This window comes from Limnothrix sp. CMB-01, assembly GCF_055193175.1.
Genome location: NZ_CM143720.1, coordinates 3691102 through 3748772, shown reverse-complemented (window position 1 = coordinate 3748772; position 57671 = coordinate 3691102). Strand labels below are relative to the sequence as shown.

At 54.5% G+C, this 57671-nt stretch carries 44 protein-coding genes (2 of these 44 only partly in view); 18 read left to right on the top strand and 26 right to left on the bottom strand.

Annotated features, from left to right (window positions below; all coding sequences use genetic code 11):
* Nucleotides 1-210, bottom strand: the 5' portion of a protein-coding gene (locus ACZA91_RS15390) for a DUF4330 domain-containing protein (protein WP_099532700.1). The gene continues 321 nt to the left of window position 1, outside the view; only the first 210 of its 531 coding nucleotides appear in the window; its start codon is at nt 208-210; the stop codon falls past the left edge of the window.
* 274 nt (nt 211-484) lie between these two features.
* Here ACZA91_RS15390 and ACZA91_RS15385 point away from each other — a divergent pair, with 274 nt between their 5' ends.
* Both ACZA91_RS15385 and menD read left to right on the top strand, forming a co-directional pair.
* The gene (locus tag ACZA91_RS15385) at nt 485-1675 is read left to right on the top strand and encodes an RNA-guided endonuclease InsQ/TnpB family protein (RefSeq protein ID WP_463183221.1); all 1191 of its coding nucleotides are present in this window, start codon (nt 485-487) and stop codon (nt 1673-1675) included.
* Between the two features lie 81 nt (nt 1676-1756).
* Entirely contained in the window at nt 1757-3493 is a 1737-nt protein-coding gene (menD, locus tag ACZA91_RS15380) for a 2-succinyl-5-enolpyruvyl-6-hydroxy-3-cyclohexene-1-carboxylic-acid synthase (protein WP_463183219.1), read from the top strand.
* A 176-nt stretch (nt 3494-3669) separates the two neighbouring features.
* Here menD and ndhM read toward each other — a convergent pair whose 3' ends face one another.
* Nucleotides 3670-4002: an NAD(P)H-quinone oxidoreductase subunit M gene (gene ndhM / locus ACZA91_RS15375; RefSeq protein WP_190356055.1), complete on the bottom strand. Its 333-nt coding sequence runs from the start codon at nt 4000-4002 to the stop codon at nt 3670-3672.
* A 152-nt stretch (nt 4003-4154) separates the two neighbouring features.
* On the opposite strand from ndhM, the gene ACZA91_RS15370 reads away from it, so the two are divergent.
* Together ACZA91_RS15370 and remA are read left to right on the top strand one after the other, a co-directional pair.
* Nucleotides 4155-4892 carry a histidine phosphatase family protein gene (locus ACZA91_RS15370; protein ID WP_463183216.1) on the top strand — a complete coding sequence of 246 codons (738 nt, stop codon included), beginning with the start codon at nt 4155-4157 and terminating at the stop codon, nt 4890-4892.
* Nucleotides 4893-5371: 479 nt separating this feature from the next.
* Nucleotides 5372-5632: an extracellular matrix/biofilm regulator RemA gene (gene remA, locus ACZA91_RS15365; protein WP_099532739.1), complete on the top strand. Its 261-nt coding sequence runs from the start codon at nt 5372-5374 to the stop codon at nt 5630-5632.
* A gap of 519 nt (nt 5633-6151) precedes the next feature.
* On the opposite strand, the gene ACZA91_RS15360 is transcribed toward remA, so the two are convergent.
* The 5 genes from ACZA91_RS15360 to ACZA91_RS15340 all read right to left on the bottom strand — a co-directional run bounded on the left by ACZA91_RS15360 (nt 6152) and on the right by ACZA91_RS15340 (nt 16117).
* Nucleotides 6152-8698: a hybrid sensor histidine kinase/response regulator gene (locus ACZA91_RS15360; RefSeq protein WP_463183214.1), complete on the bottom strand. Its 2547-nt coding sequence runs from the start codon at nt 8696-8698 to the stop codon at nt 6152-6154.
* A gap of 21 nt (nt 8699-8719) precedes the next feature.
* Complete coding sequence (locus tag ACZA91_RS15355; protein WP_463183212.1) at nt 8720-10186, bottom strand: HAMP domain-containing methyl-accepting chemotaxis protein; 1467 nt, start codon at nt 10184-10186, stop codon at nt 8720-8722.
* Between the two features lie 124 nt (nt 10187-10310).
* The gene (locus ACZA91_RS15350) at nt 10311-11405 is read right to left on the bottom strand and encodes a chemotaxis protein CheW (protein WP_463183210.1); all 1095 of its coding nucleotides are present in this window, start codon (nt 11403-11405) and stop codon (nt 10311-10313) included.
* A gap of 708 nt (nt 11406-12113) precedes the next feature.
* Nucleotides 12114-13802 carry a CheR family methyltransferase gene (locus ACZA91_RS15345; protein WP_463183208.1) on the bottom strand — a complete coding sequence of 563 codons (1689 nt, stop codon included), beginning with the start codon at nt 13800-13802 and terminating at the stop codon, nt 12114-12116.
* A 71-nt stretch (nt 13803-13873) separates the two neighbouring features.
* On the bottom strand, nt 13874-16117 hold the full coding sequence (locus ACZA91_RS15340; protein ID WP_463183206.1) for a GAF domain-containing sensor histidine kinase: 2244 nt from the start codon (nt 16115-16117) through the stop codon (nt 13874-13876).
* A gap of 969 nt (nt 16118-17086) precedes the next feature.
* Here ACZA91_RS15340 and ACZA91_RS15335 point away from each other — a divergent pair.
* Nucleotides 17087-17332: a hypothetical protein gene (locus ACZA91_RS15335; protein WP_463183204.1), complete on the top strand. Its 246-nt coding sequence runs from the start codon at nt 17087-17089 to the stop codon at nt 17330-17332.
* A gap of 302 nt (nt 17333-17634) precedes the next feature.
* Nucleotides 17635-18051, top strand: a complete 417-nt coding sequence (locus tag ACZA91_RS15330) for a response regulator (protein ID WP_463183201.1) — start codon at nt 17635-17637, stop codon at nt 18049-18051.
* Nucleotides 18052-18087: 36 nt separating this feature from the next.
* On the opposite strand, the gene ACZA91_RS15325 is transcribed toward ACZA91_RS15330, so the two are convergent.
* Nucleotides 18088-19284, bottom strand: coding sequence for a homocysteine biosynthesis protein (locus ACZA91_RS15325; RefSeq protein WP_099532690.1), 1197 nt, complete (start codon nt 19282-19284; stop codon nt 18088-18090).
* Between the two features lie 241 nt (nt 19285-19525).
* Here ACZA91_RS15325 and ACZA91_RS15320 point away from each other — a divergent pair, with 241 nt between their 5' ends.
* The 6 genes from ACZA91_RS15320 (at nt 19526) to ACZA91_RS15295 (ending at nt 30054) form a co-directional block, all read left to right on the top strand.
* Nucleotides 19526-20131 (top strand): gamma-glutamylcyclotransferase, encoded by a 606-nt coding sequence (locus tag ACZA91_RS15320; protein WP_190356049.1) that lies wholly within the window; start codon nt 19526-19528, stop codon nt 20129-20131.
* Nucleotides 20132-20428: 297 nt separating this feature from the next.
* Nucleotides 20429-22213 carry an NAD+ synthase gene (locus ACZA91_RS15315; RefSeq protein ID WP_190529866.1) on the top strand — a complete coding sequence of 595 codons (1785 nt, stop codon included), beginning with the start codon at nt 20429-20431 and terminating at the stop codon, nt 22211-22213.
* Between the two features lie 545 nt (nt 22214-22758).
* Nucleotides 22759-22926 carry a metallothionein gene (locus ACZA91_RS15310; RefSeq protein ID WP_099532687.1) on the top strand — a complete coding sequence of 56 codons (168 nt, stop codon included), beginning with the start codon at nt 22759-22761 and terminating at the stop codon, nt 22924-22926.
* A 730-nt stretch (nt 22927-23656) separates the two neighbouring features.
* Complete coding sequence (locus tag ACZA91_RS15305) at nt 23657-28438, top strand: PAS domain-containing protein (RefSeq protein WP_463183198.1); 4782 nt, start codon at nt 23657-23659, stop codon at nt 28436-28438.
* Nucleotides 28439-28572: 134 nt separating this feature from the next.
* Nucleotides 28573-29328 carry a Uma2 family endonuclease gene (locus tag ACZA91_RS15300; RefSeq protein ID WP_463183196.1) on the top strand — a complete coding sequence of 252 codons (756 nt, stop codon included), beginning with the start codon at nt 28573-28575 and terminating at the stop codon, nt 29326-29328.
* A 276-nt stretch (nt 29329-29604) separates the two neighbouring features.
* The gene (locus ACZA91_RS15295) at nt 29605-30054 is read left to right on the top strand and encodes a cupin domain-containing protein (RefSeq protein WP_463183194.1); all 450 of its coding nucleotides are present in this window, start codon (nt 29605-29607) and stop codon (nt 30052-30054) included.
* Between the two features lie 126 nt (nt 30055-30180).
* On the opposite strand, the gene gcvP is transcribed toward ACZA91_RS15295, so the two are convergent.
* Nucleotides 30181-33081 (bottom strand): aminomethyl-transferring glycine dehydrogenase, encoded by a 2901-nt coding sequence (gene gcvP / locus ACZA91_RS15290; RefSeq protein ID WP_463186454.1) that lies wholly within the window; start codon nt 33079-33081, stop codon nt 30181-30183.
* Nucleotides 33082-33604: 523 nt separating this feature from the next.
* On the opposite strand from gcvP, the gene ACZA91_RS15285 reads away from it, so the two are divergent.
* Nucleotides 33605-35890, top strand: a complete 2286-nt coding sequence (locus ACZA91_RS15285) for an ATP-binding protein (protein ID WP_463183192.1) — start codon at nt 33605-33607, stop codon at nt 35888-35890.
* 107 nt (nt 35891-35997) lie between these two features.
* Here ACZA91_RS15285 and ACZA91_RS15280 read toward each other — a convergent pair whose 3' ends face one another.
* The 8 genes from ACZA91_RS15280 to rsmD form a co-directional block, all read right to left on the bottom strand.
* Nucleotides 35998-37527: a bifunctional pantoate--beta-alanine ligase/(d)CMP kinase gene (locus ACZA91_RS15280; protein WP_463183190.1), complete on the bottom strand. Its 1530-nt coding sequence runs from the start codon at nt 37525-37527 to the stop codon at nt 35998-36000.
* A 154-nt stretch (nt 37528-37681) separates the two neighbouring features.
* Entirely contained in the window at nt 37682-39214 is a 1533-nt protein-coding gene (locus ACZA91_RS15275; protein ID WP_463183187.1) for a hypothetical protein, read from the bottom strand.
* A 119-nt stretch (nt 39215-39333) separates the two neighbouring features.
* Nucleotides 39334-39534 (bottom strand): hypothetical protein, encoded by a 201-nt coding sequence (locus ACZA91_RS15270; RefSeq protein ID WP_190531030.1) that lies wholly within the window; start codon nt 39532-39534, stop codon nt 39334-39336.
* A 55-nt stretch (nt 39535-39589) separates the two neighbouring features.
* Nucleotides 39590-40489 carry an alpha/beta fold hydrolase gene (locus ACZA91_RS15265; protein ID WP_099531556.1) on the bottom strand — a complete coding sequence of 300 codons (900 nt, stop codon included), beginning with the start codon at nt 40487-40489 and terminating at the stop codon, nt 39590-39592.
* 288 nt (nt 40490-40777) lie between these two features.
* Nucleotides 40778-41419: a class I SAM-dependent methyltransferase gene (locus tag ACZA91_RS15260; RefSeq protein ID WP_463183183.1), complete on the bottom strand. Its 642-nt coding sequence runs from the start codon at nt 41417-41419 to the stop codon at nt 40778-40780.
* Nucleotides 41420-41527: 108 nt separating this feature from the next.
* Nucleotides 41528-43303 (bottom strand): sensor histidine kinase, encoded by a 1776-nt coding sequence (locus tag ACZA91_RS15255; RefSeq protein ID WP_463183181.1) that lies wholly within the window; start codon nt 43301-43303, stop codon nt 41528-41530.
* Between the two features lie 372 nt (nt 43304-43675).
* Nucleotides 43676-45550 carry a potassium channel family protein gene (locus ACZA91_RS15250; protein ID WP_463183178.1) on the bottom strand — a complete coding sequence of 625 codons (1875 nt, stop codon included), beginning with the start codon at nt 45548-45550 and terminating at the stop codon, nt 43676-43678.
* 350 nt (nt 45551-45900) lie between these two features.
* On the bottom strand, nt 45901-46482 hold the full coding sequence (rsmD, locus tag ACZA91_RS15245) for a 16S rRNA (guanine(966)-N(2))-methyltransferase RsmD (protein WP_463183176.1): 582 nt from the start codon (nt 46480-46482) through the stop codon (nt 45901-45903).
* A gap of 260 nt (nt 46483-46742) precedes the next feature.
* Between rsmD and ACZA91_RS15240 the strand changes: the two genes are divergently transcribed.
* Together ACZA91_RS15240 and chlP are read left to right on the top strand one after the other, a co-directional pair.
* Nucleotides 46743-46892, top strand: coding sequence for an isochorismate synthase (locus ACZA91_RS15240; RefSeq protein WP_099531561.1), 150 nt, complete (start codon nt 46743-46745; stop codon nt 46890-46892).
* Nucleotides 46893-47831: 939 nt separating this feature from the next.
* The gene (chlP, locus tag ACZA91_RS15235) at nt 47832-49052 is read left to right on the top strand and encodes a geranylgeranyl reductase (protein WP_099531562.1); all 1221 of its coding nucleotides are present in this window, start codon (nt 47832-47834) and stop codon (nt 49050-49052) included.
* Between the two features lie 402 nt (nt 49053-49454).
* Here chlP and petG read toward each other — a convergent pair whose 3' ends face one another.
* Nucleotides 49455-49568 carry a cytochrome b6-f complex subunit V gene (gene petG / locus ACZA91_RS15230; protein WP_099531563.1) on the bottom strand — a complete coding sequence of 38 codons (114 nt, stop codon included), beginning with the start codon at nt 49566-49568 and terminating at the stop codon, nt 49455-49457.
* A gap of 357 nt (nt 49569-49925) precedes the next feature.
* Between petG and ACZA91_RS15225 the strand changes: the two genes are divergently transcribed.
* Both ACZA91_RS15225 and isiD read left to right on the top strand, forming a co-directional pair.
* Complete coding sequence (locus tag ACZA91_RS15225; protein WP_463183174.1) at nt 49926-50219, top strand: c-type cytochrome; 294 nt, start codon at nt 49926-49928, stop codon at nt 50217-50219.
* Between the two features lie 188 nt (nt 50220-50407).
* The gene (isiD, locus tag ACZA91_RS15220) at nt 50408-50620 is read left to right on the top strand and encodes a protein IsiD (RefSeq protein ID WP_304441447.1); all 213 of its coding nucleotides are present in this window, start codon (nt 50408-50410) and stop codon (nt 50618-50620) included.
* An 89-nt stretch (nt 50621-50709) separates the two neighbouring features.
* On the opposite strand, the gene ACZA91_RS15215 is transcribed toward isiD, so the two are convergent.
* The 5 genes from ACZA91_RS15215 to ACZA91_RS15195 form a co-directional block, all read right to left on the bottom strand.
* On the bottom strand, nt 50710-51807 hold the full coding sequence (locus ACZA91_RS15215; protein WP_463186453.1) for an RNA-guided endonuclease InsQ/TnpB family protein: 1098 nt from the start codon (nt 51805-51807) through the stop codon (nt 50710-50712).
* A complete protein-coding gene (locus ACZA91_RS15210; protein WP_463183172.1) occupies nt 51791-52366 on the bottom strand; it encodes an IS607 family transposase in 576 nt (191 codons plus the stop codon). Before ACZA91_RS15210 ends, ACZA91_RS15215 begins: the two co-directional genes overlap by 17 nt.
* Nucleotides 52367-52483: 117 nt before the next feature.
* A complete protein-coding gene (locus ACZA91_RS15205; RefSeq protein ID WP_463183169.1) occupies nt 52484-52801 on the bottom strand; it encodes a hypothetical protein in 318 nt (105 codons plus the stop codon).
* A 105-nt stretch (nt 52802-52906) separates the two neighbouring features.
* Nucleotides 52907-53377 carry a bis(5'-nucleosyl)-tetraphosphatase gene (locus ACZA91_RS15200; RefSeq protein WP_463183166.1) on the bottom strand — a complete coding sequence of 157 codons (471 nt, stop codon included), beginning with the start codon at nt 53375-53377 and terminating at the stop codon, nt 52907-52909.
* Between the two features lie 328 nt (nt 53378-53705).
* On the bottom strand, nt 53706-54602 hold the full coding sequence (locus tag ACZA91_RS15195) for an alpha/beta fold hydrolase (RefSeq protein WP_190529893.1): 897 nt from the start codon (nt 54600-54602) through the stop codon (nt 53706-53708).
* A 1381-nt stretch (nt 54603-55983) separates the two neighbouring features.
* Between ACZA91_RS15195 and ACZA91_RS15190 the strand changes: the two genes are divergently transcribed.
* Nucleotides 55984-56562, top strand: a complete 579-nt coding sequence (locus ACZA91_RS15190) for a M23 family metallopeptidase (RefSeq protein ID WP_370567064.1) — start codon at nt 55984-55986, stop codon at nt 56560-56562.
* A gap of 302 nt (nt 56563-56864) precedes the next feature.
* On the opposite strand, the gene ACZA91_RS15185 is transcribed toward ACZA91_RS15190, so the two are convergent.
* The 3 genes from ACZA91_RS15185 to ACZA91_RS15175 all read right to left on the bottom strand — a co-directional run.
* Nucleotides 56865-56999 carry a hypothetical protein gene (locus ACZA91_RS15185; RefSeq protein ID WP_255407478.1) on the bottom strand — a complete coding sequence of 45 codons (135 nt, stop codon included), beginning with the start codon at nt 56997-56999 and terminating at the stop codon, nt 56865-56867.
* 174 nt (nt 57000-57173) lie between these two features.
* Nucleotides 57174-57263, bottom strand: coding sequence for a cytochrome b6-f complex subunit PetN (gene petN, locus ACZA91_RS15180; RefSeq protein WP_099531567.1), 90 nt, complete (start codon nt 57261-57263; stop codon nt 57174-57176).
* Between the two features lie 25 nt (nt 57264-57288).
* On the bottom strand, nt 57289-57671 hold the end of the coding sequence (locus ACZA91_RS15175; RefSeq protein WP_463183164.1) for a pentapeptide repeat-containing protein. It continues 445 nt past the right edge of the window; 383 of the gene's 828 nt are visible here — the last part of the coding sequence; its start codon lies beyond the right edge, outside the window — the gene reads right to left on this strand; the stop codon is at nt 57289-57291.

Sequence of the window (57671 nt, the reverse complement as noted above, 5' to 3'; positions counted from 1 at the left end):
GATCACGGTTTGCGGATCCCGAATGGAAAGACCCCGAGCCACCGCGTCAATTTCAACCATTTGTTTTACTGCGCCCACTTGGGCCACGGAGCCGCCGGTTCCGGGCACCAAGAAGATCCCAACCAGCACAAGCAGGATAACCAGGCCTGCACCGAGGTCTAAAATGCTGAGTTTGCCAAGGAGGCGACCCTGTGAGTCGAGCAGTTTCATGGCGGTATGCCGAAGGTGTACGAAAGGGGCGAGGGTTGTGCAGCCCAAGACCAACCCCTAGATCCCAGATTCAAAATCCAAGATCCAAGGGGAAATGAGATCCAAGAACCTGCGCGGTCTAGATAACCTAGAAAGCCTAGACAGCAGTAAGGTTATCAGGTCGCACGGGAGCATGAAAACCTTGTCTCTTTAGAGCAAGGATAAAAGGCGACAGGGGTACTTTAGCGCCCGTCATTCTTATGCCAAGTAAGTCAGCATAAGATATAATGCAAATATGCTAATTCTTGAGTTCAAAGTCTACGGAAAGCCTGCTCAGTTCAGCGCGATTGATGAGGCGTTGAGGACTGCCAAGTTTATCCAAAACAAGTGCTTACGCTATTGGATGGATAATAAAGGCTTGTCTAAATATGACCTCAACAAGTATTGTGCGGTGCTGGCGAAAGAATTTCCGTTTGCCAATGAACTCAACTCAATGGCTCGTCAAGCATCGGCAGAACGCACTTGGTCTGCGATCTCGCGGTTTTATGAGAACTGTAAAAAGCAGATCCCAGGCAAGAAAGGCTTTCCGCAATTTAAGAAAGACGTTCGCTCAGTGGAATACAAAACGACTGGGTGGAAACTAGCGGAGGATCGTAAATCAATCACGTTCACTGATGGTAAGCAGATTGGCAGATTGAAACTGAAGGGAACTCGTGATTTGCATTTTTACCAACCTAACCAAATCAAGCGGGTCAGACTGGTAAAACGTGCAGATGGGTACTATGTTCAATTTGCCGTATCTGTTGAACGCTTTGAAGTAGTCCAGCCTTCTGGTAAGGCGGTTGGGTTAGATGTAGGACTCAACGATTTCTACGTCACTCAGGATGGCGGCAGAGCGGAAAATCCGCGCTTTCTTCGCAGGGGAGAGCAACGGATCAAGCAGGCTCAAAGGAGGGTTAGCAGAAAGGTTAAAGGGTCAAGCAATCGTCGCAAGGCAAGGGTGATTTTAGGCAAGCGCCATCTCAAGATAAGTAGGCAGCGTAAAGACCATGCTGTGAAATTGGCACGGTGCGTAGTTCAGTCTAACGACTTGATCGTCTACGAAGATTTGAGAATCAAAAACATGGTGCAGAATCACTGCCTTGCCAAGTCGATTAACGATGCATCCTGGTATCAGTTCAGAGTGTGGCTGGAATACTTTGGCAAAGTGTTTGGCAAAATTACTGTTGCCGTCCTGCCTCACTACACAAGCCAGGAATGCTCTAGCTGTGGCGCGATTGTCAAGAAAGGGCTGTCAACAAGGACGCATATTTGTCAGTGCGGAGCTGTCCTCAATCGTGACCACAATGCAGCTAGAAATATCCTCAGTCGGGGATTGGCTACGGTAGGGCATACCGGAAGCTACGGTCTTGAACCGTGCAACGCTTGGGGAGAGGATGCCTCTACTTTGGTTGGGGAAACCCTGCCAAGGCAAGCAACCTCGTAGAATCAAGAATCCCTGTCTTTTTAGGGCGGGGAGTGTCAACACGCGGGTCATGCGCGGTTGGATAGGGGTTTGATCTTGGGGATGGATTTCACGAATCGCAATACGTTGTGGGCTTCGGTGTTGGCGGAAACGCTGGTGCGGGTGGGGGTGACGGAGGTGGTGATTTGCCCAGGCTCCCGATCGACCCCGTTAACGATCGCCCTGGCCAGCCATCCGCGAATGACGGCGATTCCGATTTTGGATGAGCGATCGGGGGCGTTTTGGGCCCTGGGGGCGGCCCGGCGATCGCACCGGCCGGTGGCGGTGGTTTGCACATCGGGCACGGCGGGAGCCAACTTTTTCCCGGCGGTGATTGAGGCTCGCGAAAGTGGTGTGCCCCTGTTGTTGCTCACGGCCGATCGCCCACCAGAGTTGCGCGACTGTGCGGCGGGCCAGGCGATCGATCAGCTCAAGCTCTTTGGGATTTATCCCGTTTGGCAAGCAGAATTGGCCCTGCCGGAACCTCGGCTAGACCTGTTGGCCTATTTGCGCCAAACCCTGGCCCAGGCGGCCCAGCGGGCGATCGCCGCGCCGGGCCCCGTGCATCTGAATGTTCCCTTGCGGGATCCGTTGCCCCCTTTGCCGGAACCGGCCGTGGCCGATGCCCTGGCCCAGCTACGGGCCAATTGGCATGATCAGGAATTCTTTGGGCATTTGCAGCCGGTGCGCCGACCGATTACCTTTTCCCGGTTGCCCTGGCAGGAGTTTTGGCAAGGGGCCCGCCAAACAGAACGGGGGCTGATTGTGGCGGGGCCGGCCCAACCGGCGGATCCGGCGGCCTATTGTGCAGCGGTGGGCCGCTTGGCGCGATCGCTCGGTTGGCCCGTGTTGGCGGAGGGCCTCTCGCCGTTGCGGAATTTTGGGGCCCTGAATCAGCACTTGGTGGCCCACTACGACTTGATGTTGCGCAATCCCCACCAGCGGGAACAACTGCGACCCACGATGGTGCTGCGGCTGGGGGGCTTACCAATCAGCAAAACCCTGCGCCTGTGGTTAATGGAAACCGACGCGCCCCAATGGGTTCTAGATCCGGGCGATCGCAACTTGGATCCCCTCCATGGCCGCACACGATCGATCCAGGGGGCGATCGAACTTTGGGAAACCCCGGAACCGGACTTGCCCCCCTCCGATTATTTGCAAACTTGGCTAGCGGGCGATCGAGCCATGGAAATCACCGTGAAACAGGCCCTGGCGGAACAGCCCCAACGTCTGGAAAGCAAAATCGCCTGGTTGTTGCCGCAAACACTGCCCGATCGCACCCCCATCTTCATTTGCAACAGTATGCCTGTGCGGGATGTGGAATATTTTTGGGGCATTAACAACCGGGAAATTCAGCCCTTTTTTAATCGGGGAGCCAACGGCATCGATGGCAGCCTTTCCACCGCGATCGGCCTCGCCCAACACCATCAACCGGCCGTGATGCTCACCGGAGATTTGGCCCTGTTGCACGACACCAACGGCTTCTTAGCCCGTCGCCACTTCCAAGGCAGCCTCACCATTTTGCTGATTAACAACAACGGCGGCGGCATCTTTGAAATGCTGCCCGTTTCGCAGTTTGAACCCCCTTTTGAGGAGTTTTTTGCCACACCGCAATCGGTCAACTTTGCCAGCCTCTGCGAGAGCTATGGCATTGAATATCGGCAAATTACCCAATGGCAGCAGTTTTGCGACTCCTTGAGCCAACTGCCCGCCCAAGGCATTCGCGTGCTGGAATTTTTGTGCGATCGCAAGCGGGATGCCCAGTGGCGGCAATCTTTTTTCCGGCAGTTGGCTGTTTAGGGCCGTGGGGGCGGGGTCTTCCCCATGTGCTTCAACTGAACGGTTAGCTTGTTCAAAATTATCCCAACCAACGTTGATCGAAACCCGTCAACCCTGTAGGGGCGTACGGCCGTACGCCCCTACCCGGATTTTCTCGGTCTGAGGTTGAAGCCCATGGGTCTCCCTGCCCAGTTCCCCTAGGGCGAAACCTGCGGCAAGCCCATGCTGTAATTCACCGCGCGGGTTTCCAAGTTGTAGGCGATCGTGCCATTTTGCAACAGCGATCGCACAAAATGCTCCAAATCTGACCCAATCCGCCGCAGGGTATATTCCGTCAAATCTTGACCCGCCGACTGGGCCACCAACTCTTCAAACTTGCGGTAGACCTGCTGGAGCGCCTCCGGACTCCACAAAAACTCATTATCAGGATCAATATCAATCGTGAGCTTCGTTTCGCTGGGCACAATGTCATCATTGACCAACTCGGCAGCGAAGATGCGGATATGGCGGGTGGTGGACTTTAGTAGCATCGGCTCTGGTTTTGAACGCGGCGGTTGAGAAGGGATCTGGGCATGGACAGCCAAGGCCCGATCGCCAGACTCCCCAATTCCAAACTCCCCAATTATTGTAGGAGCTTGCCCAATGCGTTCTACCCCTTCCTAAGGGCCACGAATTCTAATTGATGCTGAAACTCTTTTTTATCCGTCATACGGAGTCGATCGGGAATGCAGCGGGGCGGATGATGGGGCGAGCCGACGACCCCTTGACCGATCGGGGCCAAACCCAAGCGCGATCGCTCGGCCGGGCCCTGGCCCAACAGGGGGCCCATCCCCAAACCATTTACAGCAGCCCCCAACAACGGGCCCAAGAAACCGCCCAACTGGCGCGATCAGCCGCCATGGCCCACCCAGCCCCGGGCGATCGACCCCGGCCGCCAATCATCACCGACACCCACCTTTGCGAATTTGACAACGGTATTTTTCAGGGGCTGACCTGGAGCGAAGCCAGGCGACAATATCCCGAACTTTGCCAAAAACTGGAAAATTCCTGGGAATGGATCCCAATTCCGCAATCAGAAACCCTAGAAGCCGGGCGATCGCGCGCACAGATCTTTTTACAAGGTCTAATTAGCCAATTTATTGACACAAACCCCACCGAAACAGAGCCACAAAATCCCGATCCCTGCCTTTGGATCATCACCCATCACTGGATCTTGCAACACCTAATCTCAGAGATCCTCGGCTCCCCAAGAACATGGCAAATTTCCATCCCCCACGGAGCAGTTTTTGAGCTGTGGCTCGATCAAACCCGCTGGCAAACTACCCAGGAACTCGCCATGGGTTTAGACGATCAACAGCGGTTGAACCATGTTTTTTGGCAAATTCACCGCTTCAATCAACTATTGGAGAACAGAGACTGATCAACTTACTGGGAAATTTTGTGAAAATAGACTGAATGTTCATTTTTCGAGCTAAATTTTCCATGTGTGTTAGTCAGTCCGCGCAAATCTGCCCCGCCTGATCGATGTTGTGATACATCATGACGATCTATCCTGGTTCATTCGTGCTAGATCGTCCTGATGCACACTGAATTTCCCCTTGGGATATCGATTCCCGATCGATCCCCTACCCTGATTAACTGGGGCTAATCCTCCTAATAGGAGATTTAGACCCATTCATTCTGGGTTGGTTCATTGAGATAGCACTCAGATAACACTCAGTAGGTATAACCGCTCATTCGGTTGCTGCCTGGGATAGTCATGCTGTGCTCAACAACGGCGATCAACCAGGTCATAACCTGCCTAATTGGGCTGGGATCGATTCTGTCCCGGAGTGACTAATCATTATCTACCAACCACTCAATCAACCTTCACGGGTTTTCTCTTTGAGGAATTTGTCGATGGACATTCAACTAATCAATGTTGGTTTCGGTAATATTGTGGCGGCCAACCGAATCATTGCCATTGTCAGCCCTGACTCGGCTCCGATTCGTCGCCTAGTTACTGATGCAAAAGATCGTGGCCAACTCATTGATGCCACCTATGGTCGCCGTACGAGAGCTGTGATTATTTCGGATTCGGGCCATGTGGTGTTGTCTGCAATTCAACCCGAAACCGTTGCCAATCGCTTGGTGGTTGGCAAGGAACCCAAAGGGGACTAATCTTTCCGATCGCCGCCAGCATCCACCCGATCGCATGGATCATTCGATGGGAATTGGTTAACGGCTCTAGGAATCCGTCAAGTCTTTGGGAAATTCTGAGTCGCTTTCGCTCTCAGCTTTTTGGCTTCATTTCATGGTGTGTTTGCTCAAAAAATCTTATCTAGGGAGTTTTAGGGCAAACAGGCATCACAATTCGTTCATGACTTGTTCATAAGGAGTTGTCGATCGATTAGGGGGGGACGTTCTAGCTCGCGATCGCTAGATCAATTGGGTAATTGAGGAAGCTGTTGAGTTTCCGGGTTGGCATGGGTCAACCGTTGCCGGTCACGAGCTAGAACGCCATTAAATCGTTCACCAATTACGTCTAGCCGTTTATGCCTCGGGGTTGCTGAGAAGAATTGGTACGCCAATCGCAGATGCCATGAAGCAATTATTAGGTGGGCAGTGCCCACCCTACTGTGCTGTGCTTATCCCGAATTCACGTTTAGCGAGGTAAGGGCTGTAATTCATAACCAGTAACTAGGGCGATCGAGCCAGTTCGCGCAAAATTCCCAGCAGCGCCGCTTGGTTAAATGCATCCTTGGTTAGGTAGGCATTGGCTCCGGCTTCCGCGCCCCGTCGTTTGTCTGCGTCGGAATTCAGGGAGGATACGAGCACGATCGGGAGGTCGTCGTATTCGGGCATTTGACGAATTCGCGCCGTTAGCCCCAACCCATCCAAACGAGGCATTTGAATATCGGAGACGATCGCGTCGAAAGTGCGCGATCGCAGCTTGTGCAGTGCATCCATCCCGTCGGTGGCGGTCACCACGTCGTAGCCAGCGGTTTCCAAAATTCGCTTTTCTTGGGTACGGGTGGCGATCGAGTCTTCCACCAACAAAATCGCTGGCGGCCGGGCCATGCTCAGGGAATCGGCCGTGCTCAGGCTGCTGTTGCGGCTGGTGCGGCCGCCCAAGGTGGCAAACAAGTCCGGCGGGTGCAGCACGGGGCACACATCTCCATTGCCCAAAATCGTCACCCCAGACACATTCCGCACGCGCACCAGCAGTTTGCTCTGGGGCTTGAGCATAATTTCTTGCACATCAATCAGCCGATCAACAAACACGGCCAGGCGATCGCGCCCCATCACCAACACCACGCAGGCATGGGGAATGACATCGACCCGATCGGGCGCGGGCCCCGGCGGCAATCCCGGCAACTCCAGCAAATCCCCCAGGTCGGTGGCGGAAACCGGTTCCCCTTCCAGCAAAATGACGGGGCGACCTTCCAAGGCAGTGATTTGACTGACCGGCACAAGGCGCGTTTCGTGAACATATTCCAAAGGAATGGCCAAGGTGCGATCGCGCGTCATCACCAACAGGGCTTGGGTGGCCGCCAGGGTTGTCCCCACCGTGAGGGTGATGGTGCAACCCTGACCCGGCTTGGACTGCACCATCACCCGACCCTTCAGCCGTTCTGCACAAACCCGCACCGCATCGAGGCCCACGCCTCGTCCCGATAGCTCGGTGGCTTCCAGGCGGGTGGAAAATCCTGGCAACAAAATCAGCTCAAAAATCTGTTCATCCTGCCAGTGGGCGAGTTCTTCGGCACTGTAAAGCTGCTGGCGAACGGCGGTGGCGATAATTGCCTGACGATCCAAGCCGCGGCCGTCGTCGCTGAGGGAAATCAAGACCCGATCGCCCTGTTGAGCACCCCGCAACCGCAAGGTGGCACAGGCGGGTTTACCGGCTGCTTGACGTTCAGCCGCCGACTCAATGCCGTGGTCGATCGCATTGCGCACCAGGTGCAATAGGGGATCTCGCAGCGCCTCAATCACCTGTTTGTCGGCGGTGGTTTCGCCCCCTTCCACCACCAGGGTGACGGCCTTGCCCTGCTGCTGGGCCAAGTCACGCACCATGCGCGGAAAATGTTGAAACACCGTGGCCAAGGGCAACAACCGCAGGGAACGGGTGCGATCTTTCAGGTCATCGGTGATCGCCTCCAGGCGGTGGTTGGCGTTTTGGACTCGTTCCCGCAAGCCATAGAGGGCCTGTTGAAAGTCTTCGTGCAGTTGATGCCGTTGCTGATCGCTACGACGACGATCGGTGGCTAGGGTGTGATCACTAATCCGCTGCTGCCCCCGATCGAGCAAGCGCAATTCTTCCCACAGCCGCACCAACCCATCGAGCAAGGCCGACTGGTGGGATAGTCGTCGCTCAATGGCCGCCAACTCACCCACCCGATCGACCAGGCCATCTAAATGGCGGGTGGCAACGCGAATCGTGTCGATGTGGTATGGCTCGGCGCTGGTGGGCGTGATGGGATTAACTGAATGGATTGAATGAACTGGACTGGTTGGCCGATCGAGCGATCGAGCCGGTGGGGGCGATGTGGTGGCTGGGGAAGTGGGGACTGAAGAAGCGGGGCGATCGGCTCCAAGCGCTGGAGCCGAATTAGAAACTGCTGGCGGTGTTGTCGAGGGGGTTACTTCCGGTTCGCTGGGCTGTTCTGAAATTAAGTCTGAAATTAATTGGGGATCTGGAATTGACTCTGGAATTGGCTCTGGAATTAATTGGGGATCTGGAATTGGCTCTGGAATTAGCTCTGAGTTTCCTTCAAGACTCGCTGGGGCCGTTTGGGCGATCGGGAGCGGACTGGGTTCCAGCGGCATCAACTCCGACTCAGCCACCCCACTGCTAGCCTGCATGAGCCGAGCCAACACCCGCACCGGATCGATCGCAGAAGGCAGCTCACTCGGTAGCTCCTCCGTGGCCTCCTGTACCAACTGCTTGACCGCATCCAGAGTGTTATAGAGCGTTTCCGCCAGCAGCGGCGTGAGGCTGATTTCCTGACTCTGCAACTGTTTCAGCACATGCTCCACCTGATGAACCAGTTTTTCCACATGGTTCACCCCCAGCATTCGCGAGTCTCCCTTCAGGGTGTGGGCCGCCCGCAACAGTTCCGCAAAGTCATCGCGATCGCTGGGATTTTGTTCAAACCGCAGCAGTCCCGTTTCCAGGGTTTGCAGATGCTCGCCACTGGACAAGCGATAGAGTTCCCGCAGATCCCGATCGTCAATGATTGCCATCAGCCGTTCCCCATCCGGAATCTAAACCATCTCTTGCAGGTCGCGGGCCGCCTCTTCCAAGCGTCGAGTGCCGATGCGGGTTTGGGCAATGCCTTCGGCGGTTTGCTTTGCCCCTTGGTTCAAGGCATTCATGGCCTGCACCACTTGATCAACGGCGATCGCCTGCTGGCGAATATTCAGCGAAATTTGTTGGTTACTCACCACCACCATATCGATCGCCCGGGCCACCTCGTCAAAGGCTCCCGCCGTTTGCTGGCTGGCCGTTAAGCCCGTTTCCACGCGCTTGCTGCCCTCTTCTGTGGCCATGACCGTGGTGTCGATCGCCCCTTGAATTTCCGTCACCAACCCATCAATCTTTTGGGCCGATTCCTTACTGCGATCGGCCAGCTTGCGAATTTCCGCCGCCACCACCGAAAAACCCTTGCCATGTTCCCCGGCCCGCACGGCCTCCACCGCCGCATTCAGGGCCAACATATTGGTTTGATTGGCCACATCCGTCACCAACTGCGTAATGCTGCCAATTTGGGCCGCCTGGCTGCTCAGTTGGGAAATTTGTTGGGCGATCGCATTCATTTGCATTCGCATTTCCGTCATGCTCTCCAGGGTTTGGCCCACCGTGCGGTTGCCATCCTCCACCAAATGCAAAACCCGCTGGGAAGCCGCCGCCGCCGACTCCGCTTGTTCCGCCGACTGCCGAGATGAAGCACTCAGCTCATCCATCGTGGCCGTGGTTTCATTCACCGAAGCGGCTTGGGCGCTGGAAGTGCGTTCCTGTTGCTCCACCGTGGCCGCAATTTCACTGGATGAAGCTGCCAGGCTGCTGCTGACTTCAAACATTTGCCGACTCACCGCCACCACGATCCAAATCCCCAACACCGTGGATCCCAAAACCGCCAGCCCCGTGGTCAACAGGGAAATATTCGACAGGGCCGTCAGGGCATCGTTTTGATCCTTCAGGGTTTTGTCCACCAATTCCGATTGCCGACTGCGCAGAATTTCCACCAACCGTTCAACACTTTGAATGGCTTGGCGACCCCCATCCCGCTTCCATTCCGCGATCGCCCCGGCCGGATTTTGACGAGCAATAGCCAATAGTTTTTCGTTGATGGAAATTAATTGCGCCAAATCCTGTTTCAGTTCGCCCAGGGTTTCCCGCTGCCGAGCATCCACAACGATCGCTTCCAAATCGGTCATGGCTTTGTCAACATTCCGACGCGCCTGCTCAAAGGAAGTAATGGAAACGGGATTTTGATCGAGCAAGTATCCTCGGGTAGACCGGGAAACCGTTTGGGCATTGAACCCTAACAGACCGATTTTTTCTTCCACTTGCGTGACTCGGTTAAAAGTCGCCTGTTGCTCCCGCACGGATTGCACATTATTCAAAACCACGGTGGTGGCAACGATCGACAGGGCGATCGGCATGGCATATCCCAAGGAAATTTGATACCGCAGTCGCCAGTGGCTATCGTTTTTGAGGGGGGAATTCATGGTTTTGTCCTGCAAAGTTGGGGGAAATAAAGTTGAGGGAAATAGGGAAATAAAGTTGGGGGAAATAAACTTGGGGAAATTCGGAAGCTTGGGGGCCGATCGCCCCGTGGGCCTCAAGACCTGCCTAAAGACTTTCGTTAACCACCAAGCTCGGATCGCGCAACAGGGTGGCCACATCCAGCCAACTGGTGGCTTGGCCCCCATCCACATGGATGCCCCGAATGTAGGCGCTTTCTCGGTTGACGATGGCTGAATCTAGGGAGCCGTTGACGGGAGCCAGTTGCTCAGCGGTGCTGGCGTTAAAGGGAACGGGGGCTAAACGCTGGGTGCTGACCCATTGGGTTTCGATCGCCCGATCGATCGCCAAGCCCACCGTTAAGTCCTCCACCTGCACGATCGCCACCAGCGATCGGGTGACGGCGGGCCGGCGCTCTTGGCCTAGCCAGGGGCTGATATCAATGGCCGTCACAATCTCGCCCCGCAGATTCGCATTCCCCAGCACATGGCTGGGACAACAAGGCAGGGGCACAATCACCAGCAACTCCGCCAACTCCCGCACGGCCGCCGCATCAATGCCAAAGCGTTCGCCACCAATTTCCACCACGATCCAGGGTTGCCCCCCTTGGTCACTGTCGGCGCGATCGGCCTCCGCCAGTTCCACTGCCCGCGCCCGCAACAGGGCCTGATCCATCGCGGAAAGGGTTTGCCAGCGATCGGTGGCGGAATCCAGGGGCGATTGGTGCCATTCGGGCTGTTGCAACACCGTGAACAGATTTTCACTGTTGATCAGGGCGATGGGCTGACCGGCCAAAAGCACCACATCCCGCACAATCTCGCGGGCCTGGGCTGACAGTTCCGCCACCAACAGGCTGGGGTCTGGATCCAGCATCACCCCTTGCAGATCCACCGCCTCATTCACAATCAGCCCCAAGCTCACCCCCTGGGGCGATCGCAACACCACAATTGCATCGGAGAGGCCATAGGGCGATCGAGCCAGGCCCAAGCAATCTGCCAGATCCACCACCGGCAATAGTTTTCCCCGCCGGTCGATCGCTCCCAAATAGCCAGCTCCCAACCCCGCGATCGGCTTCAGCTCCACCAAGGGCAAAGTTTCCTCCACCCACTGGGCCTCCAAACCGCACAGGGTTCCCATCACATCCACAATCAAATAGCTTTGTTCAGTCGCCACAAACCCTTCACCGCCCCCTTCACCGCCCATTTTGCTGAACCAGCTAGCCCCGCTCGATCGCCCCGAGCATCACGCTAGTGATCGCCCCCAAGAGATCGCACCAGAAATCAACCTCAGACTCGCCACAATACTAGGGTGAGTTTGAAGTCTCGAAAGCTCAAAGTTACCGGGCAAAATATGCAGCTTTTTGCCATATTTTTCTTTTCGAGGATGTTTGAAAAGTATTTTTTGGCCCGGGCCGAGCACCAACAATCGTGGGGAGCAAGGGGCTTAAGCCCCTTGTCTGCGTCGATTACTGAAGCGTACAGAGTAGCAACTTTGGCTTTTCAAACAACCGCTTAGAAATCTGTTACAACCCCTGATTTGTGGGGATCACACAGATTTGACAAAAACCTTTTGCGCTTTTACCTTTCGCTTTTTACCTTGGATTCCTGAGTCACGGGGACTCTGCCATGGCTTTTTGTTCGATCGTTGCCCTGACGAACTAACTTGAGTTTACTTTCGATTTTTCCGATCTTTGGGATTTTTGGCGTTTTCTTTATGTTTTTGTGTGAACTCTATATTTTTTTGCACAATTAATAGCCAATGGCTAATAGATTGCCAGTTCATTGACCACTAATTGATCGCCAATGGATCACTCATTGACCACTAATCGACAACCAATTGACAACCAACGGGTCGCCCGTAAATGAAAAATCAATCAAAACCCGGAACATCCCACGGGAAGCCCTAATGAGTTCAGTTAGCACCAATCGCGGCCAGATGTTCCTTGAGGCGATCGCTCAACTCCCCCGCCGTTAAATGGTGATGGTCAAACACCGGCCAATGGGGGGCAAAATCCTGCAACAGTTCCAACGCCGAAGCATAAAGACGACGCGCCGCCGTGGCATCCCCAATTCGTTCATATAAGCTGGCTAATTCCAGTCGGGGAGGCAGGGCATGGCGATCCAAATATACCGCCCGCCGCAGAAATTGCTTGGCTTGATCGAGCTGGTTTTGTTCCTCCCAAATACGCGCCAACAGACAGCAAATTTCCGTTGACTCCGGCTCAATTTCCAAGGCTTGTTGACAATATTGGTTGGCTTCTTGGCTGGCTCCCCAATTGGCGTGCAGGCAAGCGAGTGCATAGAGTGTGGCGCTGCTGTTGGGATAGTGCTTTAGCAGTTGCAACAATTTTTGCTTGATGCGATTGTGTAACTGTTCTGTTTGATTTTTGGGAACAGCATAGGGTGTGGAAAGGGGCTTAACCACCGGCACTTTGGAGGACGACGGCTGAAGGGAATGGGGGGATGAGTCGGTGGGCCGGGGATTGCTCGATCGGGAATTATTTAAATGGTTGGAATTAGTTAAGTCATTTAAATGATCCGATCGCGAATAATTGGGCCGTTCCTGATGATTGGCGATCGCCGTTTCAATCGCGATCGCTTGGGCATCAGCATTGATCAGCGGAGCCGGATGAAGCGTTTCCATCCCATTTTTCAGCCCCGCCGTGTTTTCTAAGGGATTCCCCAAGGGATTTTCTAAATTGCTGGCAGCGGCATAAGGTTGGGTTAAGCCATTGATTGGAGGCAAAGGGGTTGCGGTTGCTTGTCCCGATCGCCGACGATAGATCACCGATTCTGGATAAATTTGAGTTGCAAAAGATTGCAGCGGTTGATGGCATAATTCCGCATGACCCGTGAGCAAATATCCTCCAGGAGCAAGGGCCTTGGCAAACAGATCAACGGTTCGCGTAATCGACTCCGTGGCAAAGTAGATAAAAACATTTCGACAAAGAATTAGATCAAATTTGCCAACATCAGTTAAAGGCAACTCATCATTCACCAAATTGAAGTTTTGAAAGGTCACCAATCGCTGAATCGCCGGGTCAATTTGCCAGCCATCCGCCAGGGGTCGAAAATAGGTTTGCCAAGTGGTGGAATCAATGGCTCGGAATGACCACGATCGAAAACGACCCGATCGGGCCCGATCGAGTGCTTCTTCATTAATATCCGTGGCAAAAATGCGAATTTGCCAATTTTCATGGGCCGGCAACATGCCCTGCAAAGCAATCGCCAAGGAATAGGGTTCTTCGCCCCCAGCGCAAGCCGCACTCCACAAACAAAGCCGCCGACTTCCTTGCCGACTCAGGATTAGCTCTGGCAAAATCTGCCGTTGCAAGAGCGAAAACTGTCCCCGATCGCGGAAAAAATAGCTTTCCGTATTGGTGATGACATTAATTAAGGGTTGCCAAGCCTGTTGGCCATAGGGACTTCGATCCAACAGTAGTTGACGATAGGTAGCCCAGGTTTGGGGGCTGCCCGCTCGCCAACGATTATGCAAAAACTGGGTCAAATCTTCGAGATCGCTAGCCCGCAGCCGGAGGCCATAGCGATCGTAGATGATGGGAACCAGTTCATGGAGCAGCGCAATAACCTCTGGGGGCATAACCTTGACAGAAAGAGACAGGGAATAGCCCTTGTCCTCACGAGTAACTCATGCAACGAGCTGTCTTGAGTTTAGTGGTTACGATCGGTCACTGCTAGGGGGAGCCACAGTCGGAAGGTTGTGCCCTTGTGGGGTTGGGATTCACAGGCAATTTTGCCCCCATGCCGATCGACCACAATTTGGTAACTGATAGATAGGCCCAACCCTGTGCCTTTGCCCACAGGTTTTGTGGTGAAAAATGGGTCAAAAATTCGAGAAGTGACCTCTGGGGGAATTCCGCTGCCGTTGTCTTGAATCGTGATTTCAACGCCCGGTTTTGAAGGCTGATCAGACCCATCTACTGCCGGATTTGCTGCCATTAATTGGGTGCGAATGACAATACGCGGATCGGTTTCTCGGTCTTCGAGCGCATCGATCGCGTTGCTTAATAGGTTCATAAACACTTGATTGAGCTGACCGCTGTGGCATTCCACCAAGGGCAACTCACCATAATCGCGCACCACTTCAATCCGATTTTGCCGACCTTTACGCTCCAGGCGACTATGCAAAATAAGCAAGGTACTGTCGATGCCTTCATGCAAATCCACGGAGGAAACTTCCGCGCGATCGAGCCGCGAGAAATTGCGCATGGAAGCCACAATGCCTTGAATCCGTTCTGTGCCTTGGCGCATGGAATGCAAGACCTTTGGCAAATCTTCTAGCACGAATTCCAAGTCCATCTGCTCGGCCTGGGCCATGATTTCGGGATCATCGTCATGGGTGTGGCGTTGGTACAGGCGCACCAGTTCGATCAATTCCGTGAGGGCATCGCTGGCCCAATCCAGGTTGCCGCTGATGAAGTTGACGGGGTTGTTAATTTCGTGGGCAATGCCGGCCGCCAACTGGCCAAGGCTAGACATTTTTTCGGAGTGAACCAGTTGGGCTTGGGCTTTTTTCAAATCCTCAAGGGTACGTTCTAGCTCGTGAAATTGGGTTTCGGTGGCGCGTACAGCGGCCTGGGAGCGATCGTACAGTTCCGCTTGGCTGATGGCGACGGCTAGGCGATCGGCCGCCCAACGCAGGGCCTCGCAGTCGTCGCTCGACCATTGACGACGCTGGCTAGTGGTGGTGCAGGCGATCGCCCCGGAATGGCCAGAAGCCGTCTGCACAGGCACAATCAACAGGGCATTGATCCCGGCGGACTCGGCCCAGTGGGCCACTTGGGGATCGGGATGGTGTAGCAGGTGGGTGAGTTGTGTCCAGGGCAGGGTGGAAGTGGTGCTCAGATCAGCCCGATCGAGCGCCGCTGGCATCAATAGGGAGGGCAGGCCTTGGGCGATCGCCCGGGTGAAGGCCCCATCCAAGGCCGGTTGGCGGCTGTCCTGGTGGCTAACGGTGAGCTGCATGGCTCCGTTGGGGCCCCGCAAAGCCCACAAATAAGCACAGCGATCGACCCGCAACACCAAACGCAACTCCCGCACCGCCGCCGCCAAAATTGCATCCAAATCGAGGGATGAGCGGATTTTTTCGAGCCAAGGTCGCAGCCGCACCTCTGGTTTTTGCCGATCGCCCTGTTTAGCCAAGTCATGGCCCAGCGCCAGCGCCACCAACCGCGCCACCTGTTCCACCGCCTCTTGCATGGCCAACGACCAGGGGCGATCGCGCCACAGCAACAACATCCCCAGGGGATGCCGCTCCATGCGCAGGGGATAAGCCCCCCAATAAAAAGCCTGGGCAGAGGATGCCGCCTCCTCAGAGCCGGTCTCCAACCCCTGGGGTGAAAGCTGCGACAGTTCCAGCTTGCCCATGGAGCGACTGCCCCGCCGCCCCAGCTTGCGCACCTCCGCTTCCGACACGGAGCGATCGAAATGCACTGCCAAATTTCGCCCCTGTCCCCGCACAAACAGGGCCGCCAACTTAAACCGATGTTGCACCCGATCGTAAGACCACAGTTCCGCTTCCTTTAGATCCAGGTAACGGGCTAAGTAACGTAATGTTCGTTGCAGTCGCCGTTCCAGGGGCCCCGTGCCGGTCAAAATGGCCCCCACCCCATTCAGCATCGTCAGCAGCGATCGACAGTCCGCCTCGGAACTGCTATCTAGCCAATGAGCCGTTGAATCTGGATCCGTGCTGAAGGCCAGCTCTTGATTCAGGGAAGCCGAATTGGCCACTGGTTGATTCGCTGAATGATTCGTTGACTTGATCGCACCGTCAGACCAAGAGGAGCTATTTCTGAGACGTGCCGCTGAGGTTCCGAGGGAATGAACTAACAACGGCCCAGCTTGGGATCGATGAGGCGATCGCCGCATGGCGTAGGACGGTAGTTGAGTAACCATTACAATTTCCAAAATTGGCTGCTGGAGGATGGTTGCGGCATCTCTCCCCAAAACTGTTAAAAAAATCTGTATTTGCTATCAATTTTAGCCCAGGATCTTTCACTAGATCTGCGAATGTGGCGTTTTATTGATAAATCCACGAAAGATTGGACGCAAACCCTTGATCATAAATTTATGTAAATACTCTCCGACCCTTAAATAAACACGCTTTCCCTTGATTCTCGTCAGATAATTTGCTGATTTTGACACTAAGTCTTGATTTCACGAGCGATCGCCCATTAGAGCTTTCAGAAATTGAATCTATTTTCATTACTGGTCTCAATCACTCCTTCGGCCGATCAGGTTAAGTTTTTGATCTTCATAATTGTTCAAAAACCTGATTCCACGGCAATTGTTTCCCGATCGCAATTGACCACCCCAATTGCTTTTGCATCCCTTCAGAGAATCCTGAGAGGATGAAAATTGGCCTTTGGCATCATCAGTGCTCGCAAAATCCCAACGTTGGCCTTGATGACTTTCAATCTTGATAGGGCCTTGCTGATGCCTCATAAGATGCCCCATAAACTGATGATGCCCCATGAATGATCGCGGCCCTACTCCATCACCAATGGCTCATCAATATGGCCCATCAACGTAATGCCCCTAATGCCCCGATCGCCCATTCATCGCTACTGGATTAATAACGAATAATTGACGAATAGTTGACAAACCGTTCATGAGTCATCAATCAGCAGTCGAGCAATGGTTCATGAACACCAGAGGAGCACTCAATAAATGCTGGATAGATGCTGGACAAATACTGGACAAATATCAGATCAATCTTGAATGAATTTTGGATAAATTACAGTTATTAATAGAGACGATATTCAAATTCTCTTCATGTTTTTTTGATCTTTTCTTCAAAAAATCACTGAGCTACCCATTCCGCCCCAACCAGCCCAAAACCACGCCATTTCCCCTGCAAGACCTTTGGCAAGGGCCAAATCATTGCCGCTGCCCTCTCCGCCAACCAGCGCAAGAGACTCAGACTCCTTATTTTTAAATTGCGCTACTGTTGCCGTGGGTCGAGGCCTGAGCAAGGCAGCGGGCAAGATCAGCGCAGATTGCGACCAAGGCACGATCCGCGCGCCAATCGTCAACTTTGACCAATTATCAAAAATTGATGCCTACGAACAGAATTTTGACCAGGGCGCAACGGAAAATGCCAGAATTTAATTAGTTCCCTGCTTTAGTCTCAGTCCCTCGATCGCCTTGAAATTGTCTTGAAAGTCCTTGTCTTTCTCCTTGGGAGATTAGCCATATGGGTGAAAGAAATCAGGAATCTAGGAATAATCATCTAATAAGGCAGCTAAGGTAGCAATTGATGGATTAATCAAACGAGAGTGCTATTTCTTGCAGGATTGGGCAGGCTGATTCGACCAGCGACCTGAAACCAACCTGCGAGGGGTGAGGCACAAGGCGTTTGGGAATTTGCCCCATCAATTGCCGCATCGATCATCTCAATCCTGGGGTCAGTCATGAACAGCTCCTCTGATGTCGTTTCTGTGGCTCGATCGAGCATGACGAAGCCCACGGTGCTGGCGGTGGACGATAGCTTGATTGTGCATACCTTGGTGCGCCGCACGTTAGAGGATTTGTACAACGTGGTGACGACGGCGGATCCGGTGGAGGCGCTGTCGATGATCTACCACCAGCCGATCGATCTGCTGCTGTTGGATGTGTCGATGCCGAATCTGAATGGGCTGGAGCTGTGCCGAATTTTGCGCAGCTTGCCCCAGTTTGCTGCGCTACCGGTGATTATGTTGACTTCCCACGATCGCCCGTTCGATCGCATTCAAGGGCAACTGGCAGGAGCCACGGAATACATCACCAAACCGTTCGATCAAGATGCTTTGCGCTCCTTGGTGGCTCACCACACGCTCGATCGCGCTTAGGTGAGCGATGCCTTGGGCGATCGCGACCCCTACGCCCTAAGGTTCCGATTCCATCCCAATTTGTCCCCAGCGATCCTGCGGAATAAAGGTGCGATCGCTTGGCAACGGGGCCACGGCCTCCGACAGCAAAAACCGCCCCTGTTGAATTTCCAATTTCAGCGCCTCGGATACCTGGCGCGACAGGGCCAAGCTAGTGAGCGGTGCTGTGCGCACGAGTTTTCCGTCAATTTCAATGCGACCGGACTTCAGTTGGGCATAGTTCACCAGGCCAAAGGTGGGCCGCACCCGTCGGGGAATCGAAAAATCCACGATCGGGGCCACAATCTCTTCATCTTTGACGGCGCAACGGGCCACCACCGCTTCGTCCACCACCGGCAACGGCACACCCACCCCCAACATCAGGGACGGCCCATAGCCTTTGAAATAGCAACCGCGCACCCATTGGGCCTGCATTTGTTTGGCATCTCCCACCAAAGCCAGGGTGGCCGCCGGGCCGATCGGGGTTTGGTTGGGGAGGCGCTTTTGCAGCGGAAAATGCTGAGTTCCTTCCCAGGCAATGTAGCCCTGGCTGCCGGCCAACCAAATGCGGCTGCCAATGCCCAACAGTCGCAGTTCCGGATCGTTCAGCAGGGGAGACAAGGCCCCACCGCTGACATAGACTGCATTGCCCAGGTTGGGTTGCAAGGGGCCCAAGTAGGTATTCAGCAGCCGATCGCCCCCATTCACGCCCACGATGAAGTTTTGGTAGAGGTTGCGGGGGTTGTAGAGATAAAACTGGTTGATCGTGTCGCGGGAAATCGAGGTTTCAAAGGAGCCTCGGGGATAGCAGTCGGTCACATGCCCGATCGCCCGTAGTTGCACCGAATGCCCCGCGATCAAACTTTCAATGACATGGCCACCGCCCCGATCGCGGCCTTCATCGGGCGCTTCTCCGTCGGCAAATTCCACCGGGTGGCTGGCTCCCAAATACAAATCCACCGCCCCAAAGCCCGCATAGGCCGGCACGCCATCGAGCCAGCAACGGCGAATTTTGATCGGTGGATCCGTTTGCCCCAGGTTCAGAAAGGCCCCAGAAGCCTCCATGGGTTCAAAGGTTCCGGTCACCACCACGTCTACCCGCGCGGCCGCCGCCTGGATGCCGATTGTGGCCACTTGGGCTTTCAGTTCTTCGGCCGTCCAAACGGTGACTTGGCCACTCCGGATTTTGTCGTTGATCTCGGCAATCGATCGCATGGGCTTCGGAACTCGGTAACGTAATCTGAATCTACCGTTGAATCTACGGTTTTTCGATCGAGTTTTAGTTGTATTTCGGTAAACAGTTTTGCTAGGATGCAAACCAGCACAATGCTGGCACAATCTTGCTCGCTGCTGACCCCTTCGCTTCGGGTTCGATCGAATGCTTAATCCTCCGTAACCCAACGGCCCCCAGCGGTGACAATCGGATCAACGTTTCCCCATCCACCTCCGTCTGCCGATGAACCCCTCTCGCCCCGCCCCGATCGCCGCACCCGTCGCCCCCCAAGCCTCGCTGACCAACGGTTCTCCCGCTGAACCCACGTTTCTGTACTTTGCCTATGGCTCCTGCATGTGCCCGGTGGATTTGCAGCGCACCCTCGGAGAGCCGGCTTATCCTTACCTGGTGGGCACGGCCATGCTTGAGGGTTATCGGTTGGGGTTTAACTGGCGATCGCCCCGGCGAGAATGCGGCGTGTTGGATGTGGTTCCCGATGCCCGATCGCGCGTTTTTGGGGTTCTTTATGCCCTGCCCTGGCGCTTAAGCGACCAACTGGACGATCGCGAAGATGTGCCCCGAGGCGGCTACCGTCGCGAAACCATCACCGTCACCAGCCAGGGCCAAACCTACCGCGATGTGCGCACCTACGTGGTTGTGGACAAATTGACCCGCGAACTGGCCCCCAATGATTGGTATTTCACCGTCGTGATGCGCGGAGCCACCACCTGCGGCCTGCCAGAAGAATATTGCTGGAAACTCTTCCATCACATGGCTCAACTTCAACGCCAACATCACCATCAATATCCCCACCCTCATCCTCATCCCTATCACCCCCAAGCCAGCTAGGCCTTGGAGCATGGATTCAACGGGACTAAATGCGATCTAGTCCGAATCAAACCCGATCAAATCCAATCAAACGGTTGATGTTTGGGGGCTAATCAACGGCTAGCGATTCCAGAACAGACATCTCAGCCTGTTCTCCACGGTGGTGCAACAAAAGCACCGGGGCCCCAAGGAAAGGGGCGATCGACTCGACAAATTGCAGATCAATTCCCATTACGCGATCGCTAATTTGCCGATAGGCTATATCGATAATTTCGTAATTCCGTCGATATCCCGATCGATCCTCCCCCGCTTGCCCCCATGAAAATTGCCCTCGCTCAACTGAACCTTGTGGTCGGAGATTTGGCGGGAAACACCCGTGCCATCCTCAACGCTGCCCAGCAGGCCAGTCGCCAAGGTGCGCGGCTGTTGGTGGTTCCGGAATTAGCCCTTTGTGGATATCCACCACGCGATTTGTTGGCTTGGCCCAGCTTTTTGGAAGCCACAAAACAACAGTTGACCAAGCTGGCCCGTGAGCTGCCGCCTAATCTGGCCGTGCTGACGGGGACAATCATTGGCAATTTGTTGGCGACCGAAGGTGGAAAAAGTCTCTTTAATAGCGCAGTGCTGATTGATAGTTGTGCCCTGCGGCATGTGTTTAGTAAACGACTGCTGCCCACCTATGATGTTTTTGATGAGGGGCGCTATTTTGAGCCGGGTAAAAAAGCGGAATGGTTCACGCTCGATGGCATCAAAATCGGTGTAACAATCTGTGAGGATATTTGGAACAACAATCAGTTTTGGGGCCGCAAATTCTATGATGTGGATCCCCTGGCGGAGTTGGCAGATTGTGATGTGGATTGGGTGGTGAATCTGTCCGCATCGCCCTACACGATCGGGAAGCCTCGGTTGCGCGAAGAAATGCTGCAACATTCGGTTTTGAATTATGGTTTCCCGATCGCCTATGTCAATCAGGTGGGCAGCAATGATGATCTGATCTTTGATGGCACCAGCTTGGTCATCAGTCGCACAGGGGCGATCGCGGCCCGGGGAGCGAGCTTTGAAACCGGGTTAATCATCACGGAATTTGATCCGGAAACCCGCGATTTTGTGGTCACCGGCCAGGAAGGATCTTGGCCCCACAGCTTGCCCCTGTTGGCAGATGAGCAACCCCTGCCAGAACAAACCGGATTGCTGGCTCCCCTCGCTCCCAGCACCGATGCGGAACTGTGGTCAGCCCTCGTGTTGGGCATTCGGGACTATGCCCGCAAATGTGGCTTTCGCAAAATTGTGCTGGGCCTCAGTGGAGGGATTGATTCCACCTTGGTTGGAGCCTTGGCCGTGGCGGCATTGGGGGCCGAAAACGTTTTGGGCGTGTTGATGCCTTCCCCTTACAGTTCCGACCACTCGATCGCCGATGCCCTAGCCCTGGCGGAAAACTTGGGTTTCCCAACCCTGAAACTCCCGATCGGGGACTTGATGGCCACCTTTGAGCAAACCCTAGCGGAACCCTTTGCCCAAACCCAACCGGACGTGACCGAAGAGAATTTGCAATCGCGCATTCGCGGCAATTTGTTAATGGCCCTGGCCAACAAATTTGGCTATTTGCTCATTTCCACAGGCAACAAATCCGAAATGGCCGTGGGCTATTGCACCCTGTATGGCGACACCAACGGTGGCTTGGCCGCGATCGCCGATGTGCCCAAAACCCGCGTCTATTCCCTCTGCCATTGGCTCAATCAGGGGCAAGTGGGCGCGGCTGCCTTTGCGCGGTTGGTGTCCCAGGGGGCGGAAATCGTGCCCAGCAACGTACTGAACAAGCCCCCCAGCGCCGAACTGCGCCCCGACCAACTGGATCAAGATTCCTTGCCCCCTTATGAAGTTTTGGATGACATTCTCGATCGCCTGGTGAATCGTCGGCAATCCCTCGCGGATTTGGTGGCCGCTGGTCACGAGTCGGCCACCGTGCGGCGGGTGATGCACCTGGTTGCTCGGGCTGAATTTAAACGGCGACAAACGCCCCCGGTGCTCAAGGTCAGCGATCAGGCCTTTGGGGTGGGTTGGCGAATGCCGATCGCCAGTTGCTGGCAGTTGAGCGATGCCTAGGGCGTGTCGTCAAATCGTCTGAAACCTTGATTCCGCCGTTGGCAGATCGTGGGGGACAAGGGGCTTAAGCCCCTTGTTACAACGACTGGGATATGGAAAATCAATCGTTTCCGCCGGATGCTAGGAAATGACGACAGGCCCTAGGGTCATCAAAATTGCCTAGGGGCATGGCTTAAGGACCTCAGCATTCTCGGTAAATTTTCCCTTTCCCCGATCGACCCTTGACAGTCGTGGGAAAAGTCATGCTAAAGTAGCAACATCTGAACAAACGTTCAGCTATTCATCTAAAGCTGACCTAAGATCAACTTAGGTTTCAACTTAGACCCCAACTCAGACCCCAATTTTGAGATCCCCACCTCAAACGCCAATCGCGATCAGGTCATGGCTTGGAGTTATTTCTGGAACCCCACGTCGGGCCCAGAACTCGGGGAACCTCCCCCTTGGACAACAACCAACGACCCAGCGACGCACCATCCTCGATCGGGGATCTTAGGGATCTTCAACCCACTCGCCTCACTGCTCAGTGAGATTGCTAGGAGCAACCCATGACGACGACCACTCAAAAATGCGACTGCGGCCCCTGCCTCTGCACCGTGGACTTGGCAACCGCCATCCAAAAAGACGGAAAACACTATTGCAGCGAAGCCTGCGCCAATGGCCATGAAGGCGGCGCTTGCTGTGGCAATTCCGGCTGCAATTGCGGTCAAGCTTAGGCTAGGTTTTTGCCGTAATTTCTGACAGTTCGGATCGGGGCGTGCGGCCGTGCGCCCCCTTTGCGGTTTGATATGGCTGTTGATTTTTGATATAGCTGTTGATTTATGCTTTCAAATTCACATATAAACTCATTTTTTATATCTTAAACTCACGCTTTTATAGGCAAAAATTGGTAGAGACCAATATCAATAGAGACCAATATCGATAGAGATCAATAGATAATCAGTAAAAAATGATCAATAAGTGATCGACAGGTGATCAACAGATATTGATATATAGCAACAAATATTGATTGGCGGTGACGTGCGATCGCGCCTTCGTTGGGTCGATCGACACAATTTGATCATTTAAAGCCATTACAGTTTAAAAAAGACACAATTGAAGTAGAACCTAAGTTCAAGTGCAGCTTGCCAATTGCCAATTCCTGGTGTGAGGATCCCGGCTTGCTCAGACCTGTTTCTGGGCCATATCCCTGAGTAATGTCCTTGGGGAATACCTTTGGTGATCTTTCCGAGAAACATTTCTTAGCGGTATTTCTGGGAAATTTGCTCGCCAGTTCATTGACTTGCAAGCGTCTGAGGAAGGCCGGGAGTTTCGGCAAATAATTGGGAAGCCTCGAAGGATTCTTGGGCGGTAATGGTGCTTGATTGCCATCACCCCAGCCTCCTAGTGCAAATGCAGAATAGAAGGTTCCGCCTATTCCAAACTGAGGTGCGGTTCGTTTTTGCTATGGCACTGAGTGAGACCTTTCTCGATCGCCCGGACATGGGCCACAGCGTTGAGCGATCGCGCGAACAGCGGGCAACGGAAACGGGAAATCTGGCCCAGCGAGTGATGGAGCGGCTGGCCCGGGGCGATCGCTGGCCGCGCATTGCCCAAGCCGCCCTGCACGATTTGCGGCTGCAGTTGGGGGTGGATGCGGTGTTGATTGCCCAGCGGATCCAGAACCAAGGCTTGCAGGTGGTTTATGAATCTAGCCGCCCCGACGAGGACAGCCGCTTGGGTGGGGAGTTGCCGTTGCAGTTTCCGCTGCTGCCGATCACGGTGGTGGAGCCGGTGATTGGGGTGGCAGGGCCGCTGCAAGGGCGATCGCCCCTGCTGTCGCAACATCTCAAGGCCTTGCAAATTCAATGCTTTGTGGCGATTCCCATTGCTCCCCAACAACACCATTGGGGTTGGCTCATGGCCGTGCAGTCGGCTCCAGTGCCGCCCCTGTCCATTTTTGCCCAGCGGGAATTGCAAGCGGTGGCCCTGTCGTTGGCGGTGGGCTTGCGGTTGGAAGGATTGGAGCAGGCTGCCGAAACGCAGGCGGCGGCGGTTCCTGAGCCAGGGTTGTCGGAGTTGGCTGGATCCGACGGATCTGGGGGGGCGATCGAACCGAATCGCTTACAACTTGGATCGACCAAACCAGAATCTATCAAACCAGAATCCGGCAAACCGGAATCTAGCCAACCTGCCCTTGAGCGCCCCTGGAACCGATCGCACCTCCCAACCTTGGCCGCCACCGATCGTGCCTTGATTTATCGCAATCCCGATCGCGATCGGGTCAGTCAGTCCATTGCCCAAGCCTTGCGCCTGACTGAATCGCGCTGGATGGCGGTTTTTCGACTTAATCCTTCTCCTGGCCTAATTTTGGATGGAGGAGGTTTGATTTTGGAAGCCAATGAAGCCTTCACGCGCTTGGCCGGCTATTTGCCAGCGGAAGTGCAAGGCCTCAGCGTGCAGTCACTTCAGGGATTTTTGCGCGATCGGGACTATCAACAAATTCGCTCCACCATCCAAACCGGTCGCTATTACCAGTCGCCGGAACTGGCGATTCACGATCTCAACGGCCAGCGCAAATTGGTGCAACTGTCTGCCGCCCCGATCGAGCTGGACGGCCAAGCCTGTTTGTTCTTAGCCTTCCAAGACATCAGCGACCTCCAGCGCCGGGAAGCCATGTTGCGGGCCTTGGTCGAAGCCACCACCAGCACCGGCAAAGCCTTTTTTGAGAACTGCGTGCGGCTGTTGGCAGAATCCCTGGGCGTTCGCTATGCCTTTCTCACCAGCGTCATGGATCATCGATGCCACCAAGCGGAGGTGTTGGCCTGGTGGAATCAAACGGAATGGGGAACCAGCTTTGCCTATTACTGGACCCATCACCCCTGTGCGATCGTCTTTGGTGGCCAAACCTACACCTGTGGGCAAAGTTTGCAATCCCAATTTCCCCAAGGAACCAACCTGCGCAACCTGGGAGCCGAAAGCTATGCAGGTGTGCCCCTCCAAGACTCCCAAGGCACAACGATCGGGGCCTTGATTGTGATGGATACGCAGCCGTTGCCCGAGGATCCCAACCACATCACCATTTTGCGAATTTTTGCGGCCCGGGCTGCGGCCGAGCTGGAACGGCAACGGGCGAACCGCGCGATCGATCGCCTCAACACGGAATTAGCGACCCGCGCCGCCGAACAGTCCACCGACCTGGCCCACAGTCAACACATGCTGCAAAAAATGGCCGACGCGAACCCCAACATGGTCTATCTTTACGACCTGACCCAGCACCGCACCCTCTACATCAACCATGCGGTGCAGGATATTTTGGGCTACACCCCTCGGGAAATCCAGGCCATGACCAGCGCCATGGTGGTGCGCCTGGTGCATCCCGACGATTTTGAGCGCTTGGCCCATCACTACGACACCGTTTTAAGCTGCACGGATGGGGAAATTTGCGAGCGGGAATATCGAATGCAGCGATCGGACGGGGAATGGCGCTGGCTCTTTGAACGGTTAACGATCTTCTCGCGCGATCGCCAAGGTCATCCCACCCAACTGCTGGGAAACATTGCAGACATCACCCCCCTCAAGGCCGTTGAAGGAGCCTTGCGCCAACTGAACGAACAGCTAGAACAGCGCGTTCAGGAACGCACGGCCCAACTGGCCGAAAGCCAGCGGTTTGTGCAGCAGTTGGCCGACTCCACCCCCAACTTGCTCTACCTCTACAACCTGTTGGATCAAGAGTTGGTCTATGTCAATCAAGCGGTGGAAACCCTGCTGGGCTACTCAGTGCCGGAAATTCAGCGAATGGCCCAAGGTTCCTTTGTGGATGTGCTCCACCCCGATGACTGGTTGGCGCTGCTGCAATATGGGCGCACCTGTGCGCGAACTGAGGTGGGCCAGGTCTTGGAGCGGGAATATCGAATGCGTCATGCCAATGGAGAATGGCGCACCCTCAGCAGTCGGGAAACGGTTTTTAGCTGGGATCAGCAGGGGCGGCCGCAACTGTTGTTGGGCACGGCCAACGACATCACGGATCTGAAACGGCTGTTGGAGGTTTTGCAACGGCGATCGCACCGCGATCGGGTCTTAGCCAGCCTATCCCAGCAGTTTTTGAACGAAGATATTGGCGTTGCCCTGGCCACCACGCTGTCCACGGTGGTTTCCGCCCTGCATCTGAGCCATGCCTGGTTTTGTTCGCGGCCGGCCGCCGGTCAGCCCTGGAGCCTGGATGGCTATTGGTTGCGGCCCACGGATCAGGTGGCTTGTCCGCTCACGCCGGATCCCTCAACCCTGCTGTTGCCGTTGGATTGGTTGAGCGATCGCCTGGATCGCGCAGAACCAATTCTGTTGCCAGATTCTGCGGATCGCTCAAATTCCCTGAACGCTGCCATTGACCACTGGTTAGCCGAACAGGGCATGAGTTCGATCGGGGTGTTACCCATTCACTACCGCAGTGAACTGGTGGCTTGCTTTGTCTTGGCCATGAACCAGCCCGCCGCCTGGGAACCCGGCAGCATCAAATGGGCCCAGCAAGTCGGCACATTGATGGCCATGGCCCAATCCCGCGCCACCGCCGAAGCCGCCCTGCGCCAAGCCAAAGAAGCCGCCGACTTGGCCAACCGCGCCAAGAGCGAATTTTTAGCGAACCTCAGCCACGAAATTCGCACCCCCATGAACTCCATTTTGGGATTTTGTGAACTGCTGCAACGGGAAGCCCGAGACCCCAAAACCCGATCGTGGCTTCAGGTCATGACCCAAAGCGGGGAAACCCTGTTGGCTTTAATTAACGATTTGTTGGATCTCTCAAAAATTGAAGCGGGAAAACTAGTTTTGCACTGGGGCCCCATTCGGCCGCGCTTAGTGTTGCGTGAGGTGGCGGAAATGTTTACGGTGGCGGCCCAACAAAAAGGCATTCAGGTGCAGGTGGCCGTGGCCGATCGAATCCCTGAGTTGATCACCTTTGACTCCGTGCGCCTCCGCCAAATTTTGGTCAACTTGGTGGGCAATGCCGTGAAGTTCACCGAGCGTGGCCATGTCACGATTTCCCTGCAAACCATCCCCAGCCATGCAGTTCCCCAGGCGGCCAACAACCCCGATCGCCCAGCGCCACTGCCACCGCCGCCCAATCATCCCACGTTTGTTAATCCCAACTTTACGGGACAACCCAACCCCGAAGCCCTTCCGGAACCCACGCTCAATCTGCGGTTGACGGTCACAGATACGGGAATTGGCATTGCACCCGACCAGCAGTCCCGAATTTTTGAAGCCTTTATTCAAAGCGAAGGTCAGTGCGAGCGAGAATATGGCGGCACAGGGTTGGGACTGGCGATCGTCAAGCGGCTCACGGCCATGCTGGGGGGCACAATCCAAGTACGCAGCACCTTGGGACAGGGTAGCCAGTTTTGTTTGTACTTTCCGGCGGTTCCGGTGGTTCCAACACCGATCGCGGGGCGATCGAACCCGCATCCCATCGCCCCCGACCCACCCCACAACCCAGAAGCCCTAGAGACTTGGAGAGGGTTAGAGAATTTTGAAGACTGGATTCCGCAAGCACCATGGGAATCAGAGCCGACATTTGCACCGGAGCCGGAACTAAACCGAACAACGGAGTCCACAGGAGATCCGGCACTGGCGTTCAAGGCGTTAAATTTTGAACTGACTCCAGCGCTAGCCCCAGAATTACCCGCAAAATCACCCACAGAATTACCCGCCCAACCGCCTACAGAGCCGCCACCCAATGGCCCCAACCCAGCCCAACCCCCAATCCCAGCCACCCCCCCGACAAACTCAGGGGCCGACCATCCCTCCAGCCTGGACGTGGCGCTGAAAGCTGCTTTGCAACAGGCCGCAGAGCAACCCCCGCCGCCTCTGGCCCCAACGGATTTAGCTGCACAGAGCCGGGCGATCGCCCCGATTCAGCTCACCGAAGCGGCCCCCAATCCCCTGGTGGTGCGATCGTGGCTCTTGGTTTATGAAGGATCCCTGCGCCAAACCATGACCCTGCGCCAGATGCGCGGTTTTGTGGAGCAGTTAGCCCAATGGTCAGCGGCCAGCGGAACGGAGCCTTGGGTTACCTGGGCTAGTCAGGGCCAAGAGGCACTCGATCGCCTGAACACCGCTCAAATTCTGAATATTTTGGACGGTTTACGCACCTTCGCAGATCAGCAAAATCCGCTAACCTCAAGCCCTGCGAACCATTGCCCCACCAGCGCGATCGGGAACCCCATTAGCAAAACCTACCCAAAACCCAACTAACAGGATCACAATCTTGATTAGAGACCTGATTGAGAGCTGACTTGCAAAGAGAATCTATATAACAGTAATAACAGCAGCGATCGCGTTTTCGGCCAGCAAAGTGAGAGCAGATCAGAGATCCTAGGAGGCGATCGATGACCCTAGCACTGGATAGACCAACCACACCACCACTGGCATCTCGCTGGCAGCGCCGTGATGCCACTTGGGCAGATTATCTAGCAGTTCGCGATTCCAATTCAAATTGGCAAAAAATTGCATTTCATCACGATTGGTTGTGGGTCAATATGGGATTTGAAGGGCCGAATCATGCGGCGTTTAGCGATTTGATCACGATGATCTTTGGATTCTGGGCATTTCTCCATCCAGAAGTCACCCTGCAATCCTACGGTCGCTGCCTACTGGAATCGCCAGAAACCCACGCCTGTTCGCCCGATTTGGTGCTCTATCGAGGGGATAATATTCCCCAGTGGCAACCGGGCCAACCGCGTCGAATTAATCTGCAACGCGATCGCCGACCCGACCTGGTGGGCGAAATTGCGGACACCACCCTCAGCCTAGATTTGGATGAACAAAAACAGCTCTATGCGAGTTTAGGGATTTCTGAATATTGGGTGGTTGATGTTAAGGGGTCGCGGATTTTTGCCTTTGGTTTGGATGAATCGGGTCACTATCGATTGTTGGAACAATCACAGGTGTTAGCCGGTTTGCCGATCGCCCTCCTAGAACAAACCCTGGAGCGACTGGCCACGGAAACCAACACGGCCGCTGCGGCTTGGTTCATGCAACAACTGCAAACGCCCCCTAGCAGTCCAGATACTACCCAAACGACAACCGAGAATACTGAACCGCAATCCTCTGTCGAAAATCCATCCGAGCAAAGCCCAATTTAACCGCCAACTGCTATTACATGGAATGTTGATCTTGCCTGCTTGGCGTTGAAACTGCTTGATCGATTTGGAAAGCCCGTAAACCCTAAGAAATGATTTTTTAATCTGTTGGCGGTGATTGAAGCCATGATTCAAAAAATCCACGAGGGTACGATCGATCAGTTTCAGTGTGATCCAAAAACAGCTCGTCTGGCTTCAGTTCATATATCATCCTAGAGAGTCCAGATCATGAACCCCGAAAAGCCACCTGCCTTGATCAGAGCATCTGAAATTGATGCAATGGATGCAGTCAAATTCCAACACCCCCTGAATCCCAATTCAGAAATTGATTTGCGGTTTTTGGGTCGGGTAGCTGGCCTCAAACAGATTGGCATCACGATCGCTCGAGTGCCGCCTGGCAAAGAGTCATTTATTTATCATGCCCACCAAACCGAAGAAGAGTGGGTTTATATTTTGTCGGGTCGGGGCGTTGCGGAAATTGGTGAGGCGGAATACGAAGTGGGGCCCGGAGACTTCATGGGGTTTGGCATTCCGCAACAGCCACACCACTTGCGTAACCCGTTTGATGAAGAGTTGGTTTATCTGATGGGTGGCGAAAACAAACCCTTGGATATGGCTGTTTTTCCGAGGGTGGGCAAGCGGGTCATTGGCGATCAAACCTCGGCTTATCTGTTAGATGAATCGGCTTTGGAATTGTTCTGGAGTAGCGATCGCGCTAACGCAGAGTAGAAGAACTGTTGATCGTCTATAGAAAGTGCCCATAAGAAAGCGGAGACCTTGAGAAGTTACAGAGGCGCTCGCCTAGGCAACTGCTCAAGATCTCCTCAATTCACGTTCGGTTATTCGTTACCCGTTCTAGCTGGGTTCGGCGTAGGCCTCCATGGGCAAGCAGGCGCAAACCAGGTTGCGATCGCCCCAGGCGTTGTCGATGCGGGACACCGGCGGCCAGTATTTCACCTCGCGTGTCCAGGGAGCGGGGTAGGCTCCCTGCTCGCGGCTGTAGGGGCGATCCCAGTTGGCTTTCAGCAGCACATCGGCGGTGTGAGGTGCGTGCTTCAGGGCGTTGTTGTCGCGGGGCATGGAGCCCGATTCGATCGCCCGGATTTCTTCCCGAATTGCGATCAGGGCATCACAGAAGCGATCGATCTCGGCTTTCGATTCGCTTTCGGTGGGTTCGACCATGATTGTGCCCAACACGGGCCAGGACACGGTGGGGGCGTGGAAGCCGTAGTCCATCAGCCGTTTGGCGATGTCGTCCACTTCGATCGCCGCCGATTGTTTCACGCCGCGTAGGTCGAGGATGCATTCGTGGGCCACGAAACCGGCCTCGCCGCGATAGAGCACGGGGAAGTGGCGATCGAGGCGGTGGGCGATGTAGTTGGCGTTCAGGATTGCCAGCTCTGTGGCCCGTTTCAGGCCATCCGCGCCCATCATCCGAATGTACATCCAGGAAATGGGCAGAATGCTGGCGCTGCCGAAGGGGGCCGCCGAGACCAAGCCGATCGAACCGTCACCCGTGGGGGCCTGGGCGATCGCCTGCCAATCGGTGGGGGGCAGGAAGGGAGCCAGGTGCTCTGCCACGCCGATCGGCCCCATGCCAGGGCCGCCGCCGCCGTGGGGAATACAGAAGGTTTTGTGCAAATTCAGGTGGCACACATCGGCTCCGAAATCGCCGGGACGACAGAGCCCCACCTGGGCGTTCAGGTTCGCGCCGTCCATGTAGACCTGGCCGCCCCGATCGTGGACGATCGCGCAGATCTCCCGAATCGCCGTCTCAAATACGCCGTGGGTGGAGGGATAGGTGATCATCAACGCGCCCAGGCGATCGGCGTGCTGGTCGGCCTTGGCCCGTAGGTCGTCGAGGTCGATGTTGCCGTTGGCATCGCAGGCCACGGGCACTACTTGCAGCCCCACCATCACGGCGCTGGCGGGGTTCGTGCCGTGGGCGGACTGGGGAATCAGGCAAACGGTGCGATCGCCCTGGCCCCGGGCCGCGTGGTAGTGGCGAATGGTCAGCAATCCGGCGTATTCCCCTTGGGAACCGGCGTTCGGTTGCAGGGACACGGCCGCAAAGCCGGTAATTTCCGCCAAATCTCGCTCCAGCTCCTCAAACAGAATTTGGTAGCCGGCCGCCTGCGATCGGGGCGCGTGGGGGTGCAGGTTGCCAAACTCCGGCCAGGTGACGGGAATCATTTCCGCCGTGGCGTTCAGCTTCATGGTGCAAGACCCGAGCGGAATCATCGATTGATTCAGGGCCAGATCCTTGGCTTCCAACCGGTGCAAGTAGCGCAGCAGCTCCGTTTCGCTGTGGTAGCGGTTAAAGACCGGATGGGTCAGGTAGTCGCTGGTGCGCGATCGGCTCAGGGCGGGCGGTTCGATCGGTTGCCACCCGTCGCCACCAAAGATCTTGATCAGTTGCTCCAGATCCTGCTCCGTGGTCGTTTCGTCCAGGCTGAGGGCGATCGACCCGTCGGGCAGGTAGCGCAAATTCACCTGGCGCACTTCGGCGGCGATTTGCACTTCGGCGGCCGATCGATGGGGCGATCGCGCCGTGGGTTTCAGGGCGATCGTGTCGAACAGTTGGCCGGTTTCCGCCACCTCGTAACCCAAATTTTGTAGCGACTGGGCCAGACTGACGGTTTGGTGGCGCACCCGCTGGGCGATCGCCCGCAAACCCGCCGGGCCGTGGTAGGTGGCATACATGGCCGCCATCACCGCCAACAGCACCTGGGCCGTGCAAATGTTGCTGGTGGCCTTGTCGCGGCGGATATGTTGCTCGCGGGTTTGCAGCGACAGGCGCAGGGCCGGCTTGCCCTGGGCATCCTTAGAAACGCCGACGATCCGGCCGGGCATTTGCCGCTTGAACCGATCGCGCGTCGCAAAAAAGGCCGCATGGGGGCCGCCATAGCCCAGAGGCACACCGAACCGCTGGGAACTACCGATCGCAATGTCTGCGCCCCAGTCTCCCGGCGGTTCCAGCAGGGTCAAGGCCAACAGATCCGTGGCCACTGTCACCAAGGCATCGGCGGCGTGGGCCTGCTCCACCAGTTGGCGATAGTCCTCGATCGCCCCCAAAGTCGTTGGGTATTGAACGATCGCCCCGAAAATGCCGCGCGCCGTCCAGTCCTCCGCCGTCAGCGATCGCCAGTCCGTGACGATCACCTCAATCCCCAGCGGTTGGGCCCGGGTTTGCAACAAGGCGATCGTTTGGGGATGGCAACCGCGATCGGCCACAAAGGCCCGCGCCGTTTTCGATTTGGTCGCGCCGTAGCTGAGGGCCATGGCTTCCGCCGCCGCCGTCGCCTCATCCAGCAAGGACGCATTGGCGATTTCCAACCCGGTCAAATCACAAACCAGGGTTTGGAAATTCAGCAGCGCCTCCAGCCGACCCTGGGCAATTTCCGCCTGATAGGGCGTGTAGGCCGTGTACCAGCCGGGATTTTCCAACACATTCCGCTGAATCACGCCGGGCACGATGCAGCCGTAGTAGCCTGTGCCAATGAACGATCGCCAAATTTGGTTTTGGCTGGCAATTTCCCGCAGTCGGGCCAGGGCCGCCGTTTCCGTCATGGCCGGGGGCAACTGGAGCGATCGATTCAGTCGAATATCTGCCGGAATTGTCTTGGCGATTAATTGGTCGATCGATTCCAGCCCCATGGCCTCCAGCATGGCCGCCGTTTCGATCGCATCTGGCCCAATATGCCGCGCTGCAAACTGATGGGGATCCGCGATCGGGAATGTTGCCCCAGGGGCGATCGATTGCGAAACAAATCCGCTAGCCACGTTTTTAACCTCCTACTGCAAGAGCCAGGCACAAACCCAACCACCCAACATGCCAAACCATCCATCAAACACCGAATGGCCACCAGCAGCAATATTCGCCGGCCGTTTCTATTCTGATGCCTTTTGCCCAAAGCTCCAGGGTCGCCGGATTCCATCCTGAAGGGGCGATCGAGTCTGCGGGCTTGGCTGGCAAAAAGCCGAGTCTAAGCAAGCAACAGCGCTTGGGAATTTAAAAACTCCTTAAATCTAAACAAAATGAGTCAATTCCAGCAAATTTAAACTTCAAAACTTCCAAAGAACTTTCAAATTAGCCTAAATTTCTTGGGTCACAATCGAAGTCAGATGGTATCCTGGCATACCAATTGTTGTGTGAAGCGTCGTTTGCTGAGCATCTGTCTGGGATGTTCTGCCGTGGACTCGCAGCGCGATCGCGCCTTCCCTAGTTTTTTCCAACTGACGGTCTACAACTATTCATCTAGGAAAGTGGATGGCGGCTATGACGATGGTTCAACATCAACAGCGATCGAGTGGTGCGGCCAAAGGGGCAGGAATCCGCAAAGGTGCTTGGATTCGCCTCAAGTTTTTGTTAATTATTCCGTTTTGCCTGGAAGTGGGCTTGGCTGTTGGTCTCAGTGCCTATTGGTCGATCCAAAATAGCCGCCAGGCCGTTGGTCGAATGGTGGATCATCTGGAAAACCACACGGTCGAAACGGTCGAATCTAAGTTGTTACAGGAGTTGCGGCAACCTCAGCAAATTAATGCCATCAACGCCCAGCTTCTGGCTCGGGATGTGATCTCCTCCGAAGATTTGGGAGCCATCCAACAGCAACTCTGGCAAAGTATGCGGATTTATCCCGGCATGACCTACATTAACTTTGCCAATCCTCGAGGGTTGTTTGTCGGGATTGAACGGCTGAGCAATGGCGATTTGGTCTCAGAGGTGATTGATCCCCAACAGCATTCGGGCAAGGTTAAACGATCGCTGTTGGACAGCAATGGGCAGGTTAAAAAGCAACTAGATTTGTATGATTATGAGCCGCGAACGGACGACTGGTATTTAGCAGGTGTTCGGGCCAAAAGCCCCACCTGGAGTTCCATTTATACCTGGGAGACCGGTGAACCCACCAAGCGGCTGGCGGTGTCTGCCAGCTACCCCGTTTATAGCGAAAAGAATCGATCGCTCAAGGGCGTGATTGGCATTGATTTTCTGTTTGATGCCTTGCAACAACAACTCCAAGCCCTCCACATTACCCCTAACGCCAGGGTCTATTTGTTGGAGCGAGACGGTAAGGTAATTGCTGCTTCTACGGGTAATAGCTTCTCGCAAGAAAGCGGTTCCATTCAGCGCCTGTCGATGGATAACACCAACGATCAGGTCTTGAAATCTTTGGGGGGTCTGGTGCGGGCCAAAGATGGGCAGCTTTTGCAAAATGTGGAGCTGGAAACCCCCTTACAAGATCAGCCTTATTTTGTGCGATCGGCCAGTTGGAATGGTTTAGAGGGCTTAGATTGGCAAATCCTGTTGGCCATCCCCCGATCGGACTTGACCCGGGAAGTGGATCGCAGCACTGAACAAACCATCTGGATTTGTGCCTTGGCCGTGGCGGGATCGGTGGTGTTGGGAGTGGTCACCACCCGGACGATTAGCCGGCCAGTGCAACAGTTGGCCGAAGCGGCGGAACGGTTTGCGATCGATCAAAAACAAACCCTACCGCCCCGATCGCCGATTGTAGAACTCAGTGCGCTCTCCCATTCCTTTGATTCCATGGGTCGGCAATTAAAAGCCTCCTTTGAAAAACTGGAACAGGCAAACGAGCACCTGGAACAAGCCAATTTGGCCTTGGAGCAGCGCGTGGAAGAGCGCACCCGTGAATTGTCGGCCGCCCTCACGGATTTGAAGGACACGGAAGCCCAACTCATTCAGACGGAAAAGATGTCCAGCTTGGGCCAAATGTTGGCCGGAATTGCCCACGAGATTAATAATCCCACCTCGTTTGTCTATGGCAATTTGGACTATGTTCAGGAATATATGAATGGGTTGCTAACGCTACTGGAAATGTATCAAGCAACCTATCCCCATCCCCCTGAAGAAATTAGAGATTACCAGGATGATTTAAACCTCGATTTCCTGGTGGATGATTTGCCAAAGGTGGTGCGATCGATGCGCGAAGGCACAGAGCGAATTCGCAATATTGTGCATGATTTGCGCAATTTTTCGCGCATGGATGGCCAGGAAATGCGCCGGGTGGATTTGCACGAAGCCCTCACCAGCACCCTGATGATTTTGGGGCATCGATTAAAGGGCAATGGCTCGTCGCCCACCATTCATGTGGTGACGCAATACGACGAGGCTTGGCCCGTGGACTGTTACCCCGGTTTGATGAGCCAGGTGTTTGTGAACTTGCTAGTGAATGCGGTGGATGCGCTGGAAGAGGCGGCGTTGCGGGGCCAATGTCCACACCCAGAAATTGTGATTTCCACGGAGGCGCGAGTGAGCGATGGTTTGTTTGTGGTGCGGATTCGGGACAATGGCCCCGGGATTCCGGAATCGGTGCAGCAACGGATGTTCGATCCCTTCTTCACCACCAAGCCGGTGGGCCGCGGCACGGGGCTGGGCCTAGCGATCGGGTATCAAATCGTGGTGGAAAAACACGGCGGTCAACTGATTTGCACCACGGATCCAGCCTGGGGCACGGAGTTCACGGTGGCGATTCCCGGTCAACGTGCCGCCCCCGGTTCGATCGCCCCAGCCACCCAAGCATTGGTCACCGTCGCCGCCTAAAATTAGGGCCTGTCATCGGATTTTGAACCCAAGGGATCGCGCCTACTCCGCCTCGGAGATGGTCGCCAGTTGCCCCGAATCGAAATTCAGCCCCAGGATGACAGCCCCTAAGGAACCCGCGCCACAATCGCTTGCACCACTTGCTCGATCGTCATGCCATCGGTGACCAACTCCCAAGCGTCAATTGCCTTAACCATGGGGGCCACCGCACGGTTGCTGTCTTGGTAATCGCGCTCGGTGATGGCGGCTTCCAGGCTGTCTAGATCGGGTAGGTCGGTTTGGCCCCGATCGCGCCAATCCTGGAGTCGTCGCTTGGCCCGCTCTCGGGGGGTGGCGGTCAAAAAGATTTTCACCTCCGCCTCGGGAAAAACATGGGTGCCAATGTCGCGCCCTTCGGCCACCAGGCCACCACAGTGCCCGATCGCCCGTTGTTGGGCCACCAAGGCCCGCCGCACCTCCGGATGGGCCGCCACCACGGATACTTGGGCCGTAACGGTCGGAGTCCGAATCAAACTGGTCACCTCTTGGCCATTGATCCAAACGCGCTGCTCACCACCGGGGGTCACCGGTTCGCCAAAGCGGATGGTGCAATCGGCGGATAGCTCGGCCATGGCCAGGCGATCGGCGGGATCCAGACCCCGATCGAGGGCCAACCAAGCCACCGATCGATACATGGCTCCCGTATCTAAATAAAGCAACCCCAATTGTTGGGCCACCCGTCGGGTTACGGTGGACTTGCCCGCGCCCGCTGGCCCATCGATCGCCACAATCGGCCGGCGCGTTTGCAGAATCACATTGTCAATTAGGCGTGCCGATCCCACCTGGGCCGCCACCGCCAACAGGCCCGCCTGCTCCAGGGTTTGGAGAGGCGTGAGGGAGTCGGGATCCACCAGCTCGGCATAGTCCAGGCTCAGGCCCGGCGCTTGGCTCAGGGTCGATCGCACCGGTTCCAGCAGGGCCGCCGCCGATCGCTCGCCGGCCTGGAACTGGGCGATCGCCCCTTGCAGGCTTTGAAAAATGGCCAAGGCCTGCTGTCGTTCCGAAGCGCTCAGGTATTGGTTACGGGAGCTGAGGGCCAAACCGTCGCTCTCCCGGACGATCGGGCAGGTAATTAGCTCCACCGGAAAGTTCAAATCCGCCAACAACCGCCGCAAAATCGCCACCTGCTGGGCATCCTTCTGGCCAAAAAAGGCCAAATCAGGCTGCACCACATTCAACAGCTTGGTCACGATCGTGGTTACCCCTTGGAAATGCCCCGGTCGCGATCGCCCACAGAGCACGTTGGCCAAACCGTCCGGCGGCACCACTTGGGTCAGTTCCGTGCGATCGGCCACGCCCAATGCCGCAGGCGTGGGGACAAAGACCAAATCCACGCCCGCCGCTTCGCAAAGGGCCAAATCCGCCGCCAAATTTCGAGGATAGCGCTCCAGATCTTCTTGGGGGCTAAATTGCAGTGGATTGACAAAGATGCTGACCACCACCCGGCCACATTGCGATCGGGCCCGAGTCATCAGGCTGCGATGGCCCTCGTGCAGGGCCCCCATGGTGGGAACCAAGCCGATCGTGATGCCAGCAGCGCTCGATCGAAACAATTCCATTGCGCAGCGCAAGGCCGCCACAGTTTTCACCACTTGCATACATCACCTGCCGCTTAACCGTTGCTCAGCGCTTTGCCCAACGACAGTTTAGTTAAGCATGTTCGTTAAGCGTGAGTTAAGAAATTTCGGTTGCGATCGGCTGGTCTGTGCTGGCTGGGTTTGGACTGAGCAAAATCCAAGCTGCTGAGCAACATCAAAGCTTGGGCTTACCTGCCTTGAGCCGCAACTGCTCCGTTTCCTGCAAAATCTGCAACGAATCCGCCCGATCGCGCGATCGCTTGATGTAGCTCAACTTCAGCTCTTCCAACAAATCAAAAATCAGCTCTTGCAACTCCTGCTGAGTTTTGGGTTCTGCCAATCCCTGACGAAACGCAGCCGAAGCATCCTCGACTAATTTTTCAAGCAACTTTTCCGCCTCAGGATCAGCAACCGCAAAGGTTTTGTAGGCCTTTTGGGGCACATTAGTGGCAATGGCCGATAGATTGGCCGCAATTTGCCCCGCCAATTGATTTGAAAAATTGCTGAATCCCGGCAAAGCTCGCAGGGCTTGATAGGTTGGCGTGCGAGCCAAAACCGACTCCATTTGATAGGCTAAAAGTTTGGCTAAATCTTCTTGAATTTCCGGCAAAACGCGATAGAGACTCAGTTGCAAAACGCGATCAAAAATCGCCTGAATCTCGTTCACATCATTCACTTCCACATAGGGATTATTCGCCACATCCAAAATTTGCTGGGACAGGCTGCCGGATTTCACCGAACTCTGGAGGCCATAGATAAATTCCAGCACCACCACTTCCGTCAATTCTGAAGCAATGCCCGCCAAAATTCCTCGGCTGATCAGGGCCCGAATGGGTTCCAGATTGGGAAATTGCGCCTTGTTGCTACGAATCACCACGGGAATAATACGCAACCAACGGAAGAAGGGACTAATAAACAACAAATCCCACCAATGGCTGAAGGCGGCGGCTTGCCAACTGAGGGCAGAATAGCGGCGACGAATCCACAAAGTCCGCACCACAAATTCCACCGCAAACAGAATGACAAAGGGCGTATCTAAAATTCCAAAATAGTCGGCGGGTCGCCCGTCTTCTCCAATGCTGCGAAAATAGTTACTTTGCAGTTGGAACCGAATTTCCCGATCAAAAAATCGGAGTTCCCGGGTCCAAGTGCGCGAACGAAGATAGTCAACACTCCAAAAGGTATCAAAGGCGCGTTTGGAGGACTCCACGCCCAGTCGATCGCGCATTCGGTTTTTAATAATTTCCAGGCTACCGGTGCGATCGGACAGGGTAAAAGGATTTTGGTTAATCATTTCCTGGCTGCGATCGCGCAAGTCAGCCAGCAGGGGCGACACCTGAGGCGAGTCAACTCCCCCGCGCTCCAGCACCGTCACCAATTGATCAACCACTTTCAGGTAAGCCTGGGTTTGACGTTCCGGCTCAATCCCAACGATCGGGTCATAAAACAGCCGCACTTCTCCCGGCGGCCCCACCACCTGGCCCAGCAGCGGAACTTCCGTGCCCCAATCTCGCACCAGCAGGGCCGCGCGCAAATACCACGATCGCAGCGGCACATAGGTCATGTGGAACGCCACCAACATCAAGTTCAGCCAAGCCACAAGGATCAGCAGCCGCTCAGTCCACAGCACCAAATGCCAGCGCCTCACAAACTTGACAGCTTTGGCGCGACGGTTCGATCGGGAGGTGGAAGATGGATTGGCAGTCATGCGATCAGCGGCCAGCTCAGAGCTGTGTCTCGTAATTTGCGCGTCATTGGCAAGTCGTCGGCACTGCGCTCGCACAGCACCTATCCCTAACCTGCCTGTTGGTGAACGTTGCGGCTGATTCACCCGGGGCGACCCCGATCGCCGGGATGGCCTGGGGCTGATTCCAAAATGCGGGAACAGCCGATCGCCCTGGGGTCGGGTTGCTCATTGCATCGGGCCCGTCCATATTGCCATTGGGCCCGGCTTGGCGGTGAACTTGACTTGAATTTTGCAAGGTTTTGCAACGCGATCGGCCCGGCCGCCGCGTGAATTAGGCGCAACGGGCCCTCGTTGCGCGGCTAATCAAAGGTTAAAGTCAAAAATTTTCTGCCCCACTCAAGCCATCTGACTCAGCCAGTTGACGATCGCCGAGTTGACAACTTCGGGACGCTCATCATGGGGACAATGGCCCGTCTTGGGAATTGACACAAACGTCACCCGATCGCCCGCCGTTTTCGCCAAATCTTGATAGATTTTGGCTCCCTGAATCGGTGTCCAAGGATCCGTTTCTCCCCACAACACCAACAGGGGCCCGGCAATTTGCGGCAGCAGCGTTTCGGGTTTGGGGCCCGGTGGTGCAGCCAAAATCGAGGCAAAGGTTTCGTATGCGCCCTCATCCCCGGAAGGTTCATGCAGCAAATCCACCAGTTCCGGCGTAACGGCCTCTGGGTTGCCATAAACCTGCTTGAGCGTGCCGCGAATCCGGTGTTTTTGGCGAATTTGATTGAACATAAACCGCCCAATGCCTGGAGTATTCACCACTTGGGCAAACGTACCCATCACCAACCGCAACACCGGATTTAACTCCTCGGGGCGGTGATTTAGCCCCCCGGCACAGTTCAGCAACACCGTTCCTCGGGTACGTTCCGGAGCCGCCGCCGACAACATCAGGGCCAACAGTGCCCCGATCGAGTTACCCACCCACAGGGCTGGCTCTTGGATAAATTCAGCCCAAAAATCCAAAACCAAATCTTGCCAAAGCTCCATGCTGTAATCGATCGGGGGCTTTTGGGAACCGCCGAACCCTAACAGATCGATCGCATAGACCCGGTAGCCGGCCGCGGCCAGCACGGGGATATTTTTGCGCCAATGGCCGATCGAAGCCCCAAACCCATGCAACAGCACGATCGGCTGGCCGCTGCCCTGGGCTAACCATTGCACTCGGTAGCCACGCCACAGCCAGGTTTGAAAGGCCTCCTGGGCCAGGGAGTCAGTTGGGGAAACCAGCGCAGTCATAGGGCTTCGGATTTTCTAAAGTGCTTTACAAATGGGTGAAAAGGCCGGGCAACCGCGACCCAAACCGGCATCGCTCAGACAGGCTTCAGGTCAGCTTTCGATGCCCCGGCTATGGATTCAGCGGGCGATCGGCTCGGCCATCTTGCCCCGTTGTCGCGTCACGGTCTGGGGTTGCGGCCTGATTGGCTTCGTTAAATTCGATTGTAAAGAACTGTAACCGATCGTGCTGGATTTAAAACGCAAAAATCCAGAAAAGATCCTGAAATTCGCTCATCAATTCTCAAAAAACTAGGCCGGCTTGAGGCCAATCAATAGCGCCATTTCCAACCATTTCCAATAGCAATCGACCTGCTGAAAACCAATATCTCGAAACCATTGAAGCTGCGTTTCAACATCTAGCAATTGGTTTGACGGATCATCTTCTTCCGGTCGATAGCCAATGGCTCTCAAAAACTGCTCATGAAGCTGGGGCGTTGGCGAAGCCACATGTTCCAGGTTAGCAAAAATGCCCCCCGGCTCCAATCGTTGAAACACCTCTTGATAGAGCGATCGCTTGCGATCATGGCTGAGGTGATGAATCGCAAAACTCGACACGATCGCATCAAATCGCCCCAACTCTGGCAAGGCTGTATCGAGATTGTGGGCCACCACCGTCACCTTGTCATCGGCCCCAAAGCGATCGCGCACCGCCGCCAACATCGTTTCCGAAAAATCCAGCGCCACGCCTGCCGCCGCCGGGCGATCGACCTTAAGCAATGCTAGTAATCGCCCATTGCCCGTGCCCAAATCCAAAATTCTACGCACGGTTCGCGGCACTTGTTCCAGCAGGGCCGCTTCCCCTTCAGTGCGACGCGGAATTCGATCGGCCCGGGCCAAATAACTCAGGGCGTGGTCTGTGGATTGCCAACGATTTACAGAAATTTCAGTCATCGAATTGATGTAACTTTACGCGCTCAACTCATGCACCAAGTGTATACACCAAACCCATGAACCAAACCCATACACCAGATTCATGCACCAGATTCATGCGCTGGATTACTATGCCAAAGCCTTTTCCAGAACTGGTTTCACAGTGTCCTCGGTTTCCAATTTTTGTCGAACTGGCAACTCAATTTGAATGGTAGTCCCTTGACCCGGCGCTGAAATCACTTGAATTTGTCCTTCATGTTGCTGCACCACCTGATAGGCAATCGCCAAGCCCAAGCCCGTTCCCTGCCCGATCGGCTTAGTGGTGAAAAACGGGTCGAACAACTTACTTTGAATCGCTTCTTCGATTCCTGGGCCATTATCGGCAATGCTCAGTTGCACCCATTGAGAATCAATCACTCGAGTGCTGAGCGTAATTTCAGGATGGAGGATTGATTCATCACTCAAAACATCGATCGCATTGTCTAACACATTCATGAAAACCTGATTGAGCTGTGCTGGATAGCATTCAACTTCTGGCAGGTCGCCATAGCGCTTGGTGATTTTAATATCATCTTCCAAGCGACAATGCTGTAGGCGATAGTTCAACATCAAAAGGGTATTTTCTAGACCCTCATGCAAATCAACGGTTTTGAGATCTGCTTCATCCAACCGTGAAAAATTGCGCAGCGACACCACGAGTTCTCGAATTCGTTCTGCACCCGATTTCATGGAAATGAGTAGTTTAGGCAGATCTTCGATCACGAATTCCAGTTCTTCAATTTTTTCTTCCATATCAACATCAGCTACTTCCTGGGGATATTTTTCCTGATAATATTTCACCAAATAAATCAGATCCGAAACATACTGATCGACATAGCCTAAATTGCCGTAGATAAAGCTAATGGGATTGTTGATTTCATGGGCCAAACCGCCCACCAACTCTCCTAGGCTAGACATCTTTTCCGTTTGCACCAATTGCAGTTGGGCCGCTTGCAAGTCTCGCGTATAGTTTTCCACCCATTCAATCAATTGATTCACGGATTGGGCCAAGGTTCCCACTTCGTCAACGGTCGTGACATCGGCCCGCAATCGGGTGTTGGCATCGTGGGTCACCTGTTGGGCAAGGCTGGCCAGATCTTCGATCGGTTGGGCGATCGTGCGGCTGGTGTAATTACCGAGCAACACCGACACCAACAACGCCAGGAAAATACTCCCGATCGCCATCATCAGCCGAAAGTTTTCGGCCTCGCGCCGTTCCTGAACCGCAGTCAATAGTTCTTGATTGGCATCAATGTTTAAGGACTCCAAAACATTGGTGAAAGCAATGAAGTTATTAAATTCTTGACTGCGGAGCAGTTTGCCAATTTCCGCATCAACCTTGTACTGATTTTTGACGCTACCGGTCAGCGGTTGAATAACTTCAATAGATCGCTGAACAAATCTTGAAAACTCTGCCACCACCGTTGCATATTGCTTAAAGGCAGTTCTATTTTGGGTGAATAGGGGCCGATCATCGATGGCCATTCCCTCTGTTAATTCGCTGACAGTTTCAATTCGTTTGATCAAAGCTTGACCGGCTTTGCGAAAGGTGACCGGATCATGGGTAAAGGGACTCAAGGATTTGGCGGGCAAGTTGGACAAAATATTAATTTGTAAATCCAACAATCGCTTTTGATCTTCGCGATATTCCGCTAATTTTTGGTCGGCGGCCGCTTGGTAATGATTACCAATCAGAATTCCAATTGAGGCCCCAATGATTGGAATACCCAACGCAACCAGATAACCACTGGCAATTTTGGAGCGAATAGCGGTTGGTTTGAAGTTAATCACGGCTGTTTTCCACTGCTGAAGCTGAAATTGAAGCTGCTTGGCCACAGAAAGGAAAGATAAGCTAGAAGAGGCCATGGGGTTTTAGTAGAAATTTGCGTACTGATGAAAGCTGAATTGCGCCCTGGTGTTCCTAATAAACTGCGGATCTTTCAGAATAAAGGAAAGTGACAGATTAAAGATCTGATTAAACATCGGCTGAAGCGGCTGATTTTGCCTAGTCCTAAGTACAAATACATATTTGTTTTTGTTATTAATTTTTTCTTAATTATCTGATGCTCCCGATCATACCGCAGTTATTAGGCCCCTGTAACGGGCTATGGATCAAGTTGGGTTGCAGACACGATTTCATCGCCATCAGTGGTGGCAATGAAAATCAGGGGAACTTCATGAAAACTATACAAAATGCAGCGATCGCGCTGTTTTTGGGCGGTGGCACAAGGGGGAGTTTTAGCGATCGATCCGTCGAAATTGCTTGTCGTGATGTTGATTCAGAATTCGATCGCTCGCCAAACGCCATAACCGATCGAGGTAACAGGCGGGAATGGAAAGATACAGAACATCGTGGGCCCCCAAAACGGTTCGCAGCAGTTCCCAGCCGTGGATGGTGGCGTGGTCGGGGCGCTCCAGGTATAGCGGCACAAAGTCGAGGTGAATGGCCGCAGTTTCCACATCCAGACCGCAAAGGGGATGGAGCGGAGTAATCAGGGTTCCGAGGGCCACCCATAGCCGATCGCCCGTGACCCCGCTGCCCAAGATCCGCCCTCCCAAGGCGGCCGCCGCAAAGGCCGGCGCAGCAAGCTCCACGGGACTGAGCACCGTTTCAAATTCAAAAACCTGCTGCATCATCATGGCTGATTGGGGATCCTGATTGCGCAACACAATTGCCAGCCGTGGGGCGATGGTGCGGGCATTTAGCCCAATCTCCAGGTTAGCCAATTCATCTTGAGTTGTGGTTAGGAGCGCTTCAGCACGCTCAACCCCAACGGCAACTAAGGTTTCTGGCAGGGTGGCATCCCCAATCACCACGGGGATTTGCAGCGATCGGGCGGTGGCCAAAAATCGATTATGGGGATCTTGTTCAATCACCACCACTTCGCAACCTTGGGCCCGCAGTTCCCGGGCGGTTTTGAGGCCCAAACCTCCCAACCCGGCCACAATGAAGTGGCCGCGTTTGGGCAGCCGCACCACCTCCAAAACCTGCTGAAACCGAGTTCCCAAGATGTAATCGTTCAGCAGGGCGTAGCAAATCCCGACAATGCCAGCGCCCACCAACATCAACAGAGCGGTGTAGATTTTGAGGGCATCGGGGGCCCGATCGAGCATATCTTCCTTGCCGCCGGCCCCGGTAATTGTGCCCACGGCAAAATAGAACGCTTCAATCAGCGATAGATGGGTGTTGGCAGCCACGTCATAGAGAATGGTGGACACCACAATCGCCAGCAACAACACCACAAAGGCGATCGCTGCCGGGCGGCCTTGGTGACCCAAGCGCCCCAAACCATCAAGAAAACTTTGTAGCCGTTGGCGACGTTTCAGTTGGGACGGTCGGCGCGTGGGGCGCGTGGCCACAATCAGCCGATCGCCCACTTGCAGTTCCCGGGCCAGGCTGAGGGCGGCCACCAAGTTGGGGCGATCGGCAAAGCGCACATCGCCTCGTGGCTCATCGGGATAACCCTGGAGATCCCGGGGAAAATCGCGTGCGGCCTCGCGATGGCCCTCGCGATGGCCCTCTCGGTGTGGGTCTTCTGCTTCGTAACGATGGCTCACTCGATCGACTGGCGTAACTGGCAAATAGTCGATCAGCATCCGATCCCGATCGTCCCACAGTTCCGAAAGCCGTCGCCCCAACCAGGGATGGCCAAAATCGATCGCCTCTTCCCGCATCGGCCAAAGGCGATCAAACAGTCGCACTTGCCCGATCGCCCGACTGCCCAAGGCCGCAAACACAAACGCCGGAGCCGCCAAGGCCGACACGCTCAAACTATTGTGATCCGCCAAGGTGGAATCCAGGCGATCGCCCAACTGAGCGTTATAGAGGCGATGCACCACCCGCAAATTTGGGTTTAACAACCGCGCCTGCATCAAGATCGCTAAATTTTGCGAGTCCCGATCGCCCACCAACACCAGGGTTTGGGCCGTAGCAACCCCCGCCGACAGCAACACCGCCGCCGAAGTGGGATCCCCCACCACCACCTGCGCATTGTTCACTCCCGGCAAAGGGCGATCGCTAATGCCCGTGACCGCCGCCCCCTGCTGGTGCAACAAATTAAAAACCTTGTAACCCGTGCGCCCCAAGCCACAAATGATAATTCGCGGTTTCATGGCCCCCGGACAGACAGCGGCGATCGCTTCACACGCTGGGTTTCCAACCATCGAGTATGGTGCAGCCGTTGCCGCCGTTGCTGTGTGCCAGACTACCTGTTGCGGCCTGCGGGACTGGTTGGAAGCGATTGAGTCATCGTTTCTGTACAAAATCGATCCAAAAAGACCGACCCCAGCGGGGCTACACCAAAGTCAACCCTGTAGGGGCGTACGGCCGTACGCCCCTACCCGGATTTTTTCGGTATTAAGTTGAAGCCAATGATCAACGCCCACACCGTCGGATCTCAACAGGACAACCACGCAAGTTTTGGAACAAACACCATCAGCCAAAGTCATTTCACAAAGTCATTTCAGCCAAGGTTTTGGGTCTCCTCGATCGCAATCGCTTCAGACCAGCCATAAAAAGCCAGGGCACAGTTGCCATAGGTCTTGACCCGATCGCACCGGAGCTGGCCCACCTGAAGCGGCGGCTGCCACTGTCGAGGATTAAACTCAACGGCACATTCACCCGCCTCCGCCAACAATTGCGCCTCAGCCACAACCTGCAAAACCGATTCATACAGATCACCGGCATAGGGCGGATCGAAATAGATGCGATCGAACCGTTGGCCCCGCAACCGAGCCAAGACCCGTGGCGCATCTCCCCGCACAATTTCAAACCGTTGGGGCGATCGGGCAATGCGTTGCCAATTGTCTCGAATCACTCCGCAGGCTTGGGGCAACTGTTCCACCCCCACCACCAAAGCCGCCCCCCGCGCCAGGGCCTCCGCGCCCATGGATCCGGATCCGGCGCAAATGTCCAGCCAACGACAACCCCCGATCGCTCCTTGCCAAATTTGAAACAACGCCTCCCGCACCCGCGAAACAGTCGGCCGAGTTGTTTGGCCAGGTAGCGTTTTCAGCGATCGGTTACCGTAAATCCGAATGGCCATAGAACAGGTTAACGACAGCGAATTCTGAAGGAACATCTGAGCAGTCACTGAGGGGACTTGCAAAGCTGGCAAATTGCCAAGAATTGTTTGAAATTCTCAATTTCCAGGAAGTTCCTGCGCAAAATTAGCACACAAAGCATTGAGAAATTCATCGAAATTCATCGATTTATCACGGAGCGATCCCAGCTCTCAGGAAACTTCCCTATGCTGAAGGTAAGCCATTTCATTCCCTCTTAATTGATGGAGCCGGAGGTTAGGTTATGCAATTCTGGACTTCGCTCTCATCCTCAATGCAATACGTCTTGGAAGGCTTTGGTGAAATTTTCGCGCCCGACCACGACGACTATCCCGCAGTTGGCGTGCAGCCTTTTGAAGATGAACCCTATCTCGGCTCCAATTGGACTGAATAGCCCAGAGAGCTGATCCCCAAGGGTTAAGTTAAGTGTTTGATCACCTGCCTAGCGCTCGTTGGTTTTTCTCCTCGTCGTGACTGAATATTTAGGGGTATTGGGACTCCTCTAGGAATGAGGTTCTTAATGGGTTCAGTGGCAATTCTCCGCCATTAATTGGCTAATTCATGTGGCTGATTCATGGGCGATCGACTGCTGAACCCGGTTGATGAATATCAAACTAAGCGATCGAGAAGCGTCCAGTTTCTCGATTTCTTTTTTGTCGCTTTTTATCTTTTTGTGCTTATTTGTGTTTATTTGCACCTATTTACGGCTATTTATGCTTGTTTTTAGCTGATTTTTGCCCATGCCCTTAGGTCTCTTGGCGGGCCCCCAGTCAACCATCGCCCTAACCCCCGGCCCGTTGCCCCATGCCCGAAGCTTGATGGCCCGAAAACTCAGCCTGTGGATCTCAAGGTTGGTGAACGGGGGGTATCAGATCGTTAAACTCTGTTGCATTCTCGTTATAGAAGCTTGGGGCACGCCCAGCCACAGGAAACCCCCGTGATAGGATGACATCCAATCTTTGGGCGGCCAGAGCGGTTTTTGCGGTTTATTGCCCCCTTTCGCCTCTGCCTATCTGTGGGCAGCTCGGTGAATGATCCAATTAATAATCGATGGGTGATCCAACGGTTATTGAACAGAGACGGGTTAATCCGTTCAGTGGACGGGAAAAACCCAACGGCGGCAGTAACCCACGTTAATCGCGTGGCTTTGGAGTCCAGAACAAAATCGCAAGCCTTCTCAAAGCTCCTCGCCTTGATTGAATTTTGAGTTCTGAATTAGACCCCTCTGTGAGCCATTGGCCAATGCGGTTGGATCTAAGGCGCGATCGAAATTTCATCAGGACGAGGGTGATGTCGAAGCCTCAGCCACACGCGTAATTAGGAGAAGCTGTTCGTGTTACGGGTTGCTGTTGTTGGCGGCGGGCCGGCCGGTTCCTCAGCCGCAGAAACGCTCGCTAAAGCTGGAATTGAGACCTATCTGTTCGAGCGCAAGCTGGACAACGCCAAGCCCTGCGGCGGCGCAATTCCCCTATGCATGGTTGGTGAGTTTGAACTTCCTCCGGAGATCATCGATCGCCGCGTGCGGAAGATGAAGATGATCTCACCGTCCAATATTGAGGTGAACATCGGTTCAACCCTCAAGCCTGATGAATATATCGGTATGTGCCGCCGGGAAGTCCTGGACGGGTTCATGCGCGATCGGGCGGTGAAGCTGGGGGCGAACCTGATTAACGGCACGGTACACAAGCTGGAAATTCCCAGCAGTGACAAGGCTCCCTACACCCTGCACTATGCTGACCACTCCGATGGTTCGGTGGCGGGCGTGGCCAAGACCCTGCAAGTGGATTTGGTGATTGGGGCTGATGGGGCTAACTCCCGGATTGCCAAGGCGATCGACGCGGGGGACTACAACTACGCGATCGCCTTCCAAGAGCGAATCCGTCTGCCCGAAGACAAGATGGATTACTACCAGGACTTGGCGGAAATGTACGTCGGTGACGATGTTTCCCCCGACTTTTACGCCTGGGTGTTCCCCAAATATGACCACGTGGCAGTGGGCACGGGCACAATGCGCGTGAACCAAGCCCGGATCAAGGAACTGCAAGCGGGCATTCGGGCCCGGGCAGCCAAGCGCCTCGAAGGTGGGCAAATCATCAAGGTTGAAGCACACCCGATTCCGGAACATCCCCGCCCTCGTCGGGTGGTGGGTCGTGTGGCCCTGGTGGGTGATGCGGCCGGTACGGTCACCAAGTCTTCTGGCGAAGGGATTTACTTCGCGGCCAAGTCGGCTCGGATGTGTGCAGAAACCATTGTGGAATTTTCCAACAAGGGCCAGCGCGTTCCCAATGAAGCAGATCTGAAGCAGTATCTGAAGCGTTGGGATAGGCAGTATGGTGCAACCTATTTGGTGCTGGATCTGCTGCAACGGGTGTTTTACCGTTCCGATGCGACGCGCGAAGCCTTTGTGGAAATGTGCGAAGACATCGATGTGCAAAAGCTGACCTTTGACAGCTATTTGTACAAGACGGTTGTGCCTGCCAATCCGCTGACTCAACTGAAGATTACGGCGAAGACGATCGGGAGTTTGCTGCGGGGTAGTGCCCTAGCTCCCTAGTCCAGCTTCCTGAGACGAAGCCGGATTGGACTGAAGATTCATCAGCGCTCGGCCTTTGGGCTGGGCGCTTTTTAATGAGCAAATATTTTGAATGAGCAAATGAATGGACAAATAATTGTGATCATGAGGAAGTAGTCATAATCAAAGGCCGTAGTGGGCATTGCCTACCTCATCATTGCTCCATGGCATCTACGATATGTCGCACCAAGTGTTTTGGGTAAAGGCTGTAATTCATGATCAAAAAAGTGTGGAGACCTGCTTAAAACAGGCCTCCACTGCATTGCTGTTGTGAATACAGCGATTGAATTAAGTTTGGAATTGCGATCGCAAGGATGCACGAATGCCAAACACAGGTTCAAATTGAATGGGACGATCGAGCGGGTCGATCGGGGCCAAATCAACCTACAGATCGAACTGATTGCCGCGACGATATTGCTGATAGGCTGCGAAAAACAGGCCACTCAGCGTCACCAAAATCAGACCCAAGACAATACCGAGCAAGCGAGGTTCGATCACGGCGGATTCTCCTTCCCTAAATCGTCTAAAATATTAAGTCATTTTTAAAGCACTTAGTCAGATTCCAGCAGTGAAGACTGCGGATCTGGTGCGGTGGCTGTTCCCGATCGGGCAACGCGCCCTCCGATTTTACCGGCTTCTCAGCCCGAAAACTGATTCTGTCCTGAGTGGGCGAGTAGGGGGGGAACTTCGGCGGCCCGGGGGCAACCTTTGAGCTATGTTATTAAATGAAAACTTTCATGTCGGTTCCTCAGCAACGCGATCGCCTTGGAAACGCCAGTTAATCAGTCCCCAGTCCAACCTTGGGCGCGTCGTACCCTTGCGATCGCGATACTCCTTGTCCTGTCCGTTTTGCTGATGGTCTGGCCCCTGCGCCAGTGGTTTCAGCCCATGGATCCCTACGCGGAAAGTGTCTTAGCTTTGCAGGGCGATCGCGATCGGGGAGCAGCAATTTTTTCCATGAACTGCGCCGTTTGTCATGGGGCTGATGGCGCGGGTCATGTGGGCCCCAGCTTGCTTGATGTGGCCAGCCGAAAATCAGAAGTCGCCCTGATTGAACAGGTGATTAGCGGCAAAACGCCCCCCATGCCGCAATTTCAGCCCGCTCCCCAGGACATGGCCGACCTACTGCGCTACCTAGAAACCCTCTAGCAGTCATTGTTTGGCGTTTGGTTTAGCTAGTGGCTTAGTTGGTGGCTTAGTTGGTGGCTTAACTTTCGGTTTAACTTTTGGGCGAACGATGGCCGCTTTCATGAACTAACGTACCAAAACAAGGGAAATCGATTGTTTGGTGGTTCATCCGGCTTAAGATCAGTCTAGGGCTTGGAGGAGGTTTAACCGTGGAAGTACTGCATATTTCACAACCGGCCGTTGCCCAAATGACTGAGCAAGATGTGGCCGAGTTGGCGCTCCGGCTGGAGCGGGATGATTATGCCACGCCCTTTGAGGGGTTGCGAGACTGGCACTTGCTGCGGGCGATCGCCTTTCAGCGGCCAGAGCTAGTTGAGCCTTACATCTACTTACTGGATTTGGAGGCCTACGACGAGTCTTGAGCTTTGCCGAGTCCCGTGGGCGGCTCGCAGTGGCAAGGGTCAAGCAAATCGCCAGCCAATCACTACCGATACTTTTTTGCTAACGGATGCTAACAAATGCATAAGTTGAGATGGTCTCTCAACCAAGGCGTATCAACCAATGCCCGTAGGAAAATCCCACGAGCACCATTGAGATCCCGATTCATTGACCGCCCATCAACCTTCGATTTGATGACCCGAGAGCCGCCAATCTTAACGATTTCACCTGTCCACGAAACGGTTTTAGAGGTGTAGGCTTCATTGATGTTGGTCAAGGCAATCTTGCCCAACTCCCAAGCTTTCCACTCTAAATGTCTCTTGAACTGGTAATGCGATAGGGTCAACATTTGCCGCACGGTTTTCGACTTAATTTTTCGACGTGATTTGCTCACCATTTGAGAAGATTCAAAGCTGGGCAGCAAAATCACATCAAAGTTTTCAGTCAGGAACCGTGCGGTTTTGTGGTGAAGTTCTTTCACCAGATGTTGCACCTTGGAGCGCAGGCGATCGGCGGCTTTCTTAAGGCGACGCTTTTGAGCTGATTTAGCCTTGGTAATTTTGGAAATCAGGCGATCCAGCTTGAAGCACAGCTTTTGAATCAGCAAGTTCGAGTCATTGCCAATCCATCCGTAGGAGGATTCAGCAAAGAAGGTCATGAATGTGCGAACACCGGGATCTAAGGCAACCACTCGCCCTTGGTTTTCGGACTGAATGGGTTGCACTTCTGTTGAGGTGATCAGGTAATACTCACCATAGGCAAGTGTTAACCGACCATCGCTGAAGCCATCAGGAATTGATTCTTTCAGGGTCGCTTTCCCTAAGATAGTGTGATAGACACCGTTTTCACTGATGGCTGATTTGGGGATGTAGATCGTTTGCTGTCGATCTTTTCGACTGCGGAAACGGCACTTTCGAATTTGCCCATCTGTCTTGAAGCCCTTTTTAGCTTCTCGAACGGCAGTGCAAGCATCTTTGACCGCAATCTTTTTGATCTGGTAGGGAACTGACTTAGCCCATTCAGGAAGCGCACCCAAGATGATGGGTGCAACTGCCATCCAATTGGCTTTGGTTCCCGGCTCCTGAAGATGCTTGATTGTGGCGTTGTAGACGTATCTCGAAACGCCAAACCATTGTTTCAGGAGTGCTTTTTGATCAGGGCTTAGGAAGATTCGGATCTTCCTGGATCGCCTTGCGGTAGCTTCTGAGTCCGGGCATTCGACGAGAGAAGAGGTGAAGGATGGCGAGCAGATCCGCTGTGAGTTCGGATTCTGGGCAGTGAACAGATGGGTCGAGAACCATGAGTTCGCCACCGTTTTGTTGAACCATGAACTCGAACAACTCGAATCCGAATCGGCAGAGTCGATCGCGGCAGGCAACCACAATTTGGAGCTGATCGCCGCGCATGAGTCTGACCAGTAGGGATTGCAGTCCTTTTCGCTTGAAGTTGAGACCTGATCCGATGTCTTGGATGATTTCGGCATCGGGGTAGCGATCTCGCATGAACTGGATTTGTCTTGCGAGATCGTCTCGTTGCTTGGCAGAACTGACGCGGCAATAGCAAACGACGATAGATCGAGTTGCCTTGCGTCCATATGACTCGACGTTGTAGAGTCGCTGGCCCGCCTCGTTTCGGATGGACTCGATCTTCCCTTCATCTGCGTACTTCCTTAGCGTATTTGGATGCAATCCCAGAAATTCGACCGCTTTTCTGAGAGGAATGTATGCCATGCCTAAATATTGGCATATGTTAGCGAATGTTAGTAAATCAATTACTGTTGATCAACCGCCAGCCAATCACTAAAGGAGTTGGGGGCGGGTTTTTGGGCCCGCTGAATGCTCAGGTGCTCAGGTGGAAGCGCGGCGGCGAGGACGGCGCTTGCCCGTCACATAGAGAACGATGAGTGTGCCGATCGGGGTGGCCGCGAAAGCGCCCGCCATGCCCAGGGTCAACAAAGAGACCGGGAAAGTCACCGCCAAAGAAGCCAGGGATCCCAAGGCTCCACCCGCCAAGGCGCTGCCATAGGCCGCAACGAGGCTTTTGCGCAGGCAACGCCGACCCAAGAGCCTTGCTATGGCACCAATGAATAGCCCGATCGCCCCCACGCCAATGGTTAGCGTCGCGACAACCAGAAGGGTAAACAATACGGGGCGATCGAGCAGCATGGGCGAAGGGGCTTGGGCAAGAAATACGGGGCAAGAAATACGGGGCTAATGGGGGTTGGCGCTAATTGGAGTTGCATGAATGGGAATTAGCGCAACGGAGCTGCGTTACTCTTCGGTTTGAATAGGCAAAGTTGCCAGGGCTTGCAGCCATTCCAGCGCCGATTCAAGAACCCCCCGATTAGCCGGGAACGTAATGCGCGATCGGGCTTCTTCTGCTGTCAACCAAGCACTGTCTTGGATTTCCTCCGGTTGCAGGTTGGTTTCCCGATCCAAAACCCAAGCAGGAAAATAAGTCACCGTTTTTTGCACCAGTTTATTCTGTCGGCAGTAGGTTTCCACAAACTGCACATCGGTGACGGGAGTGCAATGTTGAATGCCGGTTTCTTCGGTAAATTCCCGAAGCGCTGTTTCAAGGGCACTTTCGCCCGGCTCCGCATGGCCCTTGGGAAACGCCCAATGTCCTGCCCGGTGCTGCACGAGCAAAAACAAAACCTCTGCTCGATCGCCCGACTGGGGCAAATAAATCGGCACAATTCCAAAGGCTTCTTCGGTCACAGGCTGGGCATCCGTCGGCACGGGAACATCTCCTTGGGCGAGTGCCAATCTAAAAAAATTATCCGGGTCTGAATCACGTGGGTCTGAATCGCTTGGGTTCCAATTGCCCCCAATCACGCGATCGCGATCCAAACCACTTGCCGTCTAAGCACGATCTCAACAACGCGATCTCAACAACGCGATCTCAATAGCACGATCTCAACAAACAGCTTAACCAAAAACATGCTCTCAACAGCAGTTCCGTCCCTCAGCACCGCTGTTCGGTGAATCTCCGGTTGGTTGTTGAGCCTCGCTCAGGATAGTTGCACAGAGTAATCCAGCCCTCATACCCAGCGTTCATACCCAGCGTTCAGACCACATCAAATTGTGCCACTTGACCAAAATTATGGCGTTCTTGGGCGGGCGCAATGAGCCATCGATCAATCGTTTCTGCAAACCCGATCGGGTCATTCAGAAAGGGCCAGTGATTGCCGGGAACCGTTTGCACCGTCAGCCGCTCGCAGAACTGATGGAAATCGCGAGTTTGCCAAGCAAATTGATTCAAGCCCTGTTCCGGCAAAATCAACAACGTGGGCAAGGAAACTGACTTTTGGAAGCCCGCAATTCCAAGCACATCTTCAAACACGCGATCGCGCGCCAGCAAATCTAGTTTGCTACCCCAAGTACCATCATCTTTCTGTTCCAGATTTGCCGCAAAGGCCGCCGCTTGCCAAGGATTCCACTCACGATATTGCTTGAGTTGCCGAGCACAGTCTTCCGCTGAAGTTTGATCCGGAAACGGGCCCGTTAGCTTCAAAAATGGTAGGGTTCGATACAAAATTGGGAAGCTTAAACGCAACCAATCAGGCATTTTGCCAATAAAAAATGGATCAACAATGACTGCCTGCTGAAATCGCTGGGGCAGATCCTGCATCCAACGGGTGGCAACTTTGCCCATCCAAGAGTGGCCAACTACCGTCACCCGAGACCAGCCCAGGTGATTACAAAGGGCTTCCAAGTCTTCGACGATTGCTTCAGTGGTGTAGGGGCGATCGCCCTTGCTGCTGTTCCCATGGCCGGGCAAATCCGGCGCAACCACGCCATAGCCTTTTTTGGCCAGCTCTTGGGCTGCTCCTTCCCAAACCGCCGCACAATCGCCCAGCCCGTGCAACAGCAGTAGCGGTCGATCGCTCAGATTTCCCCATTGCCAATAGGTCAGAAATTGATTCGATCGGCCAGGTAACCCCAACTGTTGTTGGTCATTCATAATCAGACCCGCTGTAATAGCTTGTAGTGCAACTTGACAAGGAACTCGATCACTTCAGCGTCACCTCAGCTCAGCATCACCTCAGTCCAATCATGGGTCTTGGGTCTTGAGCACTTAGTCTTAAGCATTTAGTCTTGAGCACTTAGTCTTGAGCGCCCAGCCTTAAGCACTTAATTCTGTGCCTAGTCTTGAGCGATTCCCCCAAGACTCTTTTCCAGACAATACCCAAGGGCTGACCCACCATTCCTGATTGTTCTAAAATCCACCCTGGGTTCATTCTATCTAAAGACCTTCTATCTCAGAAATTTCCCTTGAGATCGATTAATCTCCAAGGCATTTGTGTTTTTTTGCTGGATTCTTAAAAGGTTAATGGCTCAGCCTCTTTCGCAGAACCATGGCCCCATGATTGCAGAAAAGATGTAGAGGTTGCCCCAGTGTTTTCCATGGAGCTGCAACGAAGCTTGAACGAAGCTTTGTGGATAAAAAAGCACATTTTCTTCTCTAGTCTGCACCTAGGCTAACCTTTTAGAACAAAATGCTTGCGTTTCTTGGGGGGGCTGAACGATCGGCAACTTCCTAGGATTCAGCGTTCGTCATTCTGGGGCTAGCTTGCTGGTCAGGAGTGGACGGAGCGAATTTTTTTTTGTAGAGTCGGTGACGTTATGTCACGTTGACGGGCGCTAACGCTCCACCGCCCATGCCGCCACGCACCTTGCACCGTCCTGCTTTGCCCCCAGCTCGATCGAACCACGGCTTCTCACTTTCCAAGCCTCCTTCCCTGCCCCTGACTGGCGAGGCTTTGGTGCGCAAGGCCCGATCGCCCCGGGCCCTCGCTCGCGCCCACTGGCAATTGGCGGCGATCGCGGGGTTATTTGGAGTGGGGCTGTTGTCAGCAGAGGCGATCGCCCCTTGGTGGCAGCGCCCCCAGCACACCGCCACCACCAGCCTTGACGCGCCTCCCAGCGCGCCCCCTGCCGAAATCATCGAGGATTCTCGGCGACAGATTGCTGAGTCGGCAGCGATCGTTCGTGGCCAAGCCGACCCAAACTGGCAGCCGCAGATGCGCCCTGTTCAGCCCTTGAACGTGACGAACTATACTGCCCAGGTTCAACGCCAAAGCGCCAACGCGACTAGCTATTACAGCAGCTATCAGAACAGTAATAGCTACACCAATTACCAAAATTCTTCAGACAATCGATTCAATTCTGCACAGCCAGCGGCCAACCGTCCTGCTAACCGGAACTCCCCAACCAATAGCCCAACTAACTCCAGCAATTTCAACAGCTATAGCAACTACAACAACAGCTACAGCAACGGTTACAACAACGGTAATCCTGTTCGTAATAATGGTAATAATTCCGGCAGCAATTACAACAGGAATATTAACCAGGTCAACTCCGTTGGGAACTATGCCGGGGGCTACAATCCCAACTATGTCAATCCCTATGGCAACTCGGGACAAGGCAATCAATGGGATCGATCGGGCCGTCGCACCTCATGGCAACAGGGTTCATTTCCCGTCGAGAACTTCCAGACCTATACCTCGCCCTTTGGCTACCGTCGTCGGGGGGGCAGCGTGGAGTTTCACAAGGGCCTAGATCTGGCCGCCCCCAAAGGTAGCTATATTCGCAGTTGGTGGGCCGGCCGAGTCATCCGAGTGTCTGACGGTGGGCTGTGTGGCACGGCAATCACGATCCAGTCCGGCGCTTGGGAACACACCTACTGTCACATGATGGGGCGGGTGGCCACCTGGCAAGGTCGCCGCTATCTGAGCGATCCCGATGGGGGATTACGTATTTTCCAGGGGCAAACGGTGACCACGGGGATGCGGGTTGGGCGTGTGGGCATGACGGGCCGCACCACGGGGCCGCACCTGCATTGGGGTATTAAATACGGGAAAGATTGGATTGATCCGGCCTTGGTGTTGCGAGCGATGTATCAGCAACAGGCCAGGAACTAGCCGAAAATTTTGCAGTCTAGTCCAGAGTTCATCTAGCCCCCAAAGAGTCTACCTAGCCAAGAATGTGCAAACTCAAAAATGTGCTTCTAGGCTTCTATTTACCTGAATTTGCCTTCCTGGATTTGTTTACCTGAATTTGGTGGGCACTGCCCACCCTACTAGCGTAGCTGCCTCAATTCGCTGGGTTAAATTATATGGCTGTTACCGCCGCCAAATCGTTAGGCAGCAAGGGGCTTAAGCCCCTTGTCCCCCACGATCTGCCAACGGTGAAATCAGGGTTTCAGGCGATTTGACGGCAGTCCCTAGCGCTTTTGAGGAGTTTTTTGGCGGCGGCGATCGCGCCACTCAGCGGCCGTTAGGTACACAATGCCGCCCGTAACCACCACCATCAAGCCCATGGCCACGATCGATAAAACGGTTAAGGCCGAAGTTTCCACGGGAATCCTCACCAAAAATCAAAAATCAAGGGTCAAAAAACAAGATAAAGCCACTTAAACAAAACTGTCGATCGAGGGTGTATGAATCAACCCGATCGACAATCTTTATTGATCCCTGAAATGCATTCTTAAACATCGAGCTTCGGCAACAGACTTGGCCACAGCCCCGGGAACTTAGAAGCCGTTGCGGCCCCAAATCACCATCGAAATCGAGAAGGTGAAAACCGTCAGCAAGCCAACCCAACCGAGGGTGATGATATCCATGATGTCCGTCCCCTATGCGTTTGCGTCAAAATTTTCCGCCTTTGATGGTATCACCCGCAGGCGATCGGGGACAGCCTTGGCGCGACACTTTGCCATCGGCCAGACGAGTGCCGCAAAGGATCGCCTTTTCCAGATTGGTATCCGTCAGGTCTGCGCCGGTTAAGTCCGCGCCGCTGAAGTCCGTTTGGCGCAGGTCGGCTCCTCGCAAGATGCTGCCCCGTAGGTCGGCCTGGTTCAAGCGGGCATAGGTCAAGGAAGCACGGGTTAAGTCGGCTTGGGATAGGTTGGCGCGGGTGAGGTTGCTGTCTCGCAAGTCCGCTTCGGTGAGTTCGGCCTGGTGCAGGATGCTGCCTTCGAGCGATGCGCTAACGATTGTGGCGCGGTTGAGGCGGGCTGCCTTCAGGTGGG

What these genes read in the sequence shown, in the direction of transcription:
- ACZA91_RS15355 (WP_463183212.1), bottom strand. Translation starts at nt 10,186, where the DNA reads ATGAATTCCCCCCTCAAAAACGATAGCCACTGGCGACTGCGGTATCAA.
- ACZA91_RS15195 (WP_190529893.1), bottom strand. Translation starts at nt 54,602, where the DNA reads ATGAATGACCAACAACAGTTGGGGTTACCTGGCCGATCGAATCAATTT.
- ACZA91_RS15310 (WP_099532687.1), top strand. Translation starts at nt 22,759, where the DNA reads ATGACGACGACCACTCAAAAATGCGACTGCGGCCCCTGCCTCTGCACC.
- ACZA91_RS15320 (WP_190356049.1), top strand. Translation starts at nt 19,526, where the DNA reads ATGAACCCCTCTCGCCCCGCCCCGATCGCCGCACCCGTCGCCCCCCAA.
- rsmD (WP_463183176.1), bottom strand. Translation starts at nt 46,482, where the DNA reads ATGGCCATTCGGATTTACGGTAACCGATCGCTGAAAACGCTACCTGGC.
- ACZA91_RS15285 (WP_463183192.1), top strand. Translation starts at nt 33,605, where the DNA reads ATGACGATGGTTCAACATCAACAGCGATCGAGTGGTGCGGCCAAAGGG.
- ACZA91_RS15255 (WP_463183181.1), bottom strand. Translation starts at nt 43,303, where the DNA reads ATGGCCTCTTCTAGCTTATCTTTCCTTTCTGTGGCCAAGCAGCTTCAA.
- ACZA91_RS15330 (WP_463183201.1), top strand. Translation starts at nt 17,635, where the DNA reads ATGAACAGCTCCTCTGATGTCGTTTCTGTGGCTCGATCGAGCATGACG.
- ACZA91_RS15370 (WP_463183216.1), top strand. Translation starts at nt 4,155, where the DNA reads ATGCTGAAACTCTTTTTTATCCGTCATACGGAGTCGATCGGGAATGCA.
- ACZA91_RS15295 (WP_463183194.1), top strand. Translation starts at nt 29,605, where the DNA reads ATGGATGCAGTCAAATTCCAACACCCCCTGAATCCCAATTCAGAAATT.
- ACZA91_RS15205 (WP_463183169.1), bottom strand. Translation starts at nt 52,801, where the DNA reads ATGCTGCTCGATCGCCCCGTATTGTTTACCCTTCTGGTTGTCGCGACG.
- ACZA91_RS15280 (WP_463183190.1), bottom strand. Translation starts at nt 37,527, where the DNA reads ATGCAAGTGGTGAAAACTGTGGCGGCCTTGCGCTGCGCAATGGAATTG.
- ndhM (WP_190356055.1), bottom strand. Translation starts at nt 4,002, where the DNA reads ATGCTACTAAAGTCCACCACCCGCCATATCCGCATCTTCGCTGCCGAG.
- ACZA91_RS15305 (WP_463183198.1), top strand. Translation starts at nt 23,657, where the DNA reads ATGGCACTGAGTGAGACCTTTCTCGATCGCCCGGACATGGGCCACAGC.
- ACZA91_RS15350 (WP_463183210.1), bottom strand. Translation starts at nt 11,405, where the DNA reads ATGGGCGGTGAAGGGGGCGGTGAAGGGTTTGTGGCGACTGAACAAAGC.
- ACZA91_RS15250 (WP_463183178.1), bottom strand. Translation starts at nt 45,550, where the DNA reads ATGAAACCGCGAATTATCATTTGTGGCTTGGGGCGCACGGGTTACAAG.
- ACZA91_RS15340 (WP_463183206.1), bottom strand. Translation starts at nt 16,117, where the DNA reads ATGGTTACTCAACTACCGTCCTACGCCATGCGGCGATCGCCTCATCGA.
- ACZA91_RS15300 (WP_463183196.1), top strand. Translation starts at nt 28,573, where the DNA reads ATGACCCTAGCACTGGATAGACCAACCACACCACCACTGGCATCTCGC.
- ACZA91_RS15260 (WP_463183183.1), bottom strand. Translation starts at nt 41,419, where the DNA reads ATGACTGAAATTTCTGTAAATCGTTGGCAATCCACAGACCACGCCCTG.
- ACZA91_RS15225 (WP_463183174.1), top strand. Translation starts at nt 49,926, where the DNA reads ATGGTCTGGCCCCTGCGCCAGTGGTTTCAGCCCATGGATCCCTACGCG.
- ACZA91_RS15360 (WP_463183214.1), bottom strand. Translation starts at nt 8,698, where the DNA reads ATGGCAATCATTGACGATCGGGATCTGCGGGAACTCTATCGCTTGTCC.
- remA (WP_099532739.1), top strand. Translation starts at nt 5,372, where the DNA reads ATGGACATTCAACTAATCAATGTTGGTTTCGGTAATATTGTGGCGGCC.
- ACZA91_RS15275 (WP_463183187.1), bottom strand. Translation starts at nt 39,214, where the DNA reads ATGACTGCCAATCCATCTTCCACCTCCCGATCGAACCGTCGCGCCAAA.
- ACZA91_RS15385 (WP_463183221.1), top strand. Translation starts at nt 485, where the DNA reads ATGCTAATTCTTGAGTTCAAAGTCTACGGAAAGCCTGCTCAGTTCAGC.
- ACZA91_RS15325 (WP_099532690.1), bottom strand. Translation starts at nt 19,284, where the DNA reads ATGCGATCGATTGCCGAGATCAACGACAAAATCCGGAGTGGCCAAGTC.
- petN (WP_099531567.1), bottom strand. Translation starts at nt 57,263, where the DNA reads ATGGATATCATCACCCTCGGTTGGGTTGGCTTGCTGACGGTTTTCACC.
- ACZA91_RS15315 (WP_190529866.1), top strand. Translation starts at nt 20,429, where the DNA reads ATGAAAATTGCCCTCGCTCAACTGAACCTTGTGGTCGGAGATTTGGCG.
- ACZA91_RS15345 (WP_463183208.1), bottom strand. Translation starts at nt 13,802, where the DNA reads ATGCCCCCAGAGGTTATTGCGCTGCTCCATGAACTGGTTCCCATCATC.
- ACZA91_RS15265 (WP_099531556.1), bottom strand. Translation starts at nt 40,489, where the DNA reads ATGACTGCGCTGGTTTCCCCAACTGACTCCCTGGCCCAGGAGGCCTTT.
- ACZA91_RS15210 (WP_463183172.1), bottom strand. Translation starts at nt 52,366, where the DNA reads ATGGCATACATTCCTCTCAGAAAAGCGGTCGAATTTCTGGGATTGCAT.
- menD (WP_463183219.1), top strand. Translation starts at nt 1,757, where the DNA reads ATGGATTTCACGAATCGCAATACGTTGTGGGCTTCGGTGTTGGCGGAA.
- ACZA91_RS15240 (WP_099531561.1), top strand. Translation starts at nt 46,743, where the DNA reads ATGCAATTCTGGACTTCGCTCTCATCCTCAATGCAATACGTCTTGGAA.